Raw genomic sequence first — 55763 nt, forward strand, 5'->3', positions numbered from 1 at the left:
GGCGTCGTCCGCCCGGAGGGCGGGGTCCGCGGCGTCTGGTGCGGTGCATCGCAAGGCGGAGGGTCGTCCTCGTACCGGGCGTACGTGCACGATCCCGACAACGCGGCGAGGTGCCGTGCCAGGCGTCGCGGACCAGACGGGACTTTCGAAACACGCCCTAGGCCCCTGCCAGCACCCCGGTGTAGTACACGGTCCCCGCGCACTCGCCCGCCACCGTCGTCGTGGCCGAGGGGGAACCCCCTTGCGCCGTGTGGGTGATCTGAACGCTGCCGTCTGCCGTGCCGTCCTCGGTCATCAGCTGGGCCGTGGTGCCCGCCGTGCCGGCGGCGGCCGGGCCGCCGGTGGCGCCGGCCTCCTGGCTCGGGCTCGGGTCCGGTGTGGCGCCGCCGGTGTCCGAGCCGCCGGGGGTGGCGGTGCCGCCGCCGGTCGTGGGGCAGGTCTCGGACGGTACGAAGGCGAACTTCTCCTCGTAGGCCGCACCCGGCTGCAGGACCAGCCCGGGGACCTCCACGGAGGGGTCGGGCAGGCCGGTCGCCGCATCCCCCGCCACGTGCCGGACCGCACTGATCTTGGCCGGGTCGGCCGCGCCCACCGCGGTCGGGGTGAGGGTGCCCGCACCGGCGACGGTGCAGGCGGTCGAGGAGACGTTGACGACGCGGAACGTGCCGTAGACAACGCCCGCGGAGTCGGGTGCGTCGGCGGTGCCGGTGGCGGAGCCCAGCTGGGCCGTCGTACACAGCGGGACGCCGCTGGAGGAGAGGGTGGAGGACGGGTCGGCGCCGGCGGTGGTGCCGCCGCTGCCGCTGTCGCGGCCCTTCACGCCGGACTTGCCGGGGTCCTTGCCGGGGTTGACGCCCGTGCTGCCGCTGTCCTTCCTGCCGCCCGTGTCGCCGCTCCTGCCCTTGCCCTGTCCGGTGCCGCCCTGGGCCTGGGAGGACTGGCCGGCCATGGCGGTGTTGGGGTCGGTGCCGCCGGAGTCGGACACGTGCACGAGAGCGGGGATCGCGGTGCCGATGAACAGGGCCGCGGCGGCCATACCGACGGCGGCCTGCCGCTTGCGGGCCCGCCGCGCGGGTACGGCCCGGCGCAGATGCTCCAGCGTGCCGGTGCGCGGCTCGAGGTCGTCGACCGCGGAGTGCAGCAGCCGCCGCAGTGCCAGTTCGTCGTCCGCGAGCCCCCCCAGCTCCTGGTCGCGCCCTTCGGGGCCCTTGTCGTCGGGGCCGTGGTTCACAGTTCCGTTCCCAGCGTGCGATTGCATGTGCTCTTGCTCATCCCGGTCCGTCGGCTCGTGCCAGGCGAAGGGCTCGTGACGTTCGTGGGAATGGCGTTCGTCGGAATCGCCCCCCTGGACGCGCGCGCTCATGACGGTGTCCCCATGGCCACCCGCAGCGCGGCGATCCCCCGCGAGCCGTACGCCTTCACCGAACCGAGCGAGATCCCGAGGGTCTCGGCGACCTGTGCCTCGGTCATGTCCGCGAAGTACCGCAGCACGAGGACCTCGCGCTGGCGGCGCTGGAGACCCTTCATCGCCTTGATGAGGTCACGGCGCTCCAGCTGGTCGTAGGCGCCCTCCTCCGCGCTCGCCATGTCCGGCATCGGTTTGGACAGCAGCTTCAGGCCGAGGATGCGGCGGCGCAGCGTCGACCGGGAGAGGTTGACGACGGTCTGCCGCAGGTAGGCGAGGGTCTTCTCGGGGTCGCGGACACGCTTGCGGGCCGAGTGCACCCGGATGAAGGCCTCCTGGACGACGTCCTCGCAGGAGGCGGTGTCGTCGAGGAGCAGCGCGGCGAGGCCGAGCAGGGAGCGGTAGTGCGCCCGGTAGGTCTCGGTGAGATGGTCGACGGTCGTACCGGCGACCGCGGTGGCCGGGGCCGCCGCGGTCTCGTCGGAACCGTCACGCTGACTGGGTATGCGGGCGGGCCGCGCTGCGGGCATGGGCGCGATCACCGGCATGCCGCCGGACGTGCGGGGCCGGAACGCCGCACGGGGCGGCCGGAGGGCCGCCGTGCCGCGGGCCGCGCTGAGTTCGAGTACCTCTGCCACGCCTGTTGGACACGTTTACCCCCGAGAGGGTTGTACGTGCCGGACGTCACATGTGCGACAACCGGCGGTGCCTCAAGTGCCCTCATGCGTCCCGCTCTTCCCCTATGTGTGATGTTGGGCCCGGTGTCCCCACACCCAGCCCTCATGGCGTCCCCACGCCCGAAGAGTGACCGCAAAGACGCTCCCCGTCCGCCGCACGGTTGCGGGGACGGGGAGAGAAATCCTCTGTTGCCCTGAGCAATGATTCAAGTGGTTTGGACCATGCTCCTGGCCACACTTCTTACACAGATCCTATAAAGCTCTTTCCCGATCGCGGTACGCGACGGTCGGCACACGGCGGTGTCGGGGCGGCTCTCAGTGGTCGGTCCACTCGGCCGCGACCAGCTCGGCGATCTGCGCGGTGTTCAGCGCGGCGCCCTTGCGCAGGTTGTCCCCGCACACGAAGAGCTCCAGCGCGGTCGGGTCGTCCAGGGCCCGCCGGACCCGGCCCACCCAGGTCGGGTCCGTGCCGACGACGTCCGCGGGGGTGGGGAACTCGCCGGCGGCCGGGTCGTCGCACAGCACCACTCCGGGCGCGGTCGCGAGGATCTCCCGGGCACCGTCGACCGTGACCTCGCCCTGGAAACGGGCATGGACGGTGAGCGAGTGCGTGGTGATCACGGGCACCCGGACGCAGGTCACGGCGACCGGCAGGTGCGGCAGCCCGAGGATCTTGCGGGACTCGTCGCGGACCTTCATCTCCTCCGACGACCAGCCGTCCTCCCGCAGCGACCCGGCCCACGGGACGACGTTCAGCACGACCGGCTCCGGGAACGGCCCGGTGTCGTCCCCGACGACCCGCCGTACGTCGCCGGGCTTGGTGCCCAGCTCGGTGCCGGCCACCAGGGACAGCTGGGCGCGCAGCGTGTCCACACCGGCCCGCCCGGCCCCGCTCACCGCCTGGTACGACGACACCACCAGCTCGCGCAGCCCGAACTCGGCGTGCAGCGCGCCCAGGGCGACGATCATCGTCAGCGTCGTGCAGTTGGGGTTGGCCACGATCCCGCGCGGGCGGGTCCGTACGGTGTGCGGGTTGACCTCGGGCACCACCAGCGGCACCTCGGGGTCGAGCCGGAAGGCGGCGGAGTTGTCGACGACGACCGCGCCGCGCGCGGCGGCGATCGGCGCCCAGTGCGCGGCGACCTCGTCGGGGACGTCGAACAGGGCGATGTCGACCCCGTCGAAGGCCTCCTCGCTCAGGGCCGCCACCTCCACCTCCTCGCCGCGCACGGCCAGCTTGCGGCCGGCCGAGCGCGGGGAGGCGAGCAGACGGATCTCGCCCCAGACGTCCGCGCGCTGGGACAGGATCTGGAGCATGACCGCGCCGACGGCTCCGGTCGCTCCCACGACCGCGAGCGTCGGCTTGCCGGTCATCGGCCGGTGCCTCCGTACACCACGGCCTCGTCCGAGTCGGAGTCGAGCCCGAAGGTGGTGTGCACGGCGCGGACGGCCTCCGGCACGTCGTCCTTGCGGGTGACGACCGAGATACGGATCTCGGAGGTCGAGATCAGCTCGATGTTCACGCCCGCGTCGGACAGGGCCTCGAAGAAGGAGGCGGTGACGCCCGGATTGGTCTTCATACCGGCGCCGACCAGCGAGATCTTGCCGATCTGGTCGTCGTAGCGCAGGGAGTCGAAGCCGATGCCCGGCTTGTTGCGCTCCAGCGCGTCGATGGCCTTGCGGCCCTCGGTCTTCGGCAGCGTGAAGGAGATGTCCGTCAGGCCCGTGGAGGCGGCGGACACGTTCTGCACCACCATGTCGATGTTGATCTCGGCATCGGCGATGGCCCGGAAGATCGCGGCGGCCTCACCCGGCTTGTCCGGCACGCCGACGACCGTGATCTTGGCCTCGGAGGTGTCGTGCGCGACACCGGAGATGATGGCCTGCTCCACCTTCATGTCCCCAATCGGCTCACTGCTGACCCACGTGCCCTGCAGCCCACTGAAGCTGGAGCGGACATGGATCGGGATGTTGTAGCGGCGGGCGTACTCCACACAGCGGTGGAGCAGCACCTTGGAGCCGGAGGCCGCGAGCTCCAGCATGTCCTCGAAGGAGATCCAGTCGATCTTCTTCGCCTTCTTCACCACGCGCGGGTCGGCGGTGAACACGCCGTCGACGTCGGTGTAGATCTCGCAGACCTCGGCGTCGAGCGCGGCGGCGAGCGCCACGGCCGTCGTGTCGGACCCACCGCGGCCCAGCGTGGTGATGTCCTTCTTGTCCTGGCTGACGCCCTGGAACCCCGCGACGATCGCGATGTTCCCCTTGTCGAGCGACTCGCGGATCCGCCCGGGGGTGACGTCGATGATCCGGGCTTTGTTGTGGACCGAGTCGGTGATGACGCCGGCCTGGCTGCCGGTGAAGGACTGGGCCTCGTGACCCAGGTTTTTGATCGCCATGGCCAGCAGGGCCATGGAGATCCGCTCTCCGGCGGTCAGCAGCATGTCGAACTCACGCCCGGCAGGCATCGGAGAAACCTGCTCGGCGAGATCGATCAGCTCGTCCGTCGTGTCGCCCATCGCGGAAACGACGACGACAACCTGGTTGCCGTTCTTCTTCGCTTCCACGATCCGCTTGGCGACGCGCTTGATGCCTTCGGCATCGGCTACGGAGGAGCCTCCGTACTTCTGCACGACAAGGCCCACGTGCGCTCCTCGCTCGGTTCGTTTGTGTCGGCTCAGTCTAACGAGCGCCCGAATTCCACCACCCTGCTCCCGCATGGTGAGACATCCGGCACTCGCATCCGGCACCTGCCCAGCCCTCGACGCACCACTCGGAAAAGTGCCCCGGCTCACAGCGCCGATGTGTACATTTCAACCACTGGGGGTGGATGCATGACCGAGATCCTGCTGGCGGCGACCGTCCTGCTCGGCGGATGCGTCCAATGGCTGACCGGCATGGGCTTCGCCCTGGTCGCCGTACCGGCACTGGTGCTGCTGCTCGGCCCCGCCGACGGTGTGGTGCTCGCCAACTGCGCCGCCGGGGCGATCAGCGTGGCCGGGCTCGCGGGCGGCTGGCGCCGCGTCCGCCCGGCGGCGATGGTCCCGCTGTGCGCGGCGGCGGCCTGCACGGTGCCCGTGGGCGCCTGGACGACCCGGCAACTCCCGCGCCCGGTCCTGCTGTTGCTGATGGGCTCCCTGGTGACGGCGGCTGTCCTGCTGGTGATGCGCGGCGCCCGGGTCCCGGCCCTGCGCGGCGGCGGGGGCGCGGTGACGGCGGGCGCGCTGGGCGGCTTCATGAACGCGGCGGCGGGCGTGGGCGGCCCTCCGGTGTCCCTGTACGCCCTCAACGCGGGCTGGACGGTACGGGAGTTCGTCCCCAACGCCCAGTTCTACGGCGTCGCGGTCAACGTGTTCTCGATCGCCGCGAACGGCCTGCCCCGGCTGTCGGGCGCGCAGTGGACGGTCGCCTGCGCCGCGATGGCGGCCGGCGCGCTCATCGGCAGCGCCGTCGCCGGCCGCGTCCCGGAACACCGGGCCCGCCAGTTGGTCCTGCTGCTGGCCCTGGCGGGCGGCGGCACGGCGATGGGGAAGGGGCTGTGGGGAACGGCGACGGGATGAGACAACGGTGACCACCTGCCGAGCGGAGACCTTTTCGCGCCCCCGATCACGACGCGCGCCGGCGCGAACACTCACGGCCACCGTACGCCGAGGGACCCCGGGTCCCGTTGTTCGTCCGGGAATGAGTGCCGTCCCAGTCCCGCGGCGCCCTCGTGGCATGCGCCTTGCGGCTCACCGCAGCCCCGCCGTGCGGCGCAGGGCCTCGACGCCTCCGTGCCGATGACCTCGCCGCCACAGCCCACTCACGATCTCCTGCGGTTCTCGATGCCCCGGCCTCGCCGCGCCACGCGTCCGTGCTCCACGAACTCACGTGCCCTGGACGGAAACTCACCCTCGAAGCACTGCTGCCGAGGCAGCGGCGCGCACGCCGGCCTCGCGCCGTGCGGACCGAGGGGCGGTGGGCCGACGCCGTCGCGCGCATCGCCCGGACGGCCGCCCGCGTCGACGCCGTGGCGCTGCCCTCGGTCAGTTCCCCGGCCGGATCCCCAGTGGTTCGCCGATCTCCTCTGCCATCACGCGGCCCGCTTCGAACTCCAGGGTCTCGTCGCCCATGACGGAGTGGTCGGTGTCGAGGCCGTCGAGTTCTTCCAGGGGCTGGTTGAGGCGGACATGGATGAGGACCGACTGCAGGGCCCGCAGGACGGCGGAGGCCGTGGCGCCCCAGTTGGAGAAGTAGGAGAACTGCCACCACCACAGCGCCTCCGTGGTGCGGCCCGCGCGGTAGTGGGCCATGCCGTGACGCAGGTCGGCGATGACGTCGGAGAGGTCGTCCGAGATCCGGGCCGGGACGGGCGCCTTGCGGGGCTCGTACGGGTCGAAGACCTCGGAGTAGACGTCGACCGGCTCCAGCAGGCGGGCCAGGTTCTCGCGGAGTTCGTCCACGTCGGCGTCCGGGCCCGCGTCGGGCTCGTAGCGCTCCTCGGGGACGAAGTCCTCGTGCGCGCCCAGGCGGCCACCGGCCAGCAGCAGCTGGGAGACCTCCAGGAGGAGGAAGGGGACGGTCGAGCCGGGCTCGTCGCCCCTCGCCACCTCCATGACGGCCACCAGGAAGCTTTCGATCTGGTCCGCGACCTGGACCGCGAAATCGTCCGGGTTCTGGCCGGTCGCGTGCAGCGTGGCGTCAGACATCTAGGAGTCGTCTCCCCTCGAAGGCGCGGCCGAGGGTGACCTCGTCCGCGTATTCCAGGTCGCCACCCACCGGGAGGCCGCTGGCCAGGCGGGTGACCTTCAGGCCCATGGGCTTGATCATGCGGGCGAGGTACGTCGCTGTCGCCTCGCCCTCCAGATTCGGGTCCGTGGCAAGGATCAGTTCCGTGACCGTCCCGTCGGCCAACCGCGCGAGAAGTTCTCGTATACGCAGGTCGTCGGGCCCCACGCCCTCGATCGGGCTGATCGCGCCGCCGAGCACGTGGTAGCGGCCACGGAACTCACGGGTGCGCTCGACGGCGACCACGTCCTTGGGTTCCTCGACCACGCAGATGACCGAGGGGTCGCGGCGCGGGTCACGGCAGATGTTGCACAGCTCCTCCTGCGCCACATTGCCGCAGGTCGCACAGAAGCGGACCTTCGCCTTGACCTCCAGGAGCGCCTGTGCGAGCCGCTTCACGTCCGCCGGCTCGGCCTGCAGGATGTGGAAGGCGATCCGCTGCGCGCTCTTGGGACCGACGCCGGGCAGCCGCCCCAGCTCGTCGATGAGGTCCTGGACCACGCCTTCGTACAACGGACTGACCTTCCTTGAGACCTTTCGGTACGTACGCTAGTTGCCCCGGGCTCAGAACGGCAGACCGGGGATGCCCGTGCCGCCGCCGAGGCCCTGGGCCAGCGGGCCGAGCTTCTGCTGCTGCAGGATCTGGGCGTTCTCGTTCGCCGCCTGTACGGCGGCCACGATCAGGTCGGCGAGGGTCTCGGTGTCCTCGGGATCGACCGCCTTCGGGTCGATCTTCAGCGCGCGCAGCTCGCCGGCACCGGTCACGGTGGCCTTCACCAGGCCGCCGCCCGCCTGCCCGTCGACCTCCGTGTTCGCCAGTTCCTCCTGCGCCTGCTGGAGATCCTGCTGCATCTTCTGGGCCTGCTGGAGCAACTGCTGCATGTTGGGCTGGCCACCACCGGGAAACACGATCAGCTCCTCTACGTTTTCTCCGCTGAGCATGAGCCTACGTGGTCCCCGCCGTGGTCGCCCCGCCACTCTTTCGGGTGACAAGTACGGCAGTCCTATACCTGATCAAGGCACCCTTCCGGGCGGAAAAGCGAGGAAAGCGTCCTCTCCGCCACCCATTGGGCGGTAGGAAGGACGCCGCACGCCGTCATGGAATGTCACAGAACGTGACCAGTCGTGATCCGTCGTGATCAGTCCAGTCGTGATCAGTAGGGAGTGCCCGGTGGGTCAGCCGGAGATGCAGCCCGAGGGCCCGCCTCAGGACGGGTGGGGCGAGGGTGCGGCCAGACCGCGGCCGGGCGATCTGACCGGGCGGGCCTTCCCGCTCGGCGACTGGGGCGAGCCCGCCGAACGGCTGGACGAGCTGTACCGATGGGTGGAGCGCGGGGCGCTGGAGACGGCGTCCTGGTATCTGCGGGACCGGGTGTGGAAGCGGCGCGGTGCCCAACTGCTGCGCGCGGGCGCGGCGGTCGGCGCGGTCGCCGGGGCCGGTCTGCCCCTGCTGGACCTCACCGGGGCGACGCGGGGGGTGGCCCCCTGGGGCTGCCTCGCCCTGCTCATCGCGGTGGCGTTCGTGGGCGTCGACCGTTGTTTCGGGCTCACCTCCGGCTGGATGCGGGACGTGGCGACGGCGCAGGCGGTGCACCGGCGGCTGCAGGCGCTGCAGTTCGACTGGGCGTCCGAGAGCGTCCGGGAGGTGCTGGGGCCGGCGGAGGGTACGGCGAGCGAGGCGGCGGAGCGCTGTCTGGGGGTTTTGCGGCGGTTCACGGAGGACGTCACGGAGCTGATCCGCACCGAGACGACCGACTGGATGGTCGAGTTCCGCACCGGTTCCGCGCCCCTGGGCCTGCAAGCGGCGGTGGGGTACGTACCACGCCAGGAGGCGGGCGGCGCGGTCGGCCGCTTCCCGGTCCCGCCGACGAACGGCGCCCGCCCGAACATGCCCCGTCAGCGGCCCCCGGAGCCGCGGTAGGCCCGCCCCGGCCGCCTCACTGCTTGGTGTACGTCAGGCTCTCCCCGCCGCCCGCCTGGGCCCGCTTCAGCCGGCCGTCCGGCAGCAGGGTGACCTCGGTGGCCTGGCCCGGTGTGCAGGAGGACGCGGGCTCACCGCTGGTGACGGTGGACGGCCCGATCTCCAACGGGCCGTCCGCACTGGGCTGTTGCGCGAGCCTGGCCTCGAAGACGCAGTGGTACGAGCCGCCGCCGTCCGTGGGTCCGTCCGCGACCAGCGTCAGCACGCTGTCGCCCACCTGGCCCTGACGGATGGTCAGTTGGCGGGTGTTGTTCCCGTCGGCGTTGCCGATGCTGGTCTCCCAGGTGCCCAAGTAGGCGTCCGGGACCGCCCCGTCGGAGGAGGCGGAGCCGGAGGCGGACGGCGTCGGCGTGGCCGGACCGGACGCCTCCGGACTCCCGTCGCCCGCCGTGGAACCGGCGGTGGGGGCGGTGCTCACCTTCCCGCCGCCCTTGTCGTCGCTCCCGCCGCCGCTCCTCATCAACGTGTACACCGCGCCACCCGCGCCCAGCGCCACCACCAGGGCGACCACGACGAGCAGCGCGGTGGACCGCCCACTGCGCCGCTCCGGCTCCTGCCCCGTGCCGAACGGCGACGGCCCGTACGGCGGCGTGGACCCCAGCCCGCCGCCGTACGGACCGTACGACTGCTGCGGGTACCCGTAGGCGGGCCCGGACGGGGAAGGGGGCTGGGGCCGGGCGTACGGCTGAGGGTGCTGCTGCGCGTACCCGTACGCCCCCGGCGCCGCGAACCCCGGAACGGTCGGCGGCGCCCCCGGCGGCGGCGCCTGCCCCGACACCACGGTCGGCAGATGAGCCGCCCCGCTCCCCCCGTCGAAAAGAGCGGCATGCTCGGGCGAGACCCCACCGCCACGCTGCGCCGCGGAACCCTCGGCACCGACCGACGGCGACCCCGCACCGCCGGCACCCCCCGCACCCGCCGACGGCGAGCCCGCCCCACCGGGGCCACCCGCAGCCGACGACGGTGCTCGCACGGTCGGCGCGGACGGGAACCCCGACCCGGCCGCATCCGAATCCGAAGGTGAACCCGCCCCCGACGGCGCACCGGACCCGTCCCCCTCCGGATCCTCCACCTCCAGCAACTGCACCGCATGCCGCCCGAGTTGAGCGACCAGCGCCCCCGGCAGCCAGGGATCCCGGGACCGCCCCCCGGTCACCGTGTCCTCCGCCCCGGTCCGCTCCAGAATCGCGTCCAGCGAAGGCCGGCTCGCCGGCTCCTTGCGCAGGCACTCCCGCACGAGGTCGGCGATCCCCTCCGGCACCCCCTCCAGATCCGGCTCCTCCTGGGCGATCCGGAACATCAGCGCGTGCACTCCGCTGCTGGCGTTCCCGAACGGCAGCGCCCCGGTCGCCGCGTACGCCAGCACGGACCCGAGGCAGAAGACGTCGCAGGCCGGTGTGATCCGGTCCCCCCGCACCTGCTCGGGTGCCATGAACCCCGGCGACCCGACCAGTGACCCGGTCCGGGTCAGCCCCTCCCCGCCCAGCGAGGTCGTCTCCAGCGCCCGCGCGATCCCGAAGTCGATGACGCGCGGGCCGTCGATCGTCACGAGCACGTTCGACGGCTTCAGATCCCGGTGCACGATCCCCGCCGCGTGGATGTCTTTCAGCGCGTGCGCGAGCCCGGCCGCGAGGATCCGTACGGACCGCTCCGGCAGCGCTCCGTGATCGTGCCCGACCACCTGCTGCAGGCTCGGCCCGGCCACATACCCGGTGGCCACCCACGGCACCGCCGCCTCGGTGTCCGCGTCCAGCACGGGCGCGGTCCAGTACCCGCCGACCCGCCGCGCGGCCTGCACCTCCTGGCGGAACCGCGCTCGGAACTCCTCCTGGGCGGCGAGCTCCTCGCGGACCAGTTTCACCGCGACCGTACGGCCCCGGTCCGACCGGGCCAGGTACACGTGACCCATGCCGCCCGCACCCAGCCGCGCCAGCAGGCGGTACCCTCCGATCCTCAGTGGATCCCCCGGCCCCAGCTTCTCCATGCCCGCCCCGCCTTCCCCCCCGGCACTTCCCTGCACCTCATACACACGGCGCGTACGACGCAGACGTGTACGACGGATCGAGAATAGTGCGGCCCCACGGGAGAGTCGTGCCGGTCGCCGTCTACGGTTCCGGCGGGAGCGCCGCCGCCCGAGCGGCGCCGAGGGCGGGGGCGGGCTTGCCCAGTTCGTCCAGGACCGCCGACACGCGCTCCAGCAGCCGTACGGCTTCGGCGAGTTCGCGCTCCCCCAGCGCCTCGGCCAGCCGGTCCGCGAAGGCCGCGTGCCCGGGGCCGATGCGGGCGACGGCCGCCCGCCCGTCCTCGGTGGGTGCGAGGAGCTTGGCTCGCCGGTGCGCCGGGTTGGGCCGGTATGCGGCGAGCCCTCCTTCGACCAGCAGATCGGCGATGCGCTGCACGCTCTGCCGGGTGATGCCCATGCTCCGCGCGATGCCCGCCACCGGCAGCGGCTCGGCCAGCACCGCGCCGAGCACCTGCCACCGGGCGGCGGTGAGCCCGGTCGGGCGGGCCAGTTCCTCGGCCACGGCCAGGAACTGGCCGTTGAGGCGGAAGACACCGATGGCGCTTCGGCTGAACAGCTCCTGCCGCTCCCTGCTCACGCGGCGCCGGCCTTCTGCAGCACGAAGTACGCCTCCGCGTCGGAGTCGTGGAACAGCCGGTACCAGGCGTCCAGTACCTCGCCCTCGTACACCCCGAGCAGCCGCAGCACCTCGCGGGCGAAGGCGACGGGTTCGGTGGGGCCGGCGGTGATCAGGCCCCCGTCGGTCACAGCGTCCGCCTCGACGTACCGGCCGCCGCCCGCGTACCCGGTGGCGGCCAGGTAGAAGGGGGCGGCGCCGGTGTGGGCGCGGGTGTCGAGCAGGCCCTCGCGGGCCAGGCCGGCGGTGGCTCCGCAGATCGCGGCGACGGGCACACCGGCGTCGAGGAAAGCGCGGGCGGTGCGGGCGAAGGGGGCGAGGTCGTCGCCCTCCGCCGCGGCGGCGGCCGATGTCCGGGTCCACAGGTCGGCGCCCGGCAGGATCAGCAGGGAACTGTCCTCGGGGCGCAGTTCGTCGAGCGCGAGGTCGGGCCGGACGCGCAGGCCGCCGATGCTGACGACCGGCGCCCGGCTCGGGCCGACGGTCAGCACCCTGTACCCGGCGCGGGCCAGGTGGGCGGTCGTGTGCCCCGTCTCCCAGTCGGCGAGGCCGTCGTAGACGGCGAGGTGAACGGTCCGGGAGGCATCAGTCATGACAGCAGTCATGACAGCATGCTGTCTTTTCGTCAGCATGCTGTCAATAACCGTTCGGCCCTGCCCGGACGAGCCCCGTCCCGGCCTGGACAACCTGTCGCGGATTGCGCCCGTCCGCAGAACAGGACGCCGATATCCCTTCCGTGCCGCGGACATCTACCCTCGGCCGCATGACCCCTCAGCCCAACCCCGACGCCGGCGCCGCAGTGAAGGCGGCGGACCGCGCGCACGTCTTCCACTCCTGGTCCGCCCAGGACCTCATCGACCCGCTCGCCGTCGCCGGCGCGGAGGGGTCGTACTTCTGGGACTACGACGGCAAGCGGTACCTGGACTTCACCAGCGGGCTCGTCTACACGAACATCGGCTATCAGCACCCGAAGGTCGTCGCGGCCATCCAGGAGCAGGCGGCGCGGATGACCACGTTCGCGCCCGCCTTCGCGATCGAGGCGCGCTCGGAGGCGGCGCGGCTGATCGCCGAGCGGACCCCGGGCGACCTGGACAAGATCTTCTTCACCAACGGCGGCGCGGACGCCGTCGAGCACGCGGTGCGCATGGCCCGGCTGCACACGGGCCGCCCGAAGGTGCTCTCGGCGTACCGCTCGTACCACGGCGGCACCCAGCAGGCGGTCAACATCACCGGTGACCCGCGCCGCTGGGCCAGTGACAGCGCCACGAACGGGGTCGTCCACTTCTGGGCGCCGTTCCTGTACCGCTCCCGCTTCTACGCCGGGACCGAGGAGCAGGAGAGCGCACGCGCCCTGGAGCACCTGGAGACGACCATCGCCTTCGAGGGGCCGGGGACGGTGGCGGCGATCATCCTGGAGACCATTCCGGGCACGGCCGGGATCATGGTCCCGCCGCCCGGCTATCTGGCCGGGGTCCGCGAGATCTGCGACCGCCACGGCATCGTGTTCATCCTGGACGAGGTCATGGCCGGCTTCGGGCGCACCGGTGAGTGGTTCGCCGCCGACCTCTTCGGTGTCGTGCCCGACCTGATGACCTTCGCCAAGGGTGTGAACTCGGGTTACGTGCCCCTCGGCGGTGTCGCCGTCTCACAGGAGATCGCCGCGACCTTCGGCAAGCGGCCCTACCCCGGTGGTCTGACCTACTCCGGGCACCCGCTGGCCTGCGCCGCCGCCGTCGCCACGATCAACGCGATGGCGCAGGAGGGCGTCGTGGAGAACGCCAGGCGCCTCGGCGAGACCGTCCTCGCGCCCGCCCTGGCCGAGCTGGCCGAGCGGCACCGCAGCGTCGGCGAGGTGCGCGGCGTCGGCATGTTCTGGGCGCTGGAGCTGGTGCGGAACCGCGAGACCCGCGAGCCGCTGGTGCCGTACAACGCCACCGGGGAGGCGAACGCCCCCATGGCCGCCTTCACGGCCGCCGCCAGGCAGCACGGCATCTGGCCCTTCGTGAACATGAACCGCACCCACGTGGTCCCGCCGTGCAATGCCACGGAGGCCGAGCTGAAGGAGGGCCTGGCCGCCCTGGACGCCGCGCTGAGCGTGGCCGACGAGTACACGGCGTAGCCGGAAGACGGCTGCCGCCGGGGCGATCCGAACGCGTAAGGTGACGTGCTCGTAAGCATAGATACTCGCGTGGACGGCGAGTACGGACGAGCACGTCACCCGACGCGTGAGGAGAGGCCCCCCATGCCCGGCACCGGCGCCGTGACCCGCAGCACCCTGCGGCAGCAGATCGCGGACGCGCTCCGTGACGAGGTGCTGGCCGGACGGCTGCGGCCGGGCCGGGCGTTCACGGTCAAGGAGATCGCCGAGCAGTACGGCGTCTCCGCCACCCCCGTGCGCGAGGCGCTGGTCGACCTGTCCGCGCAGGGCATCCTGGAGGCCGACCAGCACCGCGGTTTCCGGGTGCCGGAGTACTCCGTCACCGACTACCGGAACATGATCCAGGCCCGCAGCCTGGTCACCGACGGCATGTTCCAGGCCCTCAGTCGCGGCCACCCCGCCTTCCGCACCCCGCCCGGGGACTCGCGTACGACGGCCGCACTGACCACCGTGCGGCGCCGCGGCGAGGAGGCCGCGCGAGCCGCCGCGGCCGGTGACCTGACCATCCTCATCGGCTACGACCTGCGTTTCTGGCGCGAGCTGAGCGCGCTCTTCGGCAACCCCTACCTCGGTGACTTCCTCGACCGCCTGCGCGTGCAGTCCTGGGTCTGCGCGGTGCAGCACCTGCTGCGCCTGCCCGACCTGCGCGGCCGGCTCTGGTCCGGGCACACGCGGCTGGTCGACGCGCTGGCCCGGCGCGAGGCCGACACCGCGCGCGCGATCGTCGCCGAGTCCAACGCCCATTCGCTGGCGCTGCTGGAAGACCTGACCAGCGGGTAGATGACCAGTACCCTTCCCTGACCACGTCCGTGCTGGACCCTTCTGTGTGCGAGGAGCCCTCTTTGGCCTGTGACCTGTGGCTGGTACCGCTCGTGGACGTGTTGTGCCACACCCCCGACAACCCGTTCGCCGAGGAACTCGCGCAGTACGACAAGGCCCTGGCTCAGGCGGGGCTGCCGCCGGTGCCGGTGTACCAGTACATGCCGGGCCTGTCCGGCGAGGTCGCGCCGGTGGCGGGTTTCGACTACGACGCCCTGCACTTCCTGCGCCGGGCGTATCTGCTCCAGGTCTGCGGGCTGCCGGTGACGCCGGTGGACGAACTGGGTGGCGACTACGAGCAGTTGCTGGAGATGTTCGAGTCCACGGCGCAGCAGTCCCATCTGGTGTGGCACTACGACCACGCGGGCGCGTACGTGCCGGTCGACTTCCCGCACCCGCTGTCCAACGACGAACTCCTCGCGGGCGGCGGACCGTTGGGCAGCTCGCAGTCCCTGCTGCGGGAGCTGGAGTACGTGGCCGCGGCCATCGGCATCGACCCGGCCAACCCTCCGGCGGCGCCGGCGCCACCGACGGCCCCCACGGAACTGGAGGAACCTGCGGTCCCCGCGCCGTACGACCCCAGCCCATTCGCGCGGGAACGACATGTGTGGCTGGGCCTGCACGCGGCGGCGACCCGCTCCCTGGCCCAGGGCTCGATGATCGTCTTCAGCTGACCGCCGGGCCGGTGTGATTTCACCCACCTGTTCTTGCCGTGGGGGAAATGCCCCCCCTACGTTCGATGGCATGTCCCCCCACGGCCCCACCTTCGACTTCGGCGTCGACCTGAGCGCACACGAGATGCTCCGGCGCACCCACGTCATGGCCGCCCTCGGCCCCGACTGGGACCCGGCGGCGGCGCTGCGCGGCGAGGAGGAGGCGCGGGCACTGCTGTACTCCGGCCTGGACGCCGAGCAGCAACGGATCTACGACGAACTGGTGGCAGCCGGCGTGCTCCCGCCATCACCCGGCGATGCTGCCGCTTGACCCGCAGGCCGACACAGGCCGGCGCGCCTGGGTGCCCTGCCCGAACTGCGACGACCGGGCCGCGTGCGGGACCTGCCGGCGGGGAGCCGCCTGCACGGCCCACTGGCGCTACCTGCTGTCCAACACCGGCAGCCTCCTGCACCTCCAGTGCCCCTCGTGCCACCACGTCTGGACCCACGAGAGCAACTTCGGCGCCACCCGCTCGCCCGGCTGACAGGGTCCCGTCCCACCGGGGAGTGCGGCACCGGCCGGGCAGCGGACGCTGTCGCCCTCTGCCCGGCCCGCTCGGTCCGGCGGTGGGTCAGCCGGCCGTCGGCAGCGGCCAGCCGAGCTGCGCGAACAGTCCCAGCCGGTCGCTGACCGCGCGGATCCTTGCGATCCTGCCGTCGCGCAGGGTGAAGATCCAGATCGCCTCGATCTCGAAGGACCGGCCGGTCGGCTCGGGCATCCGCGGGTGGGCCGCGCTGTGCACGCCCCGCTGGGTCACCCGGGCCACCACCCGGTCGCCCTCGCCGATCAGCTCCTCCACCTGGACGGTGAGCGGCGCGAGCGCCTCCGCCTGCCGGCGCAGCCCCTCGAAGGCGGCCCCCGGTTCGTCCGCCTCACCGTGGATGATCTTGTTGTGGTCCACGACGTCCGCCGCCATGTACTGAGGCAGGTCCTCGAGCCGGCCCTCGCTGACCGCCTCGAAGAAGCCCTGGACCACCTTCCTGCCGCCGTCCACCGTGCTCATGCACTCCCCCTCTGTCACGGACACCGTTCTCAGAAGACCGGCGTGCCCGCCTGGGTCAGCTTCCAGTTGATGACGGCGAAGTCGGCCGGGTCGAGGGTCTTCTTCGCGGTCACGTAGTCGATCATCAGCTGGCGGATCTCGTTGGTCGAGCTGTAGGCGATGGGCGCCGCGGCGATGTGGGGGTAACCCGAACCACCGTTCGCCCGGTAGTTGTTCACCGCCACGACGAAGACCTGGTCGTCGGCGACCGGGGCGCCCTCGTAGGTCAGGTTCTTGATCCTCGAACCCTCCGGCTGCGCGATGTCGATCTCGTAGTCGACGCCCGCCGCCGTGTCGTACATGTAGTCCCAGAAGTTGTTGGCGTTGGTGAGGGTCGCGGTGTCGACCTTCGTGCCGGCCGGGACCTGGTGGTAGTACTTCGCCGCGTACTCCAGGTAGTCCTTGAGCTGGGCGCCCGTCAGCTTCTTGCCGTACAGGGTGTTGTCGTAGATGTAGAGGCCGGCGATGTCCTTGATGGTGACGTTGCCCTGGGGGATGTCGGCCGTGCGGGAGAAGGGCGCCGCGACGGAGACCAGCGGGAGCGCGGCGTCCGCAGCCGACAGGCCCGCCTTCACGGTGTCCGTCTGGACCTTGTGGATGAAGTCCATGATGGGGACGTCCTGCCAGCAGGAGTCCGCCGCCGACAGGTCCGCGGTGCACGTGCCGACCGGCGTGTTGACGTACTTGACCACCAGCTCGTGGTCGGCCTCCAGGAGCTTCTTGATCTCCGGGTCCTCGTCCACCGTGTTGGGGTTGAGGGTCTGCGCCGTCTTGCTCGTCACCTTCCACTGCCCGTGGTGGAGTTCGAGTTCGAAGTCGAAGACGCTGAGTCGGTAGCCCCAGCAGTACGGCTCGGAGAGGAGGACCTCCTCGCCGGTCTGCTCGTTCTTCACCGTGTAGGACGGCACCTCGACGTGCGTGTGGCCCACCAGGATCGCGTCGATGCCCGGCACCTGCTCGGCGACCAGGTTCGACGCGTTCTCCACGTACGGCAGTTCGTCGCCGTACGAGGAGGAGCCGTCGAGGCCGGAGTGGTCCGTCAGGAAGACGACGTCACAGCCCAGCGCGCGCAGCCGCGGCACGTACTTCTTCGCCTGCTCCACCAGGCCCGGGAACACCATCTTCCCGCCGACGTTGTCCTTGTCCCACAGCGCGATGCCGGGGTTGGTCAGGCCGAGGATGCCGACCTTGATGTCCGGGGCGCCCGGCACACAGATGCGCTTCACGGTGTACGGCTCGAAGGCCGGGCGCAGGGTCTTCGCGTCGAGGGCGTTGGCGCCCAGCAGCGGGAAGCGGCACTGGCTCTCGAACTTGCGCAGCACCTCGATGCCGTAGTTGAACTCGTGGTTGCCGAGGGCGGCGGCGTCGTAGCGCATGTGGTTCATGGCCACGGCCATCGGGTGCTTGGGGCCCTTCTTGCCGTCGGTGCCCGTGATCGGGTCGACGCGCGCGAAGTAGTAGGCCAGGGAGGTGCCCTGGATGATGTCGCCGGCGTCGACGAGGAGGACGTGGTCCTCGCCCTTGGCCTCGCGCTGCTGCTTGATGAGGGTGGCCACGCGCGCCACGCCCACGGAGTTGCCCGCCTTGTCGGTGTAGGGGGCGTCCTTGTAGTAGTCCCAGTCGAAGACGTGGCTGTGCAGGTCGGTGGTGCCCAGGATGGAGAACGACCAGGTGCGCGGCGCCTTTCCGGGACGGTGACCGGCTTCGGCGGCCTGCGCGGTGCCGGTGCCGACGGTCCCGGCGGCGGCCACCGCCGCACCGGTGACGGCCGACTTCTTCACGAACTCACGGCGGTTCATGGGATGGGCGGGCATGCGGAGCTCCTGGTGCTCGAGAGGCAGGATCGAACGGGCATGGCGGCGGGACTACCCGCGTAGATGCTTGCCGTACGCCATATCCGCGCGAAACCAGGAACGGGTCATGGGCGAGTCAACAAATGGAAATACAAGTGGACTTGAGGGCTCCGCTCAGCCGTCCTGTGCGCGCGACGATCACGGCCATCGCCTCCGACTCGGCCTCGCAGGGAGGACCACCCACCGCCCGCAGGTTGATCGCCACCGGCGACGCGCTCAGGAGGGCTCGGCCCGAGGGGAGCACGCGCGGTCGCCGACGTGGTGGTGGCCATGGCCGGTTACGGCGACGGACACGGCGGTCGCATGTTCGGCGCTCGGCCTTGATGGAGGTGGGACGGCCGGTCGTGCCGAGTGCACCGGCCGTCCCGTCGGAGCCGCATGAGCCAGGCGCTGTCAGAGGAACGAGTTGATCTCGATCGTCTCGTCCCGGCCCGGGCCCACGCCGATCGCGGAGATCGGGGCGCCGGACATCTCCTCCAGCGCCTTCACGTAGTTCTGGGCGTTCTTGGGCAGGTCGGAGAAGGACTTCGCCTTGGTGATGTCCTCGGACCAGCCGGGCAGGGTCTCGTAGACCGGCTTCGCGTGGTGGAAGTCGGTCTGGGAGTAGGGCAGTTCCTCGACGCGCTTGCCGTCGATCTCGTATGCCACGCAGACCGGGATCTGCTCCCAGCCGGTCAGGACGTCCAGCTTGGTGAGGAAGAAGTCGGTCAGGCCGTTCACGCGGGTTGCGTAGCGGGCGATGACCGCGTCGAACCAGCCGCAGCGACGGTCGCGGCCCGTCGTCACACCTCGCTCGCCGCCGATCCGGCGCAGCGCCTCGCCGTCCGCGTCGAACAGCTCGGTCGGGAAGGGGCCGGCGCCGACACGGGTCGTGTAGGCCTTGAGGATGCCGATGACCCGGCTGATCTTCGTGGGGCCCACGCCGGCGCCGGTGCAGGCGCCGCCCGCCGTGGGGTTGCTGGACGTGACGAAGGGATAGGTGCCGTGGTCGATGTCCAGCAGCGTGCCCTGGCCGCCCTCGAAGAGCACGACCTTGTCCTGCTCCAGCGCCTGGTTGAGGATCAGGACGGTGTCGGCGACGTACGGCTCGATCTGCTCGGCGTAGCCCAGCAGCTCCTCGACCACCTGGTCGGCGGTGATGGCGCGCCGGTTGTACAGCTTGGTGAGGATCTGGTTCTTGACGTCGAGGGCCGCCTCGACCTTCTGCTGCAGGATCGACTCGTCGTAGAGATCCTGGACCCGGATGCCCACGCGGTTGATCTTGTCCGCGTAGGTCGGCCCGATGCCGCGACCGGTGGTCCCGATCTTGCGCTTTCCGAGGAAGCGCTCCGTGACCTTGTCGACGGTCACGTTGTACGGCGTGATGATGTGCGCGTTACCGCTGATCAGGAGCTTGGACGTGTCGACGCCACGCTCGTTCAGACCGCTCAGCTCGGAGAGCAGGACCGACGGGTCGACGACGACGCCGTTTCCGATGACCGGCGTACAACCGGGGGACAGGATTCCGGAAGGGAGCAGGTGCAGGGCGTACTTCTGGTCGCCGACGACGACCGTGTGGCCGGCGTTGTTGCCGCCCTGGTATCGCACTACATAGTCCACCGAGCCACCGAGCAGGTCGGTCGCCTTTCCCTTGCCTTCGTCACCCCACTGAGCACCGAGCAGCACAAGTGCGGGCACGCGCGTACACCCCTTCCGGGCGGGGCATGTCCAAGGTCGGGGGCGTGGGCGTAAGGTACACCGCCGCGTGCCACAGCGACCGCCGTTGGTCGCCAACCGTCGGACCGGATGCCCCGGAATAGACGAAGCCCCTGGCGCAATAGCGCAAGGGGCTCTTGCACAAAGATGCTACCCGAGGAAGCGAGGCAGGACCGAGGTGGCGACTTTCGCGACGTCCGAACAGCTGCTGGTGATCATCGATCCGGCGGCGCGGCAGGCGGACGGAGAGTCCGTACGTATCGCGAAAGACGTGCTCAGCGCGGGTGCGGCGGCCAAGGTGTGCCTCCCGGACGGGCCGGAGGAATTCGCCCGCGCGCTGGGCCGGCGGGGGGCCCGGCGGCCGGTGGTGGTCGGCGACGACCGCGCTCTGGTGCGGGCGGTGACCCTGCTGCACCGGGCGCGGGAGCTGGCCGGATGTGCGCTGTCGGTGGTCCCGGTGGGTGACACCCGCCTGGCCGAGTCGCTCGGGGTGCCGGGCGGGGCGGTGGCGGCGGCGCGGGCCGTGCTGGACGGCGCGGAGCGGCGCCTGGACCTGCTGGTCGACGACAGCGACGGGGTCGTGCTGAGCGGGCTGGGCATACCGCCGGATCCGGTGGCGCGGGCGGCCGCGGCGCAGCCGCTCACCGTCGCCTGCCGCCCCTGGTACCGCTCCCTGGTCCGCACCCTCGCCCCCCGCCCGCCCCGGCTGTCCGCCGTGCCCTCCCCCGGCCCCTCCCGGCTCCGGGTGGAGGTCGACGGCGAGACGGTGGTGGACCTGGGTCAGCCGGTCGAGGCGGTGTCCGTGGCACCGGGCACGCGCGGCCTCGCGGAGGTGGAGGTACGGCCGTTGTCGGTGGGCGCGGAGGCGACGCCGGTCCGGGCGTCCGGGCGGACGGTGACGGTGACCGGCATGGATTTCCGCTACCGGGCGGACGCGGGCGTGTCGGGCCCGGTACGACGGCGGACCTGGCGGGTGGCGCGGGGGGCGTGGGGGCTGGTGCTGCCGGATTCGTGAGCCGGGGTGGCGGGGCGGTGCTCAGCTCTGGTGTTTCCGGTCCCGGTAGGCGCGCCAGCGTTCCATCATCGTGACCACGTCGCGCTCGATGAACTCGAAGAAGTCCAGGGTCTCGGCCAGCCGGCGGCCGGCCGGCGTGTCGGGGCCGAGAGAGTCCACGCCCTCCCGCAGGGCGTCCTCCCAGCGCTTGATGACGGCATCGCGGCTGGTGAGGGCCTCGTACCACTGGTCGCTGTGCACCCGGTACCGCTCCCGGCGCGAACCCGGCTCGCGCTCCCTCGACACCAGGTGAACCTGCGCGAGGTAGCGCACGGCCCCGGAGACCGCCGCGGGACTGATCTTCAACTGCTCGCCCAGCTGGGCCGAGGTCTGGGTGCCGGTGTCGGAGGCGAGCAGTGCCGCGAACACCCGTGACGGCATGCGCGGGACGCCCGCCTCGACGAGCTGGGCCGCGAAGTGTTCCACGAACTGGGAAACCGCTTCCGGGTCCCGCTGCACCGCATCCGTCATAGGGCCTACCGTACCCAACCTTAGGGAGCTTCGGTAACTTCACAATTTTCTGAAAGACGCGTACGTTCGGGGCCATGACGAAGGCAATCACGGTCGCCGGACTCCACAAGTCCTTCGGCCGTACGCACGCGCTGGACGGCCTCGACCTGGACGTCGAGTCCGGTGAGGTGCACGGCTTCCTCGGCCCCAACGGCGCCGGCAAGTCGACCACCATCCGGGTGCTGCTCGGAATGCTGCGCGCCGACGCGGGCGCCGCACAGGTGCTGGGCCGCGACCCCTGGCGCGACGCGGTGGAGGTGCACCGCAGGATCGCCTACGTCCCCGGGGACGTGACCCTGTGGCGCAACCTCTCCGGAGGTGAGGTCATCGACCTCTACGGCCGCCTGCGCGGAGGCCTGGACCGCCGGCGCCGCGCCGAGCTGATCGACCGCTTCGAGTTGGACCCCACCAAGAAGGGCCGCACCTACTCCAAGGGCAACCGGCAGAAGGTCGCCCTGGTCGCGGCCTTCGCCTCGGACGTGGACCTGCTGATCCTGGACGAGCCCACCTCGGGCCTGGACCCGTTGATGGAGGAGGTCTTCCAGGCCTGCGTCGAGGAGGAGCGCGACCGCGGCCGCACGGTCCTGCTCTCCTCGCACATCCTGAGCGAGGTGGAGGAACTCTGTGACCGGGTCAGCATCATCCGCAAGGGGCGGACCGTGGAGAGCGGCTCGCTGGCCGACCTGCGGCATCTGACCCGGACCAGCGTCAGCGCCGAACTCGCCGCCCCGCCCGACGGACTGGCCGGGCTGCCCGGCGTGCACGGCCTGGACGTGCAGGGACACCGGGTCCGGTTCCAGGTGGACACCGACCGGCTCGACGCCGTACTGCGGTCCTTGACGGCGTCCGGAGTGCGCTCGCTGACCTCGACGCCACCGACGCTGGAGGAGCTGTTCCTGCGGCACTACGCGGACGAGGTGGCCGTATGACCTCCCCACTGGCCGGTACCGGAGCCCTGTTGAGGTTCTCCCTGCGCCGCGACCGCGCGCTGATCCCGGTCTGGGTCGTGGTGAACACGCTGATGGTCCTCTCCATGCCGAAGACGCTCAGCGGCCTGTACGGCACCCCGGCCGCCCGCGCCGACCTGCTGCACCAGATGGCGACCAACGCCTCCCTGCGCGCCATGGTCGGCCCGGTCTTCGGCGACTCGCTGGGCGCGCTGACGGCGTGGCGGGTGGGGGTGTACGCGGGCGCGCTCGCCGCCGTGACGAGCCTGCTCGTCGTCGTACGGCACACCCGCGACGAGGAGGAGAGCGGCCGGCAGGAACTGCTGTCCTCCGGGATGGTGGGCCGCCGGGCCCCGCTGACGGCGGCCCTGCTGGCGGCGACGGTCGCCGACGCGGCCCTGGGCGCGCTGATCACGGCGGGGCTCGCCGGGCAGGGCGCGGCGGGCGCCCTGGCCTTCGGACTCGGGGTGGCGGGCGTCGGCATGCTCTTCGCCTCGACGGCGGCGATCGTCGCCCAGCTGAGCGAGAGCGCCCGGCTGGCCCGGGGCCTGACGGCGGCGGTCCTCGGCGCGGCGTTCGTGCTGCGCGCGGCGGGCGACTCCACGACGAACGACGGCTCCTCGGCGCTGACCTGGCTGTCCCCGCTGGGCTGGCAGGAGAACGTACGGCCCTTCGCGGCCGAACGCTGGTGGGTACTCCTGCTGTTCGCCGCGGCGATCGCCCTCCAGACCTTCCTCGCCTACGCCTTGGCCGGCCGCCGGGACATCGGCATGAGCTTCCTGCCGACCCGGCCGGGACCCGCCGAGGGCCGGCTCGCCACTGCCCGGGCCCTGGCCTGGCGGTTGCAGCGCGGCAGCGTCCTCGGTTGGTCGCTCGGCTACTTCCTCGCCGGAGTCGTCTACGGCGGGCTGACGGACGGCGCCGCGAAGCTCGTCGGCGACAATGCCAAGGCCCGGGAGATCTTCCAGCGCATGGGCGGCCACAGCGGCCTGACCGACGCCTTCCTCGCCGCGATGATCGGCATGCTCGGCCTGGTCGCCGCCCTGTACGTCGTGTCGTCCGTGCTGCGGCTGAGCGGCGAGGAGACCTCCGGGCGCGCCGAACCGGTGCTGGCCGGCGCGGTGAGCCGGCTGCGCTGGGCCCTGGGCCATCTGCTCATCGCGTTCGGCGGCTCGGCCCTGCTGATGCTGCTGGCCGGCCTCGGCTTCGCCGTCGGCTACGGTCGGCAGATCGGCCCGGTACTGGGCGCGTGCCTGCTCCAGGTCGTCGCCGTCTGGGTGATCGGCGGGGTAGCCGTCCTGCTGTACGGCGTCCTGCCCCGGGGAGCGGTCGCGGCCTGGGGCGTGGCCGGCGCGGCCCTGCTCCTCGGCTGGATCGGCCCGGCGCTGAACCTGCCCCGGACAGTGCTGGACCTCTCCCCCTTCGGGCATCTGCCGAAGCTGCCGGGCGGGGGGATGGAGTGGGGACCGGTGCTGGTGCTCCTGGGTCTGGCCGTGCTGTTCGTCGCGGCGGGCCTCACAGGGCTGCGCCGCAGGGACCTGACGGCCTGAACGCTCAGCGGCAGCCGTCCACCGGCCGGACGCCCGTCAGCGCACCTCCACGTTCAGCCCCTCCAGCCCCCTGATGACGAAGTTCGGCTTCCGCCGTGGCTCCGCCGCCGGCGCCAGGGTCGGGGCCCGCCGCAGAAGAGCGGTCATGGAGGCCGCGAGTTCGATGCGGGCCAGAGGGGCGCCGATGCAGTAGTGGATGCCCGCGCTGAAGGAGATGTGCGGGTTGTCCCCACGGGTCAGGTCCAGGCGGTCGGGGTCGGCGAAGACGGCCGGGTCGTGGTTGGCGGAGCCGAAGAGCATGGCGACCTCCGAGCCCCTCGGGATCGTCGTGCCGTCGATCTCGATGTCGTCCAGCACCCAGCGTTCGAAGAGCTGGAGCGGGGTGTCGTAGCGCATCAGCTCCTCGATCGCGGACGGCACCAGGGAGTGGTCGGCGCGCAGGGCGGCGAGCTGGGCGGGGTTGCGGAACAGGGCCCACCAGCCGTTCACCGTCGCGTTGACGGTCGCCTCGTGGCCCGCGTTGAGCAGCAGCACCGCCGTCGAGATCATCTCCTGCTCGGTGAGCCGGTCGTCGTCATCGTCGTGCACGGCGATCAGACCGGAGACGAGGTCCTCGCCGGGTTCCTCGCGGCGCGCGGCGATCAGCCCCCGCAGGTATTCGGAGAACTCCACCGACGCGCGCACCGCCTTCGCGGCGGTCTCCTCCGACGGGTTCAGCTCGTACATCCCGCAGATGTCCGCCGACCAGGGGCGCAGCAGGGCGCGGTCGGCCTCGGGGATGCCGAGCATCTCGGCGATCACCGCCACCGGCAGCGGCTCGGCCACCTCGGTGAGCAGGTCACCGCCGCCGTCACGGACGAGCGCCGCCACCAGTTCGTCCGCCAGCGCGTGGACGTACGGTCGCAGCCGCTCCACCGTGCGCGGTGTGAACGCCTTCGACACCAGTCGCCGGATCCGGGTGTGGTCCGGCGGCTCCAGGTCGAGCATCCCGCGGTCGTTGAGCGTGTGGAACGGCTCGTGCTCCGGCGGGGGCGGGGTCCGGCCGAACTCGTCGTGCGAGAACCGGTGCTGATACGTCCGGCCCAGCCGCCGGTCCCGCAGCAGCGCGGAGACGTCCGCGTGGTGCGGCACCAGCCACTGGTTCGTGGGCGCGAAGTGCACCACCCTCCCGCGCGCCCGCAGTTCGGCGTACGCCGGGTAGGGGTTGTCCACGAACGCCGGGTCCCAGGGATCGAACGCGAGGTCGCCTGCCATGCGGCGACGCTAACGCGCGGGGCGCGGTCTGACCAGGGGAGCTCTTTCAGGTGCTCGCTCAAGGCGGTGAAGGTGGCGGCGGGAAAGGAGAGGGGGCTTGGCTCGGGGTCGTGGCATGCCGGGCCGGCAGGGACCCACGCCGACGCTCTCGACCTCTTCGTCGCCGTCCAGGGCGGTCAGCCAGGGGTCACCAGGCGGGCCTCGTAGGCGAACACCGCCGCCTGGGTGCGGTCTCTGAGGCCGAGTTTCACCAGGATGCGGCTGACGTGGGTCTTGATCGTCGACTCCGCCACCACCAGGCGTTCGGCGATCTCCGCGTTGGACAGGCCCTGGGCGATCAGGACCAGGACCTCCGTCTCGCGTTCCGTGAGATCGCCGTAGGCCGCCCGGGCCGCCGACGGGATCAGGCGCGGGGGGTCCGCGAGGCGGGAGAACTCCGTGATCAGGCGCTTGGTGACCGAGGGGGCGAGCAGGGCCTCGCCCGCGGCCACCACCCTTACCCCGTCGGCCAGTTGGCGTGCCGAGGCGTCCTTGAGCAGGAAGCCGGAGGCGCCCGCCCGCAGGGCCTGGTACACATACTCGTCCAGGTCGAAGGTGGTCAGCACCAGCACCTTCGCCGCCGCGTCCGCCGCCACGATCTCCCGGGTGGCCTCGATGCCGTTCAGCTCGGGCATGCGGATGTCCATCAGCACGACGTCCGGTCCGAGTCCACGGACCCGGTCCACCGCCTCCCTTCCGTTGACTGCCTCGCCGACGACCTCGATGTCCGGCATCGCGTTCAGCAGGACCGAGAAGCCCTCGCGGACCATCATCTGGTCGTCCGCGATCAGTACGCGGATGGTCATGCGTCCCCTTCGCCCACGGTGGCCGCCGGAACCGGCAGGAACACCGTCACCTCATAGCCCCCGTCCGGCGACGGGCCCGCCGTCATCTCGCCGTCCAGCATGGAGACCCGCTCCCGCATGCCGGTGATGCCGTGTCCGGCGCCGGGCGACGGTTTGACGAGCTGCGGCGCCGGCGGCGGTGTGTTGACCATGCGCAGGCCCAGGCCGCCGAGGACATAGCCGATCTCCACGCGGGCGCTCGCTCCCGGTGCGTGGCGCAGGGTGTTGCTGAGGGCCTCCTGGACGATCCGGTACGCCGACAGCTCCACCCCTTGCGGCAGTTCGCGCACCGCGCCCGTCACCACCTTCTGTGTCGTCAGGCCGGCCTCCCGCACATTGGCGAGCAGTCCGTCGAGGTCCGCCAGGGTCGGCTGGGGGGCGTCCGGTGCCTCGTGGTCCTCCGCGCGGACGACGCCGAGGACCCGGCGCAGCTCGGTCAGGGCCGCCACCGCGTTCTCCCGGATGGTGGCGAACGCCTTCTCCAGCTCCTCCGGAGGATTCTCCACCCGGTAGGGCGCGGCCTCCGCCTGGATGGCGACCACCGACATGTGGTGCGCGACCACGTCGTGCAGCTCGCGGGCGATCGTCGTGCGCTCCTCCAGGAGGGTGCGCCGGGAGCGCTCGTGTGCGGTCACCGTCTGCTGCGCGGTCACCTCCTGCGCGGCCTCCTTGCGTATGTGCCGGACGGTGACCACCAGCAGCAGCACCGCCGACAGGACCAGCATCTGCGCGACATCGGTGTCGTAGTGCGGAGGGCCGAGCACACTCGCGGCGAAGGAGCCGTAGACGCCGGTGAGCGCCCACATCCAGGCCGCCGTGCGGGGGCGGGTGCGTATCGCGACGACCGTGAGCACCACCAGGTGGGAGAAGAAGCTGCCCGGCGGCCACGGCCAGCCGGCCCACGCCTGCGCACTGATGACCGCGGTGGCCGTGGACGCGGCGAGGGACAGCCAGAAGGCTCCGGCCGGCCGCACCAGGGTGAGCAGGACCGGCGCCAGGGCCAGCAGCCCGCACAGCAGGGACGGCACCCCCGAGTCGCCCCCGCGTGCCATGCCGAGCAGCAACGCCACCGCACCGAGGACGACGACCACCGCGTGCGGCGTCCAGGTCGCGTACTCCTTCATCCGGCCTGACCGGTGGCGCACGAAGGAGCTGTCGGCGCCGAGGCGGGGCAGCGGGCGGTAGGCGAAGGCCTCGTGGAACAGGTCCTGCCGCAGCCCGCTCAGGGCGTCCGCGGCCAGCCGGAACTCCGGGCTGCGCGGCCTGTCGACCGCGCCCGGCGGTGTCGTCTGCGTGTGCGTCGTCTCGGTCACGTGGAAAACGGTAGGCGGCGACCGGGGCCGCGGTCGTCATCTTGCAGAGGGGTTCTCGGGGGTCCCTCTCAGGTACTACGGGTCGCCCCCTTGAGGGTGCCACCGAGGGTGTCACCGGCCGCCCGGGCGGACCAGGCCGGACTCGTAGGCGAAGACCGCGGCCTGGGTGCGGTCGCGCCGGCCCAGCTTCACCAGGATCCGGCCCACGTGCGTCTTCACGGTCTGCTCGGCCACCACCAGGCGCTCGGCGATCTCCGCGTTCGACAGGCCCTGCGCGATCAGCGCCAGCACCTCCGTCTCCCGCTCGGTGAGGTCGCCGACGCGCTGCTTGAGCGGGGCCCGCGGGGTGCCGTCCAAGCGGGAGAACTCGGCGATGAGACGGCGGGTGATGCCGGGTGCCAGCGAGGCGGCGCCGTGTCGTCTGTCGGGCGGCCGCGGGCTTCACGAAGTCAACACTAGGCATTGCGCGGGGACTTTGCCGCAGGAAGGTGTCGGCGGACGACAGGGGACCTGCGATTGCGGGGCCCCTGCTCGTGATGCCGGAAGGCGATCAGGCACAGGGCCAGCACCAGTGTGAAGACCGGCAGCCACGCGAGGCGGTACGTCACCCACGTCAGGGAGTCGGGTGAGGTGTGCAGGCCGGGCAGGCGGGCGGCGGGGAGGGTGACGGCCGTCGTGGCCATCAGGGCCGTCTGGTGCCAGAGGTAGATCGTCATCGCGGAGAGGTTGACCAGGGCCACCGCCGCCCAGAGCAGCGGACGGGTCGTCGCGCGGCGCAGCCGGTCGCGCAGGAGGAGGGCCAGGCCGCACTGGGCCAGGCCGAAGGTGACGGCCGCGAGGGTCGGGGGATCGAGGTTGGAGATCCTCGCGCCGGGGACGCCGACCATGGACGCCGGGTATCCGGCGCAGCCGACGAGGACGGCCGTGGCCGCCGTACCACCGAGGAACAGCACGTACCCCGCGCGGCGGCTGTCCAGTTCGCCGCGGGTCCAGGCGGCGCCCAGGGTGTACGGCACCAGCCAGCCCGCCGGGAGGTTCGCCCAGCCGAGCCAGGAAGGGCCGGTGTGCAGGCCGAAGCGGAAAAGGTCCACGTGCAGGACGACGGCGAGGGGCCACAGGGGGTTGAGACGGGTGAGGAGTGGGGTGGCGGCCGTCAGTGCGGCGAGGACGAGGAGGAACCACAGGGGGGACAGGGCCAGTTTGAGCAGCGTCTCGATCGTGGTGAGGGGCGTGCCGGTGAGGAGGAGGACGGTGGCGGTCGGCGCCCACAGGCACGCGAGCGCGGCCACCGGGCGGAGGAGGCGGGCCAGACGGGCGAGCAGCCAGGTGCGGTAGGTGTCGCCTCTGGCGCGTGCCGTGGTGAGGCTGCGGGTCGCCACGTGGCCGCCGACCAGGAAGAACACGGCGAGGGTCTGGAACAGCCAGGAGATCGGGACCAGATGGGGCATGTGCTGCAGCGGGCTCGTGGTGTGCAGGCCGCCGTCCTCTGCGACCAGGGCAGTCACCAGCCAGTGGCCGAGGACGACACCGAGGATCGCGATGGCGCGGAGGGCGTCGACGGCGCGGTCCCGTGAGGCGGGGGTGGCGGTGTCGAGGTGGTGGGCCCAGCGGTGGAGGGCATGCGGGAGTTGGTGGGCTCGACCGGGTGCGCGGGGGGTGGCGGGGAGTGTGGTGTGAGAGACCGGCTGCGGGGTCGTGGGCAGGGGCGCGTCGGGGGACGGCTGCGGGTGTGCGGATGTCGTGGGGCGGGGGGTGGCTGGTGGCTGGTCAGGCATGGGGGGCCTCCGGCGGGTCGCCCAGGGTGATTCGGGTCAGGTTGGTGAGGGAGGGCGAGCCCGGGGTGAAGTAGCCGCTGTGGTCGGCGGCGCCCGCGTCGAAGATTCGGGCTCCGAAGGCTCGGGAGACCGGATCGGTGCCGAAGCCGAGGGTGGTGCCGAGGAGACTGGCACTGAGGTGCGGCACGTTCGCGATCCAGTCCGCGCCGCCGCGCGCCGCCCAGATCCGTGCGCGAGTGTGCAGGGCCGCGGCGGAGTCCGCGCCGGTGCCGGGGCTGCCGACGAGCACGATGTCGTCCGCGTCCAGGCCGGCGGCGGCTCGGCCGCAGACGACCGTGCCGTAGGAGTGGCAGAGCAGGGAGAGGTGCGCCCGCGGTTTCGCCGCCGCGCGCAGTTCCCGTACGAAGGCCCGCAGGTGCGGCGCGGCTTCCTCGGCGCGGGTCGTCGTGGTCACCGCGGTGCTCACCGTGGCCGGGGTCTCGTAGCCCAGCCAGGCGACGACCGCGGTGCGGGTGCCTTGCGGGGCGCGGTGGGTGAGGTCGGCGTACAGGGCCGCGGCCGCCCTGTGGAAGCGGGCGTAGGTGTCCAGGGAGGTGTCCGAGCCGGGGACCAGGACGGCGATGTGGTCGGCGTGTGCGAGGTCGCCGAGCACCTCCGTGGCCTGGCCGGCGCCTCGGCCGTCGAAGGCGAGGAGGTGGCGGGTCGGGGCGGCCAGGGTGCGGTCGGCGGCGGCGCGGTGCGTGTCCCCGTGGGCGGCGGCCATGCCGGCGGCGCGGGTCGCGTCGGCTCGGTTGGCGGCGTAGGCCGACTGGAGGGTCGACGCGCCGATCGGGGGGAGAACGGCGGGGGCGGGGGCCGGGATCCGGGGGCGGGCCGCGCCGGAGAGGGGGGCGGCGATGGCTGCGGAGAGGAGGGCGGCCAGGAGCGTGCGGCGCCATGTGTGGAGGCGGCGGGTGGGGCGGGTGCGACGGGGGACCGGCTGCGGGGCCGCGGGCGGGTGCCCGGCCTCCGGCCGGGTCCGGGTTCCCCTCCGCACCACCCGCGCGGCTTGCGTCCTCGAGTGCGGGTGGCCCTCGTGGGGCGCCATCCCGGCCGGCGCCTGCGGGTCCGGGGGCAGGGAGTCCCGGACCGCAGGCGACTGCGGCACCGTGGACAAGAGGCCGTCCGTGACCCCCGACTGCTGCGGGTCCCCGGACAGATACGTCTTCGTGCGGATGCGCCCCATCGGCGGGCTTCCTTTCAGGTTGCCCGTGGCTCCGGGCTTGTCTGACAAGGAAGTTATGGACGGGGGTGTGTCGTCGGCGTCCCGCCTGGGAGCTGTCTTGGGGGTAGCTCTCAGGTATTACGGGTACGACGGGGGCGGCCCCTGAGGGGCGGACCCCGGTGGTCAGGAAGAGGCTGAATGACCGGGCCTACCAGGCCAGTTGGGCGATCTCCTCCGCCACCACCGCGCACGCGTCCGCCGCCGGGTCGATCAGGGGGAAGTGGCCGACGTCCTCCAGGAGGGTCAGGCCGACCATCTCCCCGGCCTTGGCCGCCGCGTCCGCGTAGGACTCGGCCACCGCCTGTGGCACCACCAGGTCCGTACGCCCCTGGACCAGCGTCGTCGCGATGCCCGTCGGGAGGAGCAGAACGGGGTCGGCGTACGGGCGCCGCTCGGCGAACCGGCCCTGGCCGCCGAGGAGTTGCAGGCTGGCGTGGCCGCACACCTCCAGCTTCTGAGCCACCTCGAAGTCCGCGATCGGGGCGAGGGCGACGACACCGCGCAGCGGGGCCGGCCGGTCGGTGCGCCAGGAGGCGTCCGCGGGCAGGAGATGGCGGGCCGCGGCCCACAGGGCGAGGTGGCCGCCGGCCGAATGTCCCGTGAGCACCGTGCGGCGCAGGTCGGCCTGCGGGAGCGCCTCGCCGGCCAGGGCGGGCAGCGCGTCCAGGGCGGCGGCGATGTCGTCGAAGGTGTCGGGCCAGCGGCCGGCCGGCGGGAGGATGCTCCCTGCGGCGCTCCCCGTGTCCTGCCCGGGGATCAGCGGTTCGCCGCCGCGCCGGTACTCGACGTTGGCCACCGCGAAACCCCTGCGGGCCAGAAAGTCCGCGAAAGGGGTGATGTGCCGGCGGTCGTAGCGGGCGCGCCAGGCGCCGCCGTGCAGGACCACCACCAGCGGTACCGGGGAGTCCGCGGCGGTTCGGGGCGCGTAGAAGTCGATCACCTGGTCGGGGTGGCTGCCGTAGGCGGAGCTGACGTCGGGGTCGACCGGGGGGTGCGAGAAGGCCGACTCCTCTTCGGCGGCGGCGCGGGCTGCTGCTGCGTCGTCCGGCATCTCCAACCTCTCGGCGAGGGAACCTGTTCGGCGTCTGGTCGACCAGCCCGCCGTTTGGCGGGACGGTATCAGGCCGGTGACGTGCGAGGACACGGGGATGTCACGCACGGTGAGGGACAAACGGTTCTGCACGGGGCCTGAAGGTGCGGTTCCCGTACGGCCCCCGCACCTCCAGGCCCCGCTCCCCTACGCCAGTTCCTCCGCCAGGATGCGGGCCGCCCGCTCCGTGTCGGCGAAGCCGACGTACAGCGGGGTGAAGCCGAAGCGGAGGACGTCGGGGTACCGGAAGTCGCCCACGACGCCCCGGTCGATCAGGCGTTTCATCACCTCGCCCGCGACGGGGGCGCCTCCCGCTCGAGCGGAGCCGGGAGCGGGGGAGCAGCGCAGGGCGACCTGGCTGCCGCGTTCCTCGTGACGTTCCGGGGTCAAGCACTCCACTCGCCCCGGCTCGGTGTACGCCCGTACGCAGCGCAGGAAGAAGTCCGTCAGCGCGAGAGACTTGGCGCGGACGGCGGAGACGGACACGCCGTCCCAGACGTCCAGGGCCGCCTCCAGGGCCAGCATGGACAGGATGTCCGGAGTGCCGACCCGGCCGCGCAGGGCGCCCGGCGCCGGGGCGTACGACGGACTCATCCCGAACGGGTCGGTGTGCGAGTTCCAGCCGGGCAGCGGCGAGTCGAAGCGCGGCTGCAGGTCCGAGCGGACGTACAGGTACGCCGGCGAACCCGGGCCGCCGTTCAGGTACTTGTAGGTGCAGCCGACCGCCAGGTCGACGCCGTGCTCGTCCAGGCCCACCGGCAGTGCGCCCGCGCTGTGGCACAGGTCCCAGACCGCGAGGGCACCGGCGGCGTGGACCGCGGCGGTCAGCCCGGGCAGGTCGTGCAGACGGCCGGTGCGGTAGTCGACGTGGTTGAGCAGCACCGCCGCCGTACGGTCGCTCAGCGCGCCCGGCACCTCGGCCGGGGTGACCGCGCGCAGGGTGCGGCCGGTCAGACGGGCGGCGGACTCGGCGATGTAGCCGTCCGTGGGAAACGTCGTGGCGTCCACCAGGATCTCGGTGCGGCGCTCGCCCGCCATCCGTACCGCGCCCACAAGTGCCTTGAACACGTTGACACTGGTGGAGTCGCCCACGACGATCTGCCCGGCCGCCGCGCCGACCAGCGGGGCGATCCGGTCGCCGATCCGCTCGGGCGCGGTCCACCAGCCGCTCTCCTCCCAGGAGCGGATGCGCAGCTCGCCCCACTGGCGGTGGACCACGTCGGCCACCCGGTCGGGGACGTTCGCGGGGAGCGCGCCGAGGGAGTTCCCGTCCAGGTAGACCCCCGCGGCCCGAGCCGCGCGACCGGACCCGGTGTCGAGGACGAAACGCGAGCGTATCGGGGCGAGTTCGTCCGCCGCGTCCAGCTTCTCCGCTTCCAGTGCCAGCTCAGACATGGGACCTCGCCGTCCACAGCTCGGGGAAGACGTTCTTGCGGGCGCGCTTCTCCAGCCAGGCCACGCCGGCCGAGCCGCCGGTGCCGGGCTTGGCGCCCATCGCGCGGCGGGTGGCGACCAGGTGGTCGTTTCGCCAGCGCCACACCAGTTCGGCCACGTCGGTCAGCGCCTCGCCGAGGCGGACGAGTTCGGCGTCCTGGTCACCCGCGTAGATCGCCGCCCAGGCCCGCTCGACCCGGTCGGCGGGCTCGTAGCGCTGGGAGACGTCCCGGTGCAGGACGGAGGCGGGGATCGCGTGGCCGCGCCGGGCCAGCAGCCGCAGCACCTCGTCGTACAGGCCGGGCTCGTGCAGCGCCTTCTCCAGCTCCGCGTGGGCGCGGGGGGCACCGCGGTGCGGGACCAGCATGGACGCGGACTTCTCGCCGAGCAGGAACTCCATGCGCCGGTACATCGCCGACTGGAAGCCGGAGCCCTCGCCGAGGGCCGAGCGGTAGGAGTTGAACTGTGCCGGGGTGAGCTGGCCGAGGGGTTTCCAGGAGGCGTTGAGGGCCTCCAGTTCCCGTACGGAACGCTTCAGCGCGGCGATCGCGGCCGGTACGTCGTCGCCGCGCAGGGCGGCCGCCGCGGCCTCCCACTCATGGACGATGACGGTGAACCACAGCTCCATGACCTGGGTCGTGACCAGGAAGACCATCTCTCCGGGATCGTCGGAGAGGGTGTGCTGGAGGTGGGTGAGCACGTCCGCCTTGACGTAGTCCTCGTACGGCGTCGTGCCCGCGAAATCGAGATGCGGAGTCTCGGGCTCCTGAGTCTGTGTGGACTGCTGAGCCGGTTGGGACATCGCTGTCTCCTGTTGTAGCTCCGGGTAGCGGTCCGCCCCTGCCGATGCCGGCACGGGGGCCCCGGTCCCCGCCTGGCATCTTCCGCAATGGACCCCGGATACGGCAAGGCCCGCCTGTGCCAGACGGGCCACACCGGCAAGGGCGGCTGGCCGAGGGTCTGGACCGCCGTCGGGGAGAAGCCCTTCAGGAACTGGGTGCAGCGCTCGCACTCCTCCTGCTCGCCGATCGCCGGCGCGGCAAGGGCAGGGGCAGGGGCGAGGGCGAGGGCGTGCAGAGCACAACCGCGGTCGGGCTCGTGCTCAGCATGTACCACCATTTCTCCGGCAAGGCGGAGCTGGCGGTCGCGGCCATGGCACACAGGAGCGATCAGCTTCGCTCCCGTCCCGAGGAAGCGCTCGCCGGTCAGGAGTCGGCAGTCGCTCGCATCAACGCCTTTCTCGATCTGGAACGCGACCCCCTCGCAGGCTGTCGCATGGGGCGATTGGCTCAGGACTACGAGGTCGTCGCCGACGAGGGCCTTCCTGCGACCACAGCGGACTTCTTCACCCGGCTCGGTGAGCGTCTGTCTGCGGTACTTGCGGAAGGAGTGCGTACAGGCCAGTTCCGGCCCGACACCGACCCGGACGTGATTGCATCACTGATCATGGCGACGGTACAAGGGGGCTATGTCCTGGCCCGCGCCCATCAGGGCCCTGCGGCGTTCCGCCAGGCGGTTGAGGGCGCGAGGCAAGTGGTGGCGAGTCTCGTGGTCGATTCCGGTCAGCGCTGAGGGGCGGTGGCCACAGCATCTCCCGCCGCCACCGGCACGCGGGGTGCCGCGCCGTGTGGGTCCCGCGGTATGCGCATGCGAGCGAAGAGGACGCAGATGGCAGCGGCTGCGCCGGCCACGGTCAGAGCCCACCGGGCGAGGACGGGGCACACGGCGGTGAACAACACGCCACACATCACGGGTCCGGCCGCAGCGCCCGGTGGGGTTCTTACAGTCCCGGGGAGGGGAGCGCCAGGAGATCAGGGCTGGTGACACGGTGATCTGCCACCCGGGTGAGGAGCACTGGCACGGGGCAGCGCCGGGCACGTTCATGACTCACATCGCTGTCACGGACGGGCCGACCGAGTGGCAGGAACACGTGGCGGGCGAGGAGTATCGCGACTGAAGTCCCTTTGTGCAAGGGGTAGTTGGCCCAACGGTTTCGGTGAAGTTTTCGCCGATACGACGGCGCCGGGCCGGCAACCCGTTCATGACCAGTGTGTGCCCCCATCACGAAGTTCCCATGAACTGTGAAGAAGCTGAGATCCTCGAGGTCCTCGAGCCGGCTGCGGTGATGGACATTCAAGGGGCGCGCAGACTTTATAGTCCTGCGGAGCGAGGTCGGCTGCGTTGTCCTCGCAGCTTCAAGGGGCGTCCGGCTTCACCCCCTGATACCGCGTTTCGTCGCGATGGCACAGGCCGCAGTAGCTGAGCTTGCGGAGATGAACGTTGGGATCGACTGGTCAGCGGCCGCCGTCGGATCTGCTGCTGCCTGATGGGGTGACGCTGCGCCGGCGACGGGCCTGGCTCCGACCGAAGTCGTTCGCCCGTGGCCCGCAGGTCGGTCAGGACCTGAAAGCCGATCTCCGCAGGTTCGTACGGCGCCTGTCAAAGGACGGTCGGCGTCCGCCAGGGCGGGTGCCGGCCGCAGACCTGACCACGGGCTCGGGAAGGGGGCGGGTGACGTTGCCCTGGCTCGATCTTTGACGTCCGGCGCCGGATGGTGCCTCGAACTTGATCACTCGGTCCGGTAACCGCCGTACACGGAAGCGGCCTTCGCCTGAACATGTGCTCCGACCAAGGAACACACACGTCCAGCACGAGGGCCGTGAGGACGCACGAAGGCCGTGAGGACGGCCGTAAGTGGCAGACTGCATCCATGACGACTCACAAGAACCTGCTCGGCGGCCCGGAGCCGACGTACCTCCCTGAGAACGAAGAGGCGTACCGCCTCCTGGGTGAGGAGTCCCGGCCTCCGGCCGAGGTCGCGGCGAAGTACCCCACGTTCTCGCTGGCCTGGGCCCTGCTCGCCGACGACGCCTTCGAGGCGGGGCGAGTGGTCGAGTCGTACGCGTACGCCCGCACGGGCTATCACCGCGGTCTGGACGCACTGCGTCGGGCCGGCTGGAAGGGCCACGGACCCATCCCTTGGGACCACCGAGCCAATCGCGGGTTCCTGCGCTGCCTCGCCGCCCTCGCTCGTGCCGCCGGCGAGATCGATGAGAAGGACGAGACGGAGCGTTGCTGGCAGTTCCTCAAGGACAGCAGCGCCGAGGCGTACGCCGAGCTGAAGCGGTAGTCACCGCTGCGAAGTCGACTGTGCCGCCGTCACTCAGCAGAAGACGGCGGCAGTGAACGCACGATCGCATGTTGCACCCTTCTCCCCGGGGACGGGGACGGGGCCGTGCCCCTGCCGGCCGCTGCGGCACAGAGCGTCGAGGCCTCGGTGGTGGCCCGTGCGGGCGTAGGCGTACGACTCCCCGACCGCGCCGCGCTCGAACGCCTCGCCGGCCAGTTGGGCCCGGGCGAGGGAGAAGGTGGGGCACTTGGCGGCGACGTCCGCGGGGGCGGTGCCGGCGGCGAGCTGTTCGCTGGGCCCAAGGTCGTCGGGGAGGTGGGTGGGGAGCGGGCCGCCGAGCAGTTCTCGTGCATCGTCATGGTCCCGGTCCGGCCACGCCACTCCGGGTCACGCCGCCAGTGGCGTCAGTCGGCGCCGGCCGCCCGTGGCCGCAGCGGTCGGACCGATGTCCCGGGCCACCCGCTCGAACCACCGCGTGTCGGCCTCGACGTGCTCATCGTGCTTCCAGCGGCGGGCAGGTGACATTGCCGTGGACGCGGCAGTCCGGGCGGCGGCAGTCCGGAGGCGGGCGGCGGACCAGGGCGAAGGCCAGCAGCGACCCGGCCACCAGTACACCTGCGCAGATCGGCATCGCCCGACGGAACGCCGCGTCGAAGGCGGACGGCACCCGGTAGGCGTCCGGACCCATCCCGGCCAGCAGCGGCAGGGCCGCCACCGCGACCAGGCCCGCCGCCCGCGCCGCCGCGTTGTTGACGCCGCTGGCCAGGCCCGCCCGGGAGGCGTCCACCGAGGCGAGGACCGTTGCGGTCAGGGGCGCGACGAGGGTCACCATGCCGGCACCCATGACGAGGAGGGCCGGGAGGACATCGGCGGGATAGGACGCCCCCTTTCCCACCCGCAGCATCAGCAGCATCGCCGCCGCACAGAGCAGCGGGCCGACCGTCAGGGGCAGGCGTGGTCCTGTGCGGTCGGCCAGGGCGCCGGAGCGGGAGGAGAAGAGCAGCATCAAGGCCGTCGTCGGCAGCAGGGCCGTACCGGCCGCCAGCGGGGAGTAGCCCGCCACCACCTGAAGCTGGAGCGCGGTGAGGAAGAAGAAGCCGCCGAACGCCGCGTAGACGCACAGGGTGACCAGGTTGACCGCCGTGAACTGGCGGGAGGTGAAGACGTCCGGCGGAAGCATCGGGTCCGGCCGGTGCCGTTCGACCAGCACGAAGGCCACCGCGGCCGCCAGGCCCGCCGTCGCCGTCGGGGCCACCGCCGGCGAGCCCGACCTCGCCTCGGTCAGCGCGTAGGTCAGCAACGCCAGGGCCAGCGCGCCCAGCGCCGCGCCGAGCACGTCGAAGCGTGCGTGCCCGCCGCCGTCCGCCGACTCCGGGACGTGCCGCAGCGCCACCGGGACGCACAGCAGCGCCAGCGGGACGTTCAGCAGGAACACCCAGCGCCAGCCGGGTCCGGCCACCAGCCAGCCGCCGAGGAACGGGCCGACCGCGGCGCCGATCCCGCCGAAGCCGGACCACAGGCCGACGGCCCTGCTGCGGTCGTCGGGGTGGAAGGACGCCTGGATGATCGCCAGGGAGCCGGGGGTCAGCAGCGCACCGCCGACGCCCTGCAACGCCCGCGCTGCGACGAGGATCCCCGGACGCGGCGCCAGTCCGCACAGGAGCGACGCCGTCGCGAACCAGACCACGCCGAGCACGAAGACCTTCCGGCGCCCGTAGCGGTCGCCCAGCGAGCCGCCGAGGAGGATCAGTGCGGCCAGCGTGACCATGTAGGCGTTGACCGTCCACTGCAGGGCGGCCAGGTTCGCGCCCAGGTCGCGGCCGATGCGCGGGAGCGCCACGTTGACGACGGTCGAGTCCAGCAGCGCCATGCCGGAGCCGAGGACCGTGGTGAGCAGGATCCACTTGCCCTGGGGCGAGACCAGCCGGACGTCGGGCATGCCCCCAGGTATACAGCGGACCCGGCGCCACAGACAGGCGCCGGGTCCACCGGAAGGCCGATCCCCTTACTTGATCTTGTTGCCGGCCGAGCGCAGGTTCTGCGTCGCCTCGACGACGCGCGCGGCCATGCTCGCCTCGGCCAGCTTGCCCCAGGTGCGCGGGTCGTAGGCCTTCTTGTTGCCGACCTCGCCGTCGACCTTCAGGACGCCGTCGTAGTTCTGGAACATGTGGGCGACGACGGGGCGGGTGAAGGCGTACTGGGTGTCCGTGTCGATGTTCATCTTCACCACGCCGTTCTCGAGCGCGGTGAGGATCTCCTGCTCACTGGAGCCGGAGCCGCCGTGGAAGACGAAGTCGAACGGGGAGGTCTTGCCGAACTTGGCGGCGACGCCCTCGTTCAGCTCCTTCAGCAGCTCGGGACGGAGGACGACGTTGCCCGGCTTGTAGACGCCGTGGACGTTGCCGAAGGAGGCGGCCAGCAGGTAGCGGCCCTTCTCGCCCAGGCCCAGGGCCTCGGCGGTGCGGATCGCGTCGTCGACCGTGGTGTACAGGGAGTCGTTGATCTCGTGCGAGACGCCGTCCTCCTCGCCGCCGGTCGGGGTGATCTCCACCTCGAGGATGATGTTGGCGGCGCGGGTGCGCTCCAGCAGCTCCTGGGCGATGGCGAGGTTGTCGGCGAGGGTCTCGGCGGAGCCGTCCCACATGTGGGACTGGAACAGCGGGTTCCGGCCGGCCTTCACGCGCTCCTCGGAGACCGCGATCAGCGGACGCACGTACCCGTCGAGCTTGTCCTTCGGGCAGTGGTCGGTGTGCAGCGCGATGTTGACCGGGTACTTCTCGGCGAGGATGTGCGCGTACTCGGCGAGCGCGACCGCGCCGGTGACCATGTCCTTGCTGTACTGGCCGCCGAGGAACTCGGCACCACCGGTCGAGATCTGGACGATGCCGTCGCTCTCAGCCTCCGCGAAGCCGCGCAGCGCCGCGTTCAGGGTCTGGCTCGAGGTGACGTTGATGGCCGGGTAGGCGAACTTGCCTGCCTTCGCCCGGTCGAGCATCTCGTTGTAGACCTCGGGGGTTGCGATGGGCATCTGTCCGCTCCTTGTGTTGCGGGTTGGGGTTGTGCGTTACGGCCCTGACCTAGACCTGAGGGTTTCGACGCCGTCGTCGTCCCCATCTTTCCAGACATGGACCCATGGTCCATGCGCCGGTCAAGTCCAGGTCACTCCGCGTCGTCAGTCCAGACCCAGTTCATCCTTCGAGAAGGCGAACCGGTACGGAACGCCCGCACCGGCCTCGATTTTCTCCGCGGCACCGGTGGCCCGGTCCACGATGGTCGCGACGGCGACCACCTCGGCGCCGGCCTCGCGCACGGCCTCCACGGCGGTGAGCGGCGAGCCGCCGGTGGTGGAGGTGTCCTCGACGACGAGCACCCGCCGACCCGCGATCTCCGGGCCCTCCACGCGCCGCTGCAGGCCGTGCGCCTTCGCGGCCTTCCGTACGACGAAGGCGTCGAGCCTCTTCCCGCGCGCGGCGGCGGCGTGCAGCATGGCCGCGGCCACCGGGTCGGCGCCCATGGTGAGCCCCCCGACCGCGTCGAACTCCAGGTCCGCGGTCAGGTCCAGGAGCACCTGACCGACCAGCGGGGCGGCCTCGCCGTCGAGGGTGATGCGGCGCAGGTCGACGTAGTAGTCGGCCTCCAGCCCCGAGGAGAGGGTCACCTTGCCGTGCACCACGGCCTTGTCCTTGATCTGCTGCAGCAGCGCGCCGCGAACGTCCGTCATGCCGACCAGCTTAAAGGCGCCGCCAGCTCCACGCGGTGCTCGCCTCCAGCGGTTCCAGCAGCGTGACCAGGCGCGGGAGGGTGTTCAGTCCGTTGGGCGGGCCGGTCTGCGGCTCCACGCAGACGGCCTCCGCCTGCTCGTCGTAGACCACCACCCACTCCTCGCGGCTGGTCACCTTCAACTGGAGCTGGCCGGGCCAGGTGAGGGTGACGTCGACACCGCCGGGCATGCCGAAGCAGTCGTCCCAGGGGCCGGACTTCGGGTCGATCCGGTTGCCGGTGGGCAGATGGTCCTCGCCGCGCTCCTCCTGCCAGGCGGGCTCGAAGGCGACCGTGACGTCCTCCGCGCCCAGGTTCCGGTTGAACCAGGGGTGCCAGCCGATCTGCGCCGGGAAGGAGTCGTCCCGCGCCTCCACCGACGCGGTCAGGGTCAGTCCGTCCTCGGTGAGCGTGACGATCTGGGTGACACGGCCCGGGTGCGGCCACGGCTCGACCAGGTCGTAGGTGAGCACCGCCTCGTTCTCCTGGACGCGTGCGGTGCGCCAGGCGCCGTCGCGGGCGGTGCCGTGGATGGCGTGCGGCGGGGAGTTGAGCGGCATCTGGCGGACGGTGCCGCCGTCCAGGAAACGGCCGTCGCGGATACGACCGCACCAGGGCACCATCGGGAAGCAGCCGTAGCGGGGCCCTTGCCTCAACAGTTCCAGGGAGCCGATCCGGAGCCCGCTGATCCGGGCGCCGCCTGCGGGGCTGACGCGTACTTCCGCTTCGCCTGCGGTCAGCGTGATGTCTTCGTTGCTCACGGGACGACAGTACTGGGGGCGAGTGCTCAGCGGCGTTTGCGCAGTGCCCTGCTCACGACGATCGCCGACGCCACCGCCAGTGCCGCCGCCGGTGCCGCCCAGCGCAGGGCCGAGGCCGCCGTCACTGTCTGGGGGGCCGGCACGGGGGCGTAGCGACCCCGTGGCGGAGCGTGGTCGACCTCCTCCGCGCTGCGGCCGATCATCGTGCGGCGGGCGTGCGCGGCCTCGGCGGGTGGTTCGCCGGTGTCGGCGAAGTCCTCGGAGAGGCCGGCGGCCGGGGCGCCGGTGTCCTCGTCGGCCGCGGGGTCGAGGGACGGCGGGGGGATCTCGGTGTCGAAGACGGACGTGTGCTCCTCTTCCGGCTGCGCCTCCGGTGCCTCCGGCGCCTTCGCCGCCTCCTCCGCCGCCGCTTCCGGCTCCGCCGGTGTCGTCGCCAGGTTCTCCAGGAAACGGTTCAGCAGACGGGTCGCCGCCGCGTGCACCGTGTCCGGCGGGAGTTCCGCGACACGGCCGTCCGCGTCCGCCGTGCCCTCGGCCGTGACCGTCGTACCGCCCTCGGTGTCGGCGAGGCGCAGGGTGAGAGCGAGTTTCACGGCGCCGGTGCCACGGGCCTCGACGGCGTCGGCCTCGACGGCGTAGGCGCCGTCGTCGCGGGCGACCACGTGTGCCGTGCCCCGGTAGGTGACGGAGTGTCCGCCGACCCGGAGCTTCAGGCGGCCGGCGACGGGTTCGGCACCGGCGTCCTGTTGCAGACCGGGGAGCGCGCGGGCGACTCGCGCCGGGTCGGCGAGGGCGGCGCCGAGCTGGGCGGGCGGGACCGGGACGAAGACCTGGTGCTCCATGTCCGCTGAGCCTACCCAGGTGTGACCGGAAAGTACCCTCGCCCGACGGGCTCGTCGGGAGCGGGCCGGCTCGTCAGTACCGGGGGTGCACGAGCGTGGATGCGGGCAGTCCGTCGATGCGGGAGCGTTCCGCCGCCGTGCCGTCCGCCGTCAGCTCCTCCTGGGTGAGCGTGCGCAGCCGTCCGGAGTCCAGGCGCAGCGGCGGCGGGGAGTCCCCGGGCCGCGCCAGAAGGAACCCCCAGTCGTGCGGGGCGCCGGACGCGGCTGCCGAGCGGTCGGGGTCGGCCGGGAAGCCGGAGTCGTGGCCGAGGACGCGGTAGGGGGAGCCGGCGAAGCCGGCGGCGCGCAGGGTGGCGGCGACGGTCCAGAAGGCGCGGGGGCGGGTGGTGACGGACCCGGCGTGGACGACGAGCCGGCCGCCGGGGGCGAGGACCCGGCGGGTCAGGCCGTAGAACTCCTGGGAGTACAGCTTGGTGCTGGCGGTGATGCCGGGGTCGGGAAGGTCGGCGATCACGACGTCGTACGCCGCCCTGGGCGCCCCGCGCAGCCAGCCGAGGGCATCCGCCGTCACGGTGTGGACGCGGGGGTCTTCGTAGACGTGGCCGTTGGCGGCGGCGAGGCCGGGGTCGTGGCGGGCCAGGCGGATCAGGCCGGGGTCGAGTTCGACGACGTCGACGCGGCGCACCCCGCCGTGGCGCAGCACCTCGCGGGCGGCCAGGCCGTCGCCGCCGCCGAGGACCAGCACGCGCGCGTGCGGTCCACCGGACAAGGCGGGGCGCACGAGGGCCTCGGCGTAGCGGCGTTCGTCGCCGCCGCCGACGCGCAGCCGGCCGTCCAGGAACAGGTCGAGGGGTTCGCCGCCGACGCCGCCGGTCAGGACGACCTCCTGCCCGTCGGTCTGCTCGGCGACCCGGACGTCCGTGCCGTAGACGGCGCGCCGCGCGGCACGTTCGAAGTCGTCGGCGAGGACGGCGGCGGAGGCGAGGACGCCGAGGACGGTGAGGCCGACGAGGAGCAGGGCCCAGCGGGCCCGGCGGGTGAGGTCGCGGCGGAACAGACCGAGGACCAGGGCACCGCCGGCGACGACGTTGACCGTGCCGGTGAGCAGGGCGCCCGCCAACTGGCCCAGGAACGGCAGGAGAAGGAAGGGGAAGGCGAGACCGCCGACCAGCGCACCCACGTAGTCCGCCGCGAACAGGTCGGCCACCGCGCCGCCCGCGTCCTGCTGCCGGATGCGCTGGATCAGCTCCATCAGCAGCGGTACTTCGGCGCCGATGAGCAGTCCGATGGCGAGGGAGAAGGCGACCAGCAGACAGCGCGGGCCCTCGGCCCACAGCCCGCCCCAGTCGCCGGTCCAGGCGAAGACGGCGTACAGCACCATCGCGCTGCACCCGCCGACCAGGGCGAGTGCGGTCTCGATCGCGCCGAAACCGGCGGCGGCGTGCCAGCGCAGCCGCTTGGCGGCGAGGGAGCCGATGCCCATCGCGAACACCATCACGGAGAGCACGACGGAGGCCTGGGTGACCGAATTGCCGATCAAGTACGAGGCGAACGCGACGAGTTCGAGCTCGTACACGAGTCCGCACGCCGCGCAGACGAAGACGCACACGAGGACCAGGAACCGCCCGGTGCCGGGGCGGACGGGCAGCGGGGCCGGGCCCGTCCAGGAGGGCGGGGCGCCCGGGGGCGCGGGGGCGTGCGATTCGATCACCCTGCGACGTTACGTCACGGCCTCAGTACGCTTCGTCACCCACACGTGTGGATCTGGGACAGTTGGGACTCCGCGGGTTTGTGCCGCCGGCCCTCAGTCGACGGCACCCACGGGCACCCGCACCCCCACCCGGGTACGGGTGGCCACCAACTGCCCGTCCTGCGGGTAGGCGTGCCAGGTGCGCCAGTGCACCTGGCCCTCGTGGCGCTGGGCCAGCATCGCGGTGAAGGCGTGCGGGCTGCCCGGGAAGACACCGGCGAGACCGTGCGGATGATCGGAGACGAGGGCCAGCAACTCCTGTGCGCGGCCCGCGAACGAGCCGGGCGTGAGCACCTCGACGCGCGCCGCGAACTCGTACTCCCAGTCACCGACCCGCTTGGCCACGCCGAGCGGCAGCGGGGTACTCGAGCCGGGGATGCACGCGACCGTCTCCGAACAGCGGCCGCGCTCCTCGTCCAGCAGCACCTGGTGGGACGCGCCGAGGAGCCTCAACTGCAGTTTGGTGTCAGCGAGTTCGAGATCGAGGGTGGCCAGGGCCGGCAGCGGCTCGCGTCCCAGGGCCCAGGCTAGGTCGGCGGCGCGCGTATCGGTGTAGGAGGTGTTCAGGGTCGTGAGCATGGATCGGCTCCGCTAACACGCGATGAGGGGGAGATCGGCCACGCCGGCCCAGCCGGCTCCGCCGGGATGGGGAGTCTCAGGACGTCCGGGGGCTGCGTTGGCGATTTAGAGGGAATCATGAACAGAGGCACCCCCACAGTGTTTTTACCCAACTTCGCCGGGTTTCCATCCCCCAGGGGTCTCCACAGTTCAACTGTTCAACCACGGCGGACGCTTGGCACGCGGCACGAGCGGCGAGCGCCCGGCCACGTTGAACACAACGGCGAGGTCCGGGCACAGGACACGCGATCGGTGAAAGCCGGGCACGGGGCACGGGAGACGACCGGGCCCCCGCCGGACGCCTGCGCCGACGGGGGCCCGGGTGGGACTCGGTCGCCCGGTGTCAGCTGCCTCCCCCGCACGACGAACCCCCGCCGCAGGACGACCCGCCGCAGGAGGAGTGGCCCCCGCAGGAATGGCCTCCGCCGCAGGAGTGGCCGCCGTGGTGGCCGCCACCCGACGAGCCCGAGCCGGCACTGCCCGCCCACCAGCTGCCGCCGCTGTCGTACGACGAGGACGAGGAGGACGACGAGCGGGACCGGCCGCGGCCGGTCCCGCCGGGCGACGCCCGCCGCTGCCGCTTCCGTCCGCTCCCGCCCGCCAGCGCCGTGAGGGCCACGAACGCGCCCACGACCAGGATGAAGATGATGCCGACGATCACGGCGTCACCCTCCTTCCGTTCCCCCGGAGCGGCCCCCCGTGGACCGCCGTGCACGGGGGATGCCCGGCCGTCCCGGGGCGCAAAGCGGAGTTGAGGAAGTCCAGAGCTTGGGCGCAGGATGGCCGGCATGACCTCCAGCGCACGCCCTCACCTCAACCGCCGGCTCGCCGAGTTCGGGACGACGATCTTCGCCGAGATGTCCGCGCTCGCCCTGTCGACCGGGTCGATCAACCTCGGCCAGGGCTTCCCCGACACCGACGGGCCCGAGGAGGTACGGGAGGCGGCGGTGCGGGCACTGCGCGAGGGCCGCGGCAACCAGTACCCGCCGGGCCCGGGGGTCCCGGAGCTGCGCACCGCGATCGCTGCTCACCAGCTGCGCCGGTACGGCCTGTCGTACGACCCCGACACCGAGGTGCTGGTCACGGCGGGCGCCACGGAGGCGATCGCGGCGGCGCTGCTGGCACTGGTGGAGCCGGGTGACGAGGTCGTCGCCCTGGAGCCGTACTACGACTCCTACGCGGCGAGCATCGCGATGGCGGGCGGCACGCGCGTGCCCGTCACCCTGCGCCCGCACGACGGCTCCTTCCGCCTGGACCTGGACGAGCTGCGCGCCGCCGTCACCGACCGCACCCGGCTGCTGCTGATCAACACCCCGCACAATCCGACGGGCACGGTCCTCACCCGCGCCGAGCTGGCCGCGATCGCCGAGCTGGCGGTCGAGCGGGAGCTGCTGGTCGTCACGGACGAGGTCTACGAGCACCTGGTGTTCGACGACGCCGAGCACGTGCCCCTCGCGTCCTTCCCCGGCATGCGTGAGCGCACGGTGACGATCGGTTCGGCGGGCAAGACGTTCTCCTTCACCGGATGGAAGGTCGGCTGGATCACTGCGGACGCCCCGCTCGTCGCCGCCGTCCGGACGGTCAAGCAGTACCTGACCTACGTCAGCGCGGGGCCCTTCCAGTACGCGATCGCAGAAGCGCTCCGTCTGCCGGACACGTATTTCGACAGCTTCCGCGCCGACCTCCGCCGCAAGCGCGATCTACTCGGTGACGGCCTGCGCGCGGCCGGATTCGAGGTCTACCAGCCCCAGGGCACGTACTTCATCACCACCGACATCTCCCCCTTCGGTGAGAAGGACGCCTACGCTTTCTGCCGCGCGCTCCCCCAACGCTGTGGCGTCGTCGCGATCCCCAACTCCGTCTTCTACGACGACCCCGACGCCGGCCGCAGCCAGGTCCGATTCACCTTCTGCAAGAGGAACGACGTCCTCCAGACGGCCACCAGCCGCCTGCGACGCTTGGCGGACTGAGCTCATGGCCATTCTCGCGATGGTGGCAGGTGCGGCGAGACCGGCCGCTGAGCGCTGCCGCCGCGCATCACCTCCATGAGGCAGGTTCTAGTTGATCGAAGGTGGCCAATTCGAGCTCATCAGCGAGCACTTCGTCACCACCACATTACTTACGCATGTCTTCAATTGATTTTTTCTTGACTCGCCTCCCCCAGGGTCGGAAGCGGCAGTTGCGAACCGGGGGGAGACGGCAGCGGTGGGTGACGGCCAGGTCCCCGGCAAGGTGCTGGACATCAAGACCGCCGACATCAAGGCGGCGGCACCGGCCTTCCATCAGGGGGCCATCGACCTGAGCAAGGCCCTGACCCCTCTCATCAAGACCCTGGACGGCCTCGGCGAGCCCTGGGCCACGACGGCCAACACACCCGAGTACCGGCCCGGACGAAGCCGTGCCCGTCATGGGCGGGGGCACCGCTGAGGTCTCGCTCACCTGCCTGCGGGAGGTGGAATCTGAGCCGGGTGACGTCCGCGCCGGAGCTGGTGACCACCGTCCGCTCGGTGAAGCAGTTCCTGACGTACGTCTCCTCGGGCCCCTTCCAGTACGCGGTCGCCGAGGCGCTCGCGCTGCCCGACGCCTACTTCGCGCAGTTGCGCCGGTCCACGCTGGCCCGCCGGGACATCCTCGCGCAGGGCCTGGCGGAGGCGGGCTTCGCGGTCTTCCGGCCGGCCGGGACGTACTTCATCACCACCGACATCCGCCCCCTCGGCGAGAAGGACGGCTTCGCCTTCTGCCGCGCCCTGCCGGAACGGGCCGGCGTGGTGGCGATCCCGAAAGCCGTGTTCTACGACGACCGGGAGGCGGAGGCGCCGTTCGTGCGGTTCGCCCCCTGCAAGCGCGAGGAGCTCCTGCGCGAGGCGGCGGAGCGGCTGCGGCGCATGTGAGCCCCGTCCGGGGGCTGTCGGCCCCGGACTCATCGGCGCCGAAGAGGCAGTCACCCCCGCCGACCACGGCCATTCGCGCCCGACCCGGAACGCGCACGTTCCGACGAGGGCCGTGCCAAAGGCACGGCCACACCGGGAGCCCTTCGTCAGCGGGCGGCCGCCTCGGGCTCCGGACGCGGGAGCTCGTCGAGGTCGAGGGTGAAAGTGCGAGCGTCAGCCAGCGGGATGGGGAGCTTGCCCGTGCCGTACTTTGCCGCGATGTTACCGGTGCCGGTCGGCTGGGTGTGGAGGACGACTTCCTGGGCGTAGGGGTCCACCACCAGGTAGATCGGGATGCCGTAGCGGCCGTACTTCGCGGTGCAGTCGTCGTAGTCCTTGCGTGTGGAGGGGGTCGGGACGGCCTCGGAGATCAGCAGGACGTCCTCGAAGCGGGCGCCACGCCCCGGCAGCCCGTGGCGGCACGGCCGCGTCAGGGGGACCGACGGCCAGGCCCGGCGGTCCAGCGGACGTGTGGGCGGCCGCCGGGCGGCTCCGGGCGCTGTAGCGCCCCCGAAGGGACGCGGCACGGCCCCGCATACGGGTGACGACGGGCACCGCACCGGCGCTTCACCGTGCCACCGCGGTACGGGGTGACGCATGGTGCTCAGATGTGACGCACGCCAGCACGACCCTCGCCCCGCCCGCAGCCGCGCCGGAGCCGGTGCGGCGCGACCGTACCGGACCCTCCCTCCTGCGCGCGGGCGGCGTCGCCGTAGGCCTCTTCCTCGGCGTCCGGCTCACCGGTGCGGCCGTGCTGGCCCTCGTCGCGCACGTCGCCGGCCGGGACCCGCTGAGGCTGCTCGGACGGTCCTGGGACTCGGTCTGGTACCTGGGCATCGCCGCCCACGGCTACGGGCACGACCTGCCCTCCCACGACCCGGGCCCGCACAGCGACCTCGCGTTCTTCCCGCTGTACCCGGCGCTGCTGCGGGCGGTCACCGCGCTGACCCCGGTCGGCGGGGGCACCGCCGGTCTGCTGATCTCGTGGGCCGGGGCCGCCGTGGCCGCCGCCGGGATGCACGCCATCGGCTCCCGGCTGCACGGGCGGGCCACCGGCATCGCGCTGGTGCTGCTGTGGGGGCTGCTGCCGCACGCGGTGGTGCTGTCGATGGCGTACACCGAGCCGGTGCTCACCGCGTTCGCCGCCTGGTCGCTGTACGCGGTGCTGGCCGGGAACTGGCTGTGGGCGGGGGCGCTCGCGGCGGGCGCGGGGCTGGCGAGGCCGAACGGGTTCGCGGCGGCCGTCGCGGTGCTGGCGGCGGCCGGGGCCGAACTGTGGCGGCGGCGCGGAGGAGTTTCCCACAGGCTGTGGACGGGCGCGGCACTCGCCCCGCTGGGCTGGACGGGGTACGTGCTGTGGGTCGGGTGGCGCAAGGGGGATCTCTTCGGGGGCTACTTCGAGGTGCAGCGGCTGTGGGGGTCGACGTTCGACTTCGGGCACGGCGCGCTGCGGTTCCTGCGCTCGATGCTGCTGCACGGCAGCCGGTTCGTGTTCCCGGTGGCGCTGGCCCTGGTCGCGACGGCGACGGTGCTGTACGCGCTGCTGCTGCTGGACCGCGCTCCGCTGCCGCTGGTGGTGTTCAGCGGGGTGCTGCTGCTGGTCGCGCTCGGCGGGTCGGGCTACTTCGAGTGCAAGCCGCGGTTCCTGCTGCCGGCGTTCCCGCTGCTGCTGCCGCCGGCCCGGAGCCTGGCGCGAACGGCGCGAGCCCGGCCCTGGCACGCGACCGTACTGGTCGCGGCCCTGGCCGGGCTCAGCTACGTCTACGGTGCGTACCTGGTGGTGTACGCACAGGAGCCGTTGTAGGCGTTGTCGCGCGGCCTACTCGCCCTCCTCCTCGGGGTTCTCGGGCTTGTCCGCCTCGTTGACCTCCTGCTCCAGGCCGAGCTGCTCGACGAGCCACCGGTCGAACTCGATCGCGGCCCGCACCCAGCTGACGGTCGAGGAGACGAAGTGGTTGATGTCGACGCCCGTGCCGATCAGCATCTGGGCCTCGCCGATCAGCCGGACGGTGCCGTCGTCATGGGTGTGGGTGTACACCTTGGGCCACAGGGTGCGGCGGTTCCAGTCGTCGACGGACTCCAGCAGCTGCGGCTTCTCGTCGATCTTGTGGGGGCGGTCGTAGAACGTCCGCACCGAGAAGACGGCCTGCTCGGCCTCTCCGCGGAACATGAAGTAGGTGCGGAACTGCTCCCACGGCGCCGCGAGGTCACCCTCCTCGTCGACGACGTACTTCAGCTCCATCTGGTCGAGGAGCTGCTTCACAAGATCCTGATCCGGGACGACGGGGCCCGCCGGTCCTTGGGGCTGCGGTTCGGGCTGGCCCCCGAAGTTCGGAATCGAGGACGGGTCGATGCTCACCGTGATTTTCCCTTCATGCGGATTCCGCCATCCTCCCCCATGCGGGGAGGGGGGAGGCAAGCCCCGACGCCCGCCTGTCCGCCATGGGCTGACACGATCCGGCTGGTCGGGTGGGCACCGAGGCCCCGGCCCTCGGCGGGCGAAGCCGCCGCGGGGGCGTACGAGGCGCACCGCACGGTGGAGGTCCGGCTGGAGACCGCGTGCGGCGCCCACTTCCGGACGCCCGGGGACGGCGTCCGCGATTGGCTGAAGACCGCCCGTCCGCACGCGCCGGAACCGGACACGGAGTACTCAGCCGAGGGAGCGGGCCTCTGCCCGGACCTGAACGGCGGGTGCGACCACGGTCCCCCGGCGGCGGCGTACGAGGGCCCGCACCGGGCCCTCGTACGCCGCCCGGCGTTCACCGTGTGCGCGTCACAGCGTCTTCCCGGTCGCCGGACCGACCAGCAGGCCGTCGCCGAAGCGGTCGACGCGGACCGTGTCGCCGTCCTTGATGTCGCCGGCGAGGATCTCCTTGGCGAGGCGGTCACCGATGGCGGTCTGGACGAGGCGGCGCAGCGGGCGGGCGCCGTAGGCGGGATCCAGGCCCTCCTCCGCGAGCCAGGCCAGCGCCTCGGGGGTGACGTCCAGGACGAGCCGGCGTTCGGCCAGCCGCCTGCCCAGAGCGCCGATCTGCAGCTGGGCGATCCGTTCCAGCTCGGGCTTGGTCAGGGCCGAGAAGACCACCAGATCGTCCAGGCGGTTGAGGAACTCCGGTTTGAAGGAGGCCCGGACCACTTCGAGGACCTGCTCCCGCTTCTCCTCCTCGCTCCTGAGCGGGTCGACCAGGAACTGGCTGCCCAGGTTGGAGGTGAGCACCAGAATGGTGTTGCGGAAGTCGACCGTCCGGCCCTGACCGTCCGTCAGGCGGCCGTCGTCAAGGACCTGGAGCAGGATGTCGAAGACCTCCGGATGGGCCTTCTCCACCTCGTCCAGCAGGATGACGGAGTACGGGCGGCGGCGGACCGCCTCGGTGAGCTGGCCGCCCTCCTCGTAGCCCACGTACCCGGGAGGCGCGCCGACCAGCCGGGCCACGCTGTGCTTCTCGCTGTACTCCGACATGTCGATGCGGACCATGGCCCGCTCGTCGTCGAAGAGGAAGTCGGCGACCGCCTTGGCGAGTTCGGTCTTGCCTACACCGGTCGGGCCGAGGAAGAGGAAGGATCCGGTGGGCCGGTCGGGGTCGGCGATACCCGCCCGCGAGCGCCGTACCGCGTCCGAGACCGCCCGTACGGCCTCGGTCTGGCCGATGAGCCGCTCGCCGATCTCCTCCTCCATGCGCAGCAGCTTCTGGGTCTCGCCCTCCAGCAGGCGGCCGGCCGGGATGCCGGTCCAGGCGGCCACGACGTCGGCGATGTCGTCGGAGCCGACCTCCTCCTTGACCATGGTGTCCCTGGCGACCTCCTCCTCGGCCGCGGAGGCGGCCTCCAGTTCCTTCTCCAGGTTGGGGATCTCGCCGTAGAGCAGTTTGGCGGCCGTGTCGAAGTCACCGTCGCGCTGGGCGCGTTCGGCCTGGACACGCAGATCGTCCAGCTTCTCCTTCAGCTCACCGACCCGGTTGAGGGACTGCTTCTCCTTCTCCCAGCGGGCGGTGAGGTGCCGCAGCTCCTCCTCCTTGTCGGCGAGGTCACGGCGCAACTTCTCCAGGCGGGCGACGGAGGCCGGGTCGGTCTCCTTGGCGATCGCCAGCTCCTCCATCTTCAACCGGTCGACGGCGCGCTGGAGTTCGTCGATCTCGACCGGGGACGAGTCGATCTCCATACGCAGCCGGGAGGCGGCCTCGTCGACGAGGTCGATGGCCTTGTCGGGCAGGAAGCGGGAGGTGATGTAGCGGTCGGAGAGGGTGGCCGCCGCCACCAGCGCGCTGTCGGCGATCTGCACCTTGTGGTGCGCCTCGTACCGGCCCTTCAGGCCGCGCAGGATCGCGACGGTGTCCTCCACGGTCGGCTCGGCGACCAGCACCTGCTGGAAGCGGCGCTCCAGGGCGGGGTCCTTCTCGATCCGCTCCCGGTACTCGTCCAGGGTGGTGGCACCGACCATGCGCAGCTCGCCGCGGGCCAGCATCGGCTTGAGCATGTTGCCGGCGTCCATGGCGGAGTCGCCGCCGGCGCCCGCGCCGACGACGGTGTGCAGCTCGTCGATGAAGGTGATGATCTGCCCGTCGGAGTCCTTGATCTCGGCGAGGACGGCCTTCAGCCGTTCCTCGAACTCGCCGCGGTACTTGGCGCCGGCGACCATCGCGCCGAGGTCCAGCGCGACCAGCCGCTTGTCCTTCAGCGAGGAGGGCACGTCGCCCTTGACGATCCGCTGGGCCAGCCCCTCGACCACGGCGGTCTTGCCCACACCGGGCTCGCCGATGAGGACCGGGTTGTTCTTCGTCCTGCGGCTCAGCACCTGCACGACCCGCCGGATCTCCTGGTCGCGCCCGATGACCGGGTCGAGCCGGCCCTCGCGGGCGGCGGCGGTGAAGTCGGTGCCGAACTTCTCCAGGGCCTTGTACTGGCCCTCCGGGTCGGCGGTGGTCACGCGGCGTCCTCCCCTGGCCTTCCTGAAGGCCTCCAGCAGCTTCTTCGCGTCGGCTCCCTGCTGCGCGAGCAGCTCGCCGGCCCGGCCGCCCTTCGCGGCGATACCGATGAGCAGGTGCTCGGTCGACAGGTACTCGTCACCCAGTTCCCCGGCGCGCTCGCCGGCGTCGGCGATCACGGCCAGCAGCTCACGGTTGGGCTGCGGGGGCGCGACGGTGGAACCGGTCACGCTGGGCAGCGCGGCCAGGATCTTCTCGGCGCCCACGCGTACCGCGGCCTGGTCGGCCTCGACGGCCGCGAGCAGGTCGGTGATGTTCTCGTTGTCCTGCCCCTGGAGCAGAGCCAGCAGCAGGTGAGCGGGGGTGAGGTCCGGGTGCCCCTCGGTCACGGCCCGGTTGCCGGCCGCGTTGATCGCGTCCCGGCTCCTGTTGGTCAGCTCGGCGTCCACGTCGTCCGTTCTCCTCCTCGGCCACACTCTTCCACTGCTGACTTAACCAGCGTACACAAAGTTGAGTCCATTCCGCTCAAGGTGAGGACGGAAGGGCGGTGACCCGGGGGCGGGGACTAGGTTGCGGGCATGATGAACCACTCCGAGCAGTACCTGGCGTTCTGGCGCGAACGCCATCTGTGCACGCTGACGACGCTCCGGCCCGACGGCAGCCCGCACGTCGTCCCGGTGGGGGTGACGTACGACGCGGCGGCGGGGCTGGCCCGAGTGATCACCAACCGGACCAGCGCGAAGGTGCGGCACGTGCGCGCGGCGGGTGCCGGGGGCGCCCGGGTCGCGGTGTGCCAGGTGGACGGCCGGCGCTGGGCCACGCTGGAGGGGCGGGCACGGGTGCGGACGGAGGCCGAACGGGTGGCGGAGGCCGAGAAGCGGTACGCCGAGCGGTACGAGCGGGTGCCGTCGCCGAATCCGGCGCGCGTGGTGATCGAGATCGAGGTGGAGCGGGCGCTGGGAAACCTGTGAACGGGGCACCGGGACGCAAGCGAACAGTTTCGGCCACCCTGGGAGCGCGCCCATCCCATGACATGTCGAGGGATATCGTCGGAAAACTGCAGCGGCGTCACCGTGTTCAGGTCACGGTGACGCCGCTGCGGGGGGAAGCACCTGAGCGATCTTTTACGACGGGGGAATCGCGTCAGGCACTGCGGGGGGTGGCCGAGATGGTCCTCAGGTCCTGGTCCGCCGGCTCGGCGAGCCGGTGGTCCCGCTGGTCGAGATTCACAAAGATCATTCCGTACCGTACGGCGCACCGCACCGGCTGGGGCGCACCGCGCGGCCTGCGCAGGCACCGGTACGCCCGCACGTCCTCGTCCGCGTCCCGCGTCACGACGACCGGCTCGCCGAACACCGTCACCATCAGCGAGTCACCACTGTGCGGGATGGCGGTGACCAGGTCGATGAAGTGCCATCCGGAGCGGTAGGCCGTGGCCATCTCGCGACGGAAGGAGCGGTCGTCGGGTGGAGTAGTCATCAGTCAGCCCCAGGTGGTGTCGTCTGCACCATCGGCATGCGCCGTCCCGGTGCTGTCGGCACTCAGGGCGACGGTCCGAGGAGCGATTCCCCACGTGGTGTCCGCCGCGGTGTCACGATTCCCACCGGAGAGGCCACTCAGCGCGCCGATGGCCACAACGGCGGAGAAGGTGACGGCGAGCATCGACCGAAGCATTCTCTTGCGCATAGTCGGCTTCGTCCTCACTTGAAGGTCCCCTCTTCCCCCGTCCGAACAAGACGATGTCTCATTTGGGCACGTCATGGCCACACGATCGATGCATCATGTTCCTGCATGTTCAGGACCCTGGGGGGTGGAGATTTGACAACGAATCGGACCAAAGTGTCACATCCCCATGCAATGACCGAGCTATGCGAGGAGGGTAGCCGCCTCTACGCGAAGGCGCTGCGGTCCGGGCGCATCGCCCGCGCGGAGGTGGATTCCGCCCCTTGCCTGATGGAGTTCGCCCTCCTGCACCCGGACCCCGACGACCCGAACTGGCTGCGTCCGACCCCTCCCTCGGTGGCCCTGGCCCAGCGGCTCAACCCGATCGAACGTGAGATCTCCGAACGCCGGCGGCTGTCGGTCGAACTGGCCGAGGCGTTCGAACCGTTCATGGCGCTCAGTGCCCAGAACAGCACGCCCACGCACTCCATATCGGTGCTGGAGGGCCTGGACCGTATCAACGCCGCCCTCGACGTGGCGACCGCGGAGGCCCGCTCCGAGGTGCTCACCGTGCAGCCGAGCAGCCGCCGCCTCGAACACACCCTCGTGCAGGGACTGGAGCGCGACCGGCCGCTCCTCGAACGCGGGGTGCGCATCCGTACCCTCTACCAGCACACGGCCCGCTACAGCCCCGAGACGCTCGGGTACGTCTCCCAGTTCTCCGAGGGCAAGGTGGAGTACCGCACCATCGACGAACTGGTGGAGCGGCTCATCATCTGCGACGAGACCGTCGCCTTCATCCCCATCCGCGACGACCGTCAGGTCGCCCTGGAACTCCGGCACCCCGGCCTGGTGCGCTACCTGATCAAGGTGTTCGAGTTCATGTGGGCCCGCGCGGTGCCCCTGAGCACCGGCGCCCCCTACGAGACCGCCCCCGACGGCATCACGGAGATCCAGCACTCCATCGCCAAGCTCCTGGTCGAGGGACACGTCGACGAAGCCATCGCCCGCCGGCTGGGCATGAACGTCCGCACGTGCCGGGCCCACATCGCCAAGCTCGCCACCGCGCTCGGCAGCGGCAGCCGCGCCCAGCTCGGCTATCTCATCGCCCAGTCGGGTCTGCTGGACAAGGAGTACACGCGGCCGGAACCGGACGGGCACCAGTGAACCCGCGCACGGCGCGGCAGGACCCGGTGACCACGCCTTTGCATCCGGAGCACGTCCTGGACCGCGCTGTCGCCCTCATCCCGGCGAACAGGGACCGCACCCTCGCCCTGGAGATCCGCCTCCCGGCCCTGGTCGACTTTCTCGTGACCGTCTTCGACCGGCTCTGGCACCTGGCCACGCCCCTGTACCCACGGACCGCCCCGCAGCCCTCCCCGGACGGCGTCACGGCCCGCCGGCCGGCCACCGCGGCCCTTCTCGTCGAGGGCCGCACCGACGCCGCCACAGCCGAGCGCCTCGGCATGAACATCCGTACCGCCCGGCTGCACATCGCCGAGCTCGCCGCCACCCTCGGCAGCGACAGCCGCGCCCGGCTCGGCTGTCTCATCGCACGCTCCGGCATCCTCGACCGGCAGGGCGAGGTGGGCCGGTGAAGCACCTGGAGCACGGGGTGGAGGAGCTGTGCACCGCCGGGCAGGAGCTGTACGAGCGTGCCCTGCGCGAGGGCCGGGTACCGGCCGCCGAGGCCGTCGACGCCCCCTGCCTGAGCGACTTCGGGCTGCTCCACCCCGACCTGCGCGACCCCGGGCTGCTGGTACCGGTCGCACCCGTCGCGGTGCTGCACCGGCTGCTGCGCGCCTCCGCGGCCCGGGTCGCGGAGGAACGGCGGCGCGAGGACCGGCTGGTGGAACGGTTCGAGCGGCTGCTGGAGATCGGTGTGCGGCAGTCCTTCGATCCCGGCACGGCCATGCTGCGCCTGCTCAGCGGCACCGAGCAGATCAACCGGGCCATCAGCGACGCGATGGTCGACGCCACCGTGGAGTCCCTCACCGTCCAGCCGCACGCGGGCCTCACCGGTCCGCGCGGCGAGGCGGCCCGCGACACCGCCTTCGGGCGCGACCAGGCCCTGCTGGACCGCGGCGGCCGCATCCGCACCCTCTACCAGCACACGCTGCGCCATGTGCCGGAGGCGTACGGCCCGTTGGAGCACTTACGGCGCGGCGACACCGAGGCGCGCAGCCTCGACGAGGTGCCGGACCGGCTCATCGTCATCGACCGCAAGGTCGCCTTCCTCCCGGCCGACGACGACGGCACGCTGGCCCTCGAGGTCCGCCACCCGGCCCTGATCAAGTACTTCGTGACGACCTTCGACCGGCTGTGGCGGCTGGCCACGCCGATGTTCCCGAAGGCGGTGCGACCGCCGTCGGTGAACGGTGTCACGCCCCGTCAGCGGGCCATCGCGGCCCTCCTGGTCGAGGGGCACACCGACGCCGTCATCGCGGACCGCCTGGGCATGAACGTCCGTACCGCCCGGCTGCACATCGCCAAGCTCGCCGCCACCCTCGGCAGCGACAGCCGCGCCCAGCTCGGCTATCTCATCGCACGCTCGGGGATCCTTGATC

54 protein-coding genes and 5 pseudogenes (2 of these 59 only partly in view) are annotated in these 55763 nt (G+C 71.8%); 20 read left to right on the forward strand and 39 right to left on the reverse strand.

What is annotated here, in order from left to right; translation table 11 throughout:
• Window positions 1–157: 157 nt before the first annotated feature.
• From AC5WRT_RS30040 to AC5WRT_RS30055, 4 genes are all read right to left on the reverse strand, one after another.
• The gene (locus AC5WRT_RS30040; RefSeq protein ID WP_496096648.1) at window positions 158–1231 is read right to left on the reverse strand and encodes a hypothetical protein; all 1074 of its coding nucleotides are present in this window, start codon (window positions 1229–1231) and stop codon (window positions 158–160) included.
• Between the two features lie 128 nt (window positions 1232–1359).
• Complete coding sequence (locus AC5WRT_RS30045; protein ID WP_496096649.1) at window positions 1360–2043, reverse strand: SigE family RNA polymerase sigma factor; 684 nt, start codon at window positions 2041–2043, stop codon at window positions 1360–1362.
• A gap of 354 nt (window positions 2044–2397) precedes the next feature.
• The gene (locus AC5WRT_RS30050) at window positions 2398–3456 is read right to left on the reverse strand and encodes an aspartate-semialdehyde dehydrogenase (protein WP_496096650.1); all 1059 of its coding nucleotides are present in this window, start codon (window positions 3454–3456) and stop codon (window positions 2398–2400) included.
• Window positions 3453–4724: an aspartate kinase gene (locus AC5WRT_RS30055; RefSeq protein ID WP_496096651.1), complete on the reverse strand. Its 1272-nt coding sequence runs from the start codon at window positions 4722–4724 to the stop codon at window positions 3453–3455. Before AC5WRT_RS30055 ends, AC5WRT_RS30050 begins: the two co-directional genes overlap by 4 nt.
• A 189-nt stretch (window positions 4725–4913) precedes the next feature.
• On the opposite strand from AC5WRT_RS30055, the gene AC5WRT_RS30060 reads away from it, so the two are divergent.
• On the forward strand, window positions 4914–5639 hold the full coding sequence (locus AC5WRT_RS30060) for a TSUP family transporter (RefSeq protein ID WP_496096652.1): 726 nt from the start codon (window positions 4914–4916) through the stop codon (window positions 5637–5639).
• Window positions 5640–6104: 465 nt separating this feature from the next.
• Here the strand turns inward: AC5WRT_RS30060 and AC5WRT_RS30065 are convergent, their stop codons facing one another.
• Genes AC5WRT_RS30065 through AC5WRT_RS30075 form a run of 3 tightly spaced genes read right to left on the reverse strand, consistent with a single transcriptional unit; the run spans window position 6105 to window position 7755 of the window.
• Window positions 6105–6767, reverse strand: a complete 663-nt coding sequence (locus AC5WRT_RS30065; RefSeq protein WP_496096653.1) for a DUF5063 domain-containing protein — start codon at window positions 6765–6767, stop codon at window positions 6105–6107.
• Window positions 6760–7359, reverse strand: a complete 600-nt coding sequence (gene recR, locus AC5WRT_RS30070) for a recombination mediator RecR (protein ID WP_451554035.1) — start codon at window positions 7357–7359, stop codon at window positions 6760–6762. Before recR ends, AC5WRT_RS30065 begins: the two co-directional genes overlap by 8 nt.
• A 51-nt stretch (window positions 7360–7410) precedes the next feature.
• Complete coding sequence (locus AC5WRT_RS30075; protein WP_496096714.1) at window positions 7411–7755, reverse strand: YbaB/EbfC family nucleoid-associated protein; 345 nt, start codon at window positions 7753–7755, stop codon at window positions 7411–7413.
• A gap of 262 nt (window positions 7756–8017) precedes the next feature.
• Between AC5WRT_RS30075 and AC5WRT_RS30080 the strand changes: the two genes are divergently transcribed.
• Window positions 8018–8767: an SLATT domain-containing protein gene (locus AC5WRT_RS30080; RefSeq protein WP_496096654.1), complete on the forward strand. Its 750-nt coding sequence runs from the start codon at window positions 8018–8020 to the stop codon at window positions 8765–8767.
• Window positions 8768–8783: 16 nt separating this feature from the next.
• Here AC5WRT_RS30080 and AC5WRT_RS30085 read toward each other — a convergent pair whose 3' ends face one another.
• The 3 genes from AC5WRT_RS30085 to AC5WRT_RS30095 all read right to left on the reverse strand — a co-directional run bounded on the left by AC5WRT_RS30085 (window position 8784) and on the right by AC5WRT_RS30095 (window position 12059).
• Window positions 8784–10811 carry a serine/threonine-protein kinase gene (locus AC5WRT_RS30085; protein WP_496096655.1) on the reverse strand — a complete coding sequence of 676 codons (2028 nt, stop codon included), beginning with the start codon at window positions 10809–10811 and terminating at the stop codon, window positions 8784–8786.
• A 121-nt stretch (window positions 10812–10932) separates the two neighbouring features.
• Window positions 10933–11427: a MarR family winged helix-turn-helix transcriptional regulator gene (locus AC5WRT_RS30090; protein ID WP_496096656.1), complete on the reverse strand. Its 495-nt coding sequence runs from the start codon at window positions 11425–11427 to the stop codon at window positions 10933–10935.
• A complete protein-coding gene (locus AC5WRT_RS30095) occupies window positions 11424–12059 on the reverse strand; it encodes a DJ-1/PfpI family protein (protein ID WP_496096715.1) in 636 nt (211 codons plus the stop codon). The genes AC5WRT_RS30090 and AC5WRT_RS30095 overlap by 4 nt, the downstream gene beginning before the upstream one ends.
• A 170-nt stretch (window positions 12060–12229) precedes the next feature.
• Here AC5WRT_RS30095 and AC5WRT_RS30100 point away from each other — a divergent pair, with 170 nt between their 5' ends.
• The 5 genes from AC5WRT_RS30100 to AC5WRT_RS30120 all read left to right on the forward strand — a co-directional run bounded on the left by AC5WRT_RS30100 (window position 12230) and on the right by AC5WRT_RS30120 (window position 15641).
• Window positions 12230–13585, forward strand: coding sequence for an aspartate aminotransferase family protein (locus AC5WRT_RS30100; protein WP_496096657.1), 1356 nt, complete (start codon window positions 12230–12232; stop codon window positions 13583–13585).
• A 123-nt stretch (window positions 13586–13708) separates the two neighbouring features.
• Window positions 13709–14404 (forward strand): GntR family transcriptional regulator, encoded by a 696-nt coding sequence (locus AC5WRT_RS30105; RefSeq protein ID WP_496096658.1) that lies wholly within the window; start codon window positions 13709–13711, stop codon window positions 14402–14404.
• A 62-nt stretch (window positions 14405–14466) separates the two neighbouring features.
• Window positions 14467–15117 carry a putative DNA-mimic protein gene (locus AC5WRT_RS30110; RefSeq protein ID WP_496096659.1) on the forward strand — a complete coding sequence of 217 codons (651 nt, stop codon included), beginning with the start codon at window positions 14467–14469 and terminating at the stop codon, window positions 15115–15117.
• A gap of 70 nt (window positions 15118–15187) precedes the next feature.
• The gene (locus AC5WRT_RS30115) at window positions 15188–15427 is read left to right on the forward strand and encodes a DUF6400 family protein (protein WP_496096660.1); all 240 of its coding nucleotides are present in this window, start codon (window positions 15188–15190) and stop codon (window positions 15425–15427) included.
• Window positions 15414–15641 (forward strand): hypothetical protein, encoded by a 228-nt coding sequence (locus AC5WRT_RS30120; protein WP_496096661.1) that lies wholly within the window; start codon window positions 15414–15416, stop codon window positions 15639–15641. Before AC5WRT_RS30115 ends, AC5WRT_RS30120 begins: the two co-directional genes overlap by 14 nt.
• 87 nt (window positions 15642–15728) lie before the next feature.
• Here AC5WRT_RS30120 and AC5WRT_RS30125 read toward each other — a convergent pair whose 3' ends face one another.
• The 3 genes from AC5WRT_RS30125 to AC5WRT_RS30135 all read right to left on the reverse strand — a co-directional run bounded on the left by AC5WRT_RS30125 (window position 15729) and on the right by AC5WRT_RS30135 (window position 19729).
• Entirely contained in the window at window positions 15729–16160 is a 432-nt protein-coding gene (locus tag AC5WRT_RS30125; RefSeq protein WP_496096662.1) for an ester cyclase, read from the reverse strand.
• A gap of 29 nt (window positions 16161–16189) precedes the next feature.
• Complete coding sequence (locus tag AC5WRT_RS30130; RefSeq protein ID WP_496096663.1) at window positions 16190–18013, reverse strand: bifunctional metallophosphatase/5'-nucleotidase; 1824 nt, start codon at window positions 18011–18013, stop codon at window positions 16190–16192.
• Between the two features lie 432 nt (window positions 18014–18445).
• A complete protein-coding gene (locus AC5WRT_RS30135) occupies window positions 18446–19729 on the reverse strand; it encodes an adenylosuccinate synthase (protein ID WP_496096664.1) in 1284 nt (427 codons plus the stop codon).
• 196 nt (window positions 19730–19925) lie between these two features.
• On the opposite strand from AC5WRT_RS30135, the gene AC5WRT_RS30140 reads away from it, so the two are divergent.
• Window positions 19926–20762: a diacylglycerol kinase gene (locus tag AC5WRT_RS30140; protein WP_496096665.1), complete on the forward strand. Its 837-nt coding sequence runs from the start codon at window positions 19926–19928 to the stop codon at window positions 20760–20762.
• 21 nt (window positions 20763–20783) lie between these two features.
• On the opposite strand, the gene AC5WRT_RS30145 is transcribed toward AC5WRT_RS30140, so the two are convergent.
• Window positions 20784–21272: a GbsR/MarR family transcriptional regulator gene (locus AC5WRT_RS30145; protein ID WP_496096666.1), complete on the reverse strand. Its 489-nt coding sequence runs from the start codon at window positions 21270–21272 to the stop codon at window positions 20784–20786.
• Window positions 21273–21346: 74 nt separating this feature from the next.
• Here AC5WRT_RS30145 and AC5WRT_RS30150 point away from each other — a divergent pair, with 74 nt between their 5' ends.
• Both AC5WRT_RS30150 and AC5WRT_RS30155 read left to right on the forward strand, forming a co-directional pair.
• The gene (locus AC5WRT_RS30150) at window positions 21347–22240 is read left to right on the forward strand and encodes an ABC transporter ATP-binding protein (protein WP_496096667.1); all 894 of its coding nucleotides are present in this window, start codon (window positions 21347–21349) and stop codon (window positions 22238–22240) included.
• Window positions 22237–23808 (forward strand): ABC transporter permease, encoded by a 1572-nt coding sequence (locus tag AC5WRT_RS30155; protein WP_496096668.1) that lies wholly within the window; start codon window positions 22237–22239, stop codon window positions 23806–23808. Before AC5WRT_RS30150 ends, AC5WRT_RS30155 begins: the two co-directional genes overlap by 4 nt.
• 36 nt (window positions 23809–23844) lie before the next feature.
• Here AC5WRT_RS30155 and AC5WRT_RS30160 read toward each other — a convergent pair whose 3' ends face one another.
• The 10 genes and pseudogenes from AC5WRT_RS30160 to AC5WRT_RS30205 all read right to left on the reverse strand — a co-directional run.
• Window positions 23845–25062, reverse strand: coding sequence for a cytochrome P450 (locus tag AC5WRT_RS30160; RefSeq protein WP_496096669.1), 1218 nt, complete (start codon window positions 25060–25062; stop codon window positions 23845–23847).
• Between the two features lie 176 nt (window positions 25063–25238).
• The gene (locus AC5WRT_RS30165; protein WP_496096670.1) at window positions 25239–25907 is read right to left on the reverse strand and encodes a response regulator; all 669 of its coding nucleotides are present in this window, start codon (window positions 25905–25907) and stop codon (window positions 25239–25241) included.
• Window positions 25904–27259 carry a sensor histidine kinase gene (locus AC5WRT_RS30170; RefSeq protein ID WP_496096671.1) on the reverse strand — a complete coding sequence of 452 codons (1356 nt, stop codon included), beginning with the start codon at window positions 27257–27259 and terminating at the stop codon, window positions 25904–25906. The genes AC5WRT_RS30165 and AC5WRT_RS30170 overlap by 4 nt, the downstream gene beginning before the upstream one ends.
• A 111-nt stretch (window positions 27260–27370) precedes the next feature.
• Window positions 27371–27673 (reverse strand): annotated as a pseudogene (locus AC5WRT_RS30175) (response regulator transcription factor); the annotation flags it as partial.
• 41 nt (window positions 27674–27714) lie between these two features.
• On the reverse strand, window positions 27715–29034 hold the full coding sequence (locus AC5WRT_RS30180) for an acyltransferase family protein (protein ID WP_496096672.1): 1320 nt from the start codon (window positions 29032–29034) through the stop codon (window positions 27715–27717).
• Window positions 29027–30259, reverse strand: coding sequence for an alpha/beta hydrolase (locus AC5WRT_RS30185; RefSeq protein ID WP_496096673.1), 1233 nt, complete (start codon window positions 30257–30259; stop codon window positions 29027–29029). The genes AC5WRT_RS30180 and AC5WRT_RS30185 overlap by 8 nt, the downstream gene beginning before the upstream one ends.
• Window positions 30260–30446: 187 nt before the next feature.
• A complete protein-coding gene (locus AC5WRT_RS30190) occupies window positions 30447–31349 on the reverse strand; it encodes an alpha/beta hydrolase (protein WP_496096674.1) in 903 nt (300 codons plus the stop codon).
• 186 nt (window positions 31350–31535) lie between these two features.
• The gene (kynU, locus tag AC5WRT_RS30195) at window positions 31536–32783 is read right to left on the reverse strand and encodes a kynureninase (RefSeq protein WP_496096675.1); all 1248 of its coding nucleotides are present in this window, start codon (window positions 32781–32783) and stop codon (window positions 31536–31538) included.
• A complete protein-coding gene (locus AC5WRT_RS30200; protein WP_496096676.1) occupies window positions 32776–33624 on the reverse strand; it encodes a tryptophan 2,3-dioxygenase family protein in 849 nt (282 codons plus the stop codon). The genes kynU and AC5WRT_RS30200 overlap by 8 nt, the downstream gene beginning before the upstream one ends.
• 149 nt (window positions 33625–33773) lie before the next feature.
• Window positions 33774–33926, reverse strand: a pseudogene (locus tag AC5WRT_RS30205) (DUF3151 family protein); the annotation flags it as partial.
• Between the two features lie 48 nt (window positions 33927–33974).
• Between AC5WRT_RS30205 and AC5WRT_RS30210 the strand changes: the two are divergent.
• Together AC5WRT_RS30210 and AC5WRT_RS30215 are read left to right on the forward strand one after the other, a co-directional pair.
• Window positions 33975–34394: a TetR family transcriptional regulator C-terminal domain-containing protein gene (locus tag AC5WRT_RS30210; protein ID WP_496100797.1), complete on the forward strand. Its 420-nt coding sequence runs from the start codon at window positions 33975–33977 to the stop codon at window positions 34392–34394.
• Between the two features lie 1138 nt (window positions 34395–35532).
• Window positions 35533–35952: a DUF3151 domain-containing protein gene (locus AC5WRT_RS30215; protein ID WP_496096677.1), complete on the forward strand. Its 420-nt coding sequence runs from the start codon at window positions 35533–35535 to the stop codon at window positions 35950–35952.
• A gap of 93 nt (window positions 35953–36045) precedes the next feature.
• Here AC5WRT_RS30215 and AC5WRT_RS30220 read toward each other — a convergent pair.
• The 9 genes and pseudogenes from AC5WRT_RS30220 to AC5WRT_RS30260 all read right to left on the reverse strand — a co-directional run.
• A pseudogene (locus AC5WRT_RS30220) lies at window positions 36046–36311 on the reverse strand (DUF3151 family protein); the annotation flags it as partial.
• Window positions 36312–36445: 134 nt separating this feature from the next.
• Window positions 36446–37891, reverse strand: a complete 1446-nt coding sequence (locus tag AC5WRT_RS30225) for an MFS transporter (protein WP_496096678.1) — start codon at window positions 37889–37891, stop codon at window positions 36446–36448.
• A gap of 66 nt (window positions 37892–37957) precedes the next feature.
• Complete coding sequence (gene fbaA / locus AC5WRT_RS30230; RefSeq protein WP_496096679.1) at window positions 37958–38980, reverse strand: class II fructose-bisphosphate aldolase; 1023 nt, start codon at window positions 38978–38980, stop codon at window positions 37958–37960.
• A 144-nt stretch (window positions 38981–39124) separates the two neighbouring features.
• A complete protein-coding gene (gene pyrE, locus AC5WRT_RS30235; RefSeq protein WP_208899688.1) occupies window positions 39125–39673 on the reverse strand; it encodes an orotate phosphoribosyltransferase in 549 nt (182 codons plus the stop codon).
• Window positions 39674–39683: 10 nt separating this feature from the next.
• Window positions 39684–40472 (reverse strand): aldose epimerase family protein, encoded by a 789-nt coding sequence (locus AC5WRT_RS30240; RefSeq protein ID WP_496096680.1) that lies wholly within the window; start codon window positions 40470–40472, stop codon window positions 39684–39686.
• Window positions 40473–40498: 26 nt separating this feature from the next.
• Window positions 40499–41314, reverse strand: coding sequence for an SRPBCC family protein (locus AC5WRT_RS30245; protein WP_496096681.1), 816 nt, complete (start codon window positions 41312–41314; stop codon window positions 40499–40501).
• 73 nt (window positions 41315–41387) lie between these two features.
• Entirely contained in the window at window positions 41388–43025 is a 1638-nt protein-coding gene (locus tag AC5WRT_RS30250; RefSeq protein WP_496100795.1) for a polyamine aminopropyltransferase, read from the reverse strand.
• Window positions 43026–43118: 93 nt separating this feature from the next.
• A complete protein-coding gene (locus AC5WRT_RS30255) occupies window positions 43119–43643 on the reverse strand; it encodes a DUF2617 family protein (protein WP_496096683.1) in 525 nt (174 codons plus the stop codon).
• A 382-nt stretch (window positions 43644–44025) separates the two neighbouring features.
• Window positions 44026–44343, reverse strand: coding sequence for a hypothetical protein (locus tag AC5WRT_RS30260; RefSeq protein ID WP_496096684.1), 318 nt, complete (start codon window positions 44341–44343; stop codon window positions 44026–44028).
• Window positions 44344–44461: 118 nt separating this feature from the next.
• Between AC5WRT_RS30260 and AC5WRT_RS30265 the strand changes: the two genes are divergently transcribed.
• The 3 genes and pseudogenes from AC5WRT_RS30265 to AC5WRT_RS30275 form a co-directional block, all read left to right on the forward strand.
• Window positions 44462–45652, forward strand: a complete 1191-nt coding sequence (locus AC5WRT_RS30265; protein ID WP_496096685.1) for a pyridoxal phosphate-dependent aminotransferase — start codon at window positions 44462–44464, stop codon at window positions 45650–45652.
• 235 nt (window positions 45653–45887) lie between these two features.
• The gene (locus AC5WRT_RS30270; protein WP_496096686.1) at window positions 45888–46109 is read left to right on the forward strand and encodes a hypothetical protein; all 222 of its coding nucleotides are present in this window, start codon (window positions 45888–45890) and stop codon (window positions 46107–46109) included.
• Between the two features lie 26 nt (window positions 46110–46135).
• Window positions 46136–46573 (forward strand): annotated as a pseudogene (locus tag AC5WRT_RS30275) (aminotransferase class I/II-fold pyridoxal phosphate-dependent enzyme); the annotation flags it as partial.
• 146 nt (window positions 46574–46719) lie between these two features.
• Here the strand turns inward: AC5WRT_RS30275 and AC5WRT_RS30280 are convergent.
• Window positions 46720–47139: a hypothetical protein gene (locus AC5WRT_RS30280; RefSeq protein ID WP_496096687.1), complete on the reverse strand. Its 420-nt coding sequence runs from the start codon at window positions 47137–47139 to the stop codon at window positions 46720–46722.
• An 83-nt stretch (window positions 47140–47222) separates the two neighbouring features.
• Here AC5WRT_RS30280 and AC5WRT_RS30285 point away from each other — a divergent pair, with 83 nt between their 5' ends.
• Window positions 47223–48416, forward strand: a complete 1194-nt coding sequence (locus AC5WRT_RS30285) for a putative hexosyltransferase (protein WP_496096688.1) — start codon at window positions 47223–47225, stop codon at window positions 48414–48416.
• 15 nt (window positions 48417–48431) lie between these two features.
• Here the strand turns inward: AC5WRT_RS30285 and AC5WRT_RS30290 are convergent, their stop codons facing one another.
• Together AC5WRT_RS30290 and clpB are read right to left on the reverse strand one after the other, a co-directional pair.
• Complete coding sequence (locus tag AC5WRT_RS30290) at window positions 48432–48971, reverse strand: type III secretion system chaperone family protein (RefSeq protein ID WP_496096689.1); 540 nt, start codon at window positions 48969–48971, stop codon at window positions 48432–48434.
• 414 nt (window positions 48972–49385) lie between these two features.
• The gene (gene clpB / locus AC5WRT_RS30295; RefSeq protein WP_496100796.1) at window positions 49386–51983 is read right to left on the reverse strand and encodes an ATP-dependent chaperone ClpB; all 2598 of its coding nucleotides are present in this window, start codon (window positions 51981–51983) and stop codon (window positions 49386–49388) included.
• Between the two features lie 129 nt (window positions 51984–52112).
• Here clpB and AC5WRT_RS30300 point away from each other — a divergent pair, with 129 nt between their 5' ends.
• Complete coding sequence (locus tag AC5WRT_RS30300; RefSeq protein ID WP_496096691.1) at window positions 52113–52505, forward strand: TIGR03618 family F420-dependent PPOX class oxidoreductase; 393 nt, start codon at window positions 52113–52115, stop codon at window positions 52503–52505.
• A gap of 172 nt (window positions 52506–52677) precedes the next feature.
• On the opposite strand, the gene AC5WRT_RS30305 is transcribed toward AC5WRT_RS30300, so the two are convergent.
• Both AC5WRT_RS30305 and AC5WRT_RS30310 read right to left on the reverse strand, forming a co-directional pair.
• Window positions 52678–53013, reverse strand: a complete 336-nt coding sequence (locus tag AC5WRT_RS30305) for a hypothetical protein (RefSeq protein WP_496096692.1) — start codon at window positions 53011–53013, stop codon at window positions 52678–52680.
• Between the two features lie 3 nt (window positions 53014–53016).
• Complete coding sequence (locus AC5WRT_RS30310; RefSeq protein WP_496096693.1) at window positions 53017–53196, reverse strand: hypothetical protein; 180 nt, start codon at window positions 53194–53196, stop codon at window positions 53017–53019.
• Window positions 53197–53391: 195 nt separating this feature from the next.
• On the opposite strand from AC5WRT_RS30310, the gene AC5WRT_RS30315 reads away from it, so the two are divergent.
• From AC5WRT_RS30315 to AC5WRT_RS30325, 3 genes and pseudogenes are all read left to right on the forward strand, one after another.
• Complete coding sequence (locus AC5WRT_RS30315; RefSeq protein ID WP_496096694.1) at window positions 53392–54363, forward strand: helix-turn-helix transcriptional regulator; 972 nt, start codon at window positions 53392–53394, stop codon at window positions 54361–54363.
• 53 nt (window positions 54364–54416) lie between these two features.
• Window positions 54417–54794: pseudogene (locus AC5WRT_RS30320) on the forward strand (helix-turn-helix transcriptional regulator); the annotation flags it as partial.
• On the forward strand, window positions 54791–55763 hold the 5' portion of the coding sequence (locus AC5WRT_RS30325; protein WP_496096695.1) for a helix-turn-helix transcriptional regulator. Its footprint extends 11 nt past the window's final position; 973 of the gene's 984 nt are visible here — the first part of the coding sequence; the start codon lies at window positions 54791–54793; the stop codon falls past the right edge of the window. The pseudogene AC5WRT_RS30320 and the gene AC5WRT_RS30325, both read left to right, overlap by 4 nt.
• Window positions 55737–55763: the end of a helix-turn-helix transcriptional regulator gene (locus tag AC5WRT_RS30330; RefSeq protein ID WP_496096696.1), read on the reverse strand. It continues 1020 nt past the right edge of the window; the window shows 27 of its 1047 coding nt (coding positions 1021–1047); the start codon falls outside the window, past its right edge; its stop codon occupies window positions 55737–55739. The two genes, AC5WRT_RS30325 and AC5WRT_RS30330, sit on opposite strands and share 38 nt — an antisense overlap.

The sequence above is a fragment of the Streptomyces sp. NTD91 genome (assembly GCF_059510455.1).

Coding starts and splice junctions, on each gene's coding strand:
- AC5WRT_RS30050 (WP_496096650.1), bottom strand. CDS start 3,456: ATGACCGGCAAGCCGACGCTCGCGGTCGTGGGAGCGACCGGAGCCGTC.
- AC5WRT_RS30060 (WP_496096652.1), top strand. CDS start 4,914: ATGACCGAGATCCTGCTGGCGGCGACCGTCCTGCTCGGCGGATGCGTC.
- AC5WRT_RS30065 (WP_496096653.1), bottom strand. CDS start 6,767: ATGTCTGACGCCACGCTGCACGCGACCGGCCAGAACCCGGACGATTTC.
- AC5WRT_RS30085 (WP_496096655.1), bottom strand. CDS start 10,811: ATGGAGAAGCTGGGGCCGGGGGATCCACTGAGGATCGGAGGGTACCGC.
- AC5WRT_RS30095 (WP_496096715.1), bottom strand. CDS start 12,059: ATGACTGATGCCTCCCGGACCGTTCACCTCGCCGTCTACGACGGCCTC.
- AC5WRT_RS30100 (WP_496096657.1), top strand. CDS start 12,230: ATGACCCCTCAGCCCAACCCCGACGCCGGCGCCGCAGTGAAGGCGGCG.
- AC5WRT_RS30105 (WP_496096658.1), top strand. CDS start 13,709: ATGCCCGGCACCGGCGCCGTGACCCGCAGCACCCTGCGGCAGCAGATC.
- AC5WRT_RS30115 (WP_496096660.1), top strand. CDS start 15,188: ATGTCCCCCCACGGCCCCACCTTCGACTTCGGCGTCGACCTGAGCGCA.
- AC5WRT_RS30120 (WP_496096661.1), top strand. CDS start 15,414: ATGCTGCCGCTTGACCCGCAGGCCGACACAGGCCGGCGCGCCTGGGTG.
- AC5WRT_RS30125 (WP_496096662.1), bottom strand. CDS start 16,160: ATGAGCACGGTGGACGGCGGCAGGAAGGTGGTCCAGGGCTTCTTCGAG.
- AC5WRT_RS30130 (WP_496096663.1), bottom strand. CDS start 18,013: ATGCCCGCCCATCCCATGAACCGCCGTGAGTTCGTGAAGAAGTCGGCC.
- AC5WRT_RS30145 (WP_496096666.1), bottom strand. CDS start 21,272: ATGACGGATGCGGTGCAGCGGGACCCGGAAGCGGTTTCCCAGTTCGTG.
- AC5WRT_RS30150 (WP_496096667.1), top strand. CDS start 21,347: ATGACGAAGGCAATCACGGTCGCCGGACTCCACAAGTCCTTCGGCCGT.
- AC5WRT_RS30155 (WP_496096668.1), top strand. CDS start 22,237: ATGACCTCCCCACTGGCCGGTACCGGAGCCCTGTTGAGGTTCTCCCTG.
- AC5WRT_RS30160 (WP_496096669.1), bottom strand. CDS start 25,062: ATGGCAGGCGACCTCGCGTTCGATCCCTGGGACCCGGCGTTCGTGGAC.
- AC5WRT_RS30165 (WP_496096670.1), bottom strand. CDS start 25,907: ATGACCATCCGCGTACTGATCGCGGACGACCAGATGATGGTCCGCGAG.
- AC5WRT_RS30180 (WP_496096672.1), bottom strand. CDS start 29,034: ATGCCTGACCAGCCACCAGCCACCCCCCGCCCCACGACATCCGCACAC.
- AC5WRT_RS30185 (WP_496096673.1), bottom strand. CDS start 30,259: ATGGGGCGCATCCGCACGAAGACGTATCTGTCCGGGGACCCGCAGCAG.
- AC5WRT_RS30190 (WP_496096674.1), bottom strand. CDS start 31,349: ATGCCGGACGACGCAGCAGCAGCCCGCGCCGCCGCCGAAGAGGAGTCG.
- kynU (WP_496096675.1), bottom strand. CDS start 32,783: ATGTCTGAGCTGGCACTGGAAGCGGAGAAGCTGGACGCGGCGGACGAA.
- AC5WRT_RS30200 (WP_496096676.1), bottom strand. CDS start 33,624: ATGTCCCAACCGGCTCAGCAGTCCACACAGACTCAGGAGCCCGAGACT.
- AC5WRT_RS30210 (WP_496100797.1), top strand. CDS start 33,975: ATGGCACACAGGAGCGATCAGCTTCGCTCCCGTCCCGAGGAAGCGCTC.
- AC5WRT_RS30215 (WP_496096677.1), top strand. CDS start 35,533: ATGACGACTCACAAGAACCTGCTCGGCGGCCCGGAGCCGACGTACCTC.
- AC5WRT_RS30225 (WP_496096678.1), bottom strand. CDS start 37,891: ATGCCCGACGTCCGGCTGGTCTCGCCCCAGGGCAAGTGGATCCTGCTC.
- fbaA (WP_496096679.1), bottom strand. CDS start 38,980: ATGCCCATCGCAACCCCCGAGGTCTACAACGAGATGCTCGACCGGGCG.
- pyrE (WP_208899688.1), bottom strand. CDS start 39,673: ATGACGGACGTTCGCGGCGCGCTGCTGCAGCAGATCAAGGACAAGGCC.
- AC5WRT_RS30245 (WP_496096681.1), bottom strand. CDS start 41,314: ATGGAGCACCAGGTCTTCGTCCCGGTCCCGCCCGCCCAGCTCGGCGCC.
- AC5WRT_RS30255 (WP_496096683.1), bottom strand. CDS start 43,643: ATGCTCACGACCCTGAACACCTCCTACACCGATACGCGCGCCGCCGAC.
- AC5WRT_RS30265 (WP_496096685.1), top strand. CDS start 44,462: ATGGCCGGCATGACCTCCAGCGCACGCCCTCACCTCAACCGCCGGCTC.
- AC5WRT_RS30300 (WP_496096691.1), top strand. CDS start 52,113: ATGATGAACCACTCCGAGCAGTACCTGGCGTTCTGGCGCGAACGCCAT.
- AC5WRT_RS30305 (WP_496096692.1), bottom strand. CDS start 53,013: ATGACTACTCCACCCGACGACCGCTCCTTCCGTCGCGAGATGGCCACG.
- AC5WRT_RS30310 (WP_496096693.1), bottom strand. CDS start 53,196: ATGCTCGCCGTCACCTTCTCCGCCGTTGTGGCCATCGGCGCGCTGAGT.
- AC5WRT_RS30315 (WP_496096694.1), top strand. CDS start 53,392: ATGACCGAGCTATGCGAGGAGGGTAGCCGCCTCTACGCGAAGGCGCTG.